Origin of the sequence: Desulfuromonas acetexigens (assembly GCF_900111775.1) — a bacterium.
GTDB lineage: Bacteria > Desulfobacterota > Desulfuromonadia > Desulfuromonadales > Trichloromonadaceae > Trichloromonas > Trichloromonas acetexigens.
This window is the reverse complement of the sequence record NZ_FOJJ01000001.1, coordinates 113,510-171,180: the sequence shown is the minus strand read 5'-3', so window position 1 is coordinate 171,180 and position 57,671 is coordinate 113,510. Positions and strand designations below refer to the sequence as shown.

Here is a 57,671-nt window from a genome sequence, read left to right as displayed (position 1 = left end):
AACGATATTTGTTGAAACGCCGCTTGAAGGCCAACGTGTCGGTCTGGGTCTGGTACTGAATGGGCGTCAGCCCCATGAAATCGAGCCCGCCCGACTGCAGTTCGAGAAACTGGGTGGAGAGATCGGGAATGACGCGGTAGAGCACCCGGCGGATATAGGGTGCCCCCTCGAAATAATCGGGATTGGCCTCCAGCACCAGGGACTCCCCCGATTTCCAATCGACAAAGCGGTACGGGCCGGTGCCGATGGGCTTGCGGGACAGCGGGCTCTTGGTGATCTCCGTTCCTTCCAGCAGATGTTTAGGAAGGATCGACACCCCCCAACTGGCCAAAGCCGGGGCATAGGGCTTGTCGTAGGTCACTTTGAAAATATGGGGATCGGGCGCCTCGGCCCGGGCCACCTGGCGATAGGATTCGGCGTAGGCGGTGGGGGTTTTCGGGTCGGTGTAGAGCTGATAGGTATAAAGGACGTCCGCCGAGGTAAAGGGCGCGCCATCGTGCCAGAGAACGTTTTTCCGTAGATGAAAGGTGATGGTCAGGTTGTCCTCGGAAATCTCCCAGAATTCGGCCAGTTCCCCTTGGAGGTTGAGGTTCTTGTCGTAACGAATGAGGCCGTTATAGACCAGGGCGCTGATGTCCGACGATGCCGAGTCGGAAGCCAGCACCGGCAGCAGATTGCTCGGCTCGCCGATGGACGCCTCGATAAAGGTATCCCCGTAAGTGGGAACGCTCGGGGCCTCCCCGTCAAGAAGCAGGGGGTCCTGGTTCCGGCAACCGGCAAAAAGCAGCAGACAGACAAGAAAGAGTAAACGCATAAGTCTCCACATTGAACCGTTCCCGGAGCGGACTCGGCCCGATGAACGACATCCGGAACCAACCCCAGGGGAAGCTATTCAGGTATCGGGATTTCCTCGTAACCGGGAGGCGTATCGAGCAGAAAGAGAGCCGCGTCCGGTGAAACGTTGGTTTCCAGCTCGGAAAAAACCAGGGAAGCCCGAGCCTGCCGGCCGGGCATTTCCAGAGAAGCGGAGTGGGGAAAAGGCTTCTCTTCCGGGGTGAAATTATCGTAACGCACCCTCAGGGTCAACTCCTCTCCCTCGTAATAGGAGGTTTCCAGCAGCTGTTCCCCATCGTTGAAATAGATTTCCTGCCGCCGATCGCCGTCGCGCAGCTCCAGCTGCATACGGCCGTCGGCGATCCGATAAGCCCGGCGATCATCGTGGGGAATAAGCGGAACCTGATAGAGAATAAACTGAACCAGATCCTCCAGATAAAGGGGGACCTGGGTGAAGCGCTGCAAGTTGAGGGAAGTCGCCTCCCCCCGGAACATCTGCCCTTCCCCCGGCACCATCACCGCCAGTTCCCGGCCGTCTGTCGCCATGAGCAGCAAAGGGGAACCGAAACCGAAAGGGTTGAGGGTTTCGGCGCGAAAGCGGTCGGGCTTCTCCACCACCAGTACCTGATTGACGCCGGCGTTCTTCCCTTGCCGGGAAACCTGGACCTTGGCCAAACCGCGCAGGGACTGGTACTGCTGACCGTTGTCGCGGACCCGTTCCCACAAGCGATCTTCCTGCCCGGCAGAAAGGGGGGCGCGGGAAGGCGCAAGGGTCGCGGGTACGCAGCCGGTGAGGGTCAAGGCCAGAGCAACAATGAGCAGCAGAAAGAACTTCGCGATTATTTTCAACGAGAGGGACCGATCCTTAGATGGGGTCTCCACCAGATTACGGATCCGGTGGGAGACTGGGATTGCAGGGGTAAAAATGGGAAAAGCACCGGAAATAGGCGTTATTTGCCGACCGGTCAAGGGGAGAGTCCTTCGAGTTTTTCAGCAACCGAGGCATTATCAGGATCGAGTTCCAACACCCGGAGATAAGCGCGACGGGCCTTCTCCAATGATTTCAGCGCCCGATAGACATCCCCCAGATGCTCCTGAACCACCGGGTCGTCGGGCATCAGGAGAGCGGCCCGCTCCAGCTCGACCCGGGCCTCCGCGTAACGACCAAGCTTGAAATAGACCCAGCCCAGGGTGTCGATGATATGCCCTTCCGGCTTCAGTTCAAGAGCCCGACTCGCCAGATCGAGCGCCTCTTCGAGGTGGATGCCCTCTTCCGCGTAGATATAGGCGAGAAAATTCAGCGCTTCGGCATGTTCGGGATCGGTCTCGATCACCTGGCGCATGGCCGCGATGGCCTGGTCGCGATTCTTGCTGCGCTCATGAATCACCCCCTGGTGATAGAGCAGACCGCCGTCATCGGGAAAGATCCGTAACCCCCGTTCCAAAGCCTTGAGCGCCTGCGGTATATCCTGTTGTTCTTCGTACAAGGCAGCCAAAAAGGTGAAGAGTTCTGGGCGCCTCCCCTCCTTACCAAGGATCTTTTCGATGATGGCGATCGCCTCTTCCGACCGCCCCTGTCGGTGCAGAAGATAGCCGCGATGGGCCATGGCCTCGTCAAAAAAATCCGAACTTTCCGGGATCTTCGAAAACTCCTGCAGGGCATCAGGATAGCGTTCAGCACGTTCCAGGGCGCTGCCGAGATAAAACCGCGCCTGATGCAGATCGGGACGCTGGCGAAGCATCTCCTCGAAGCTTTCGATCGCCGCGGGCCAATTCTCCGTCTCCAGATGGATCAGGCCGATCTTGCGCCGCGCCTCCAGATCATCGGGACGGAGGCGCAGAATTTCATCCAGTTCCCGCCGAGCGGCGTCGTATTCCTGGCGCACGATGAAAAACCGCGCCAGATGATGGCGCATGGACATGTTTCCCGAATCGCGGGCAAGAAGTGCGCGATAGATGTCCAGGGCCTTGCCCGAGTCCCCTTCCTGCTCGTAGAGACCGCCCAGTTCGAAATAGGCAAGTTCGTTATCCGGGTCCTGTTCAAGGAGTTTCAGGTAGATATCGATCGCCCAGCCGGTCAGCTCCATCTCCTGATAGAGGCGTGCCAGAGTCACCGAACCGCGCACCGATTCGGGATGGTTCTGTAAATAGGTCTTGAGGGCCGCCACCGACTGTTCCAGATCGTCGTTTCTGGCATAAGCCACAGCCAGCAATAAAGGGGCTTCCTCATGATCCGGCGCCAGTTCCACAACCCGCTGAAAGGATTGAATGGCGCGCTCATTGTCATCGGCATGAAAGAAAAGATTGCCGAGCATGAAATGGGCCTCGGCAAAACGCGGCTCTTGGATGACCGCATCCTCGGCGGCACGTAAGGCCTTTTCCGTATCTCCTTGTAGCAGGTATTGATCAGCCAGAGACAAACGCAGATAAGCGTCGTGAGGATCGAGACGAATAGCTTTTTGCAGCAGCTCCAAGGCACCCTTGGAGTCGCCCTCCAAGGCACGCAACCGGGCCTCAATGTAGAGCGCCCCGGCCGCGCCGTCGGTGCGATCGACCACTATCGGCTTCGTCTTCGCCGGCGTCGTTTCAGCATCCGCCAGGGTTTCGGGGAGAACCGAACCGGAACAGGCGCAAGCGGCAAAAAGAATGATGAGCAGCGAAAACGTTAGAACGAATCGGGGCAGGGCGCGAAAAACAATCAAGGGCGGGTATCCGTGACAGAAGGAAAACACATGAAAATAAACTGTTTTTGCGAAGAAGTCGGCGACTTCATCCAATGCTTTGGAAACTAGCATAACCGCAAATCAGCGTCAATTCTTTTACCGTCCCAAACGCTGCCTTTACAATCCTGTCAATGCTGATATCTTTTACGTAAATTCAACATCTTACAAGTCACACTTATGACCGTTGACGAAGCATTTCCTCCCTGGAGACTTCATGGAGCATCCTGCATTGCATCAAGCCATGCTGAAAAGCACTTTTTACCCTGGCGAAGCCGGTCCGGTAGAATTTCATGAAACTCACATTTCGCGCCTCTATTTAACTCACGACCACGTCTATAAACTGAAAAAACCGGTGAATTTCCAGTTTCTCGACTTCACCACCCTGGAGAAACGCCATTTTTATTGCAACGAAGAGCTACGCCTCAATCAGCGTCTCTGTTCGGACACTTACCTGGATGTTCTCGAAATCCGACAGGACGGCGATTCTTTTCACTTGGGGGCCGGTTCCGGAGAAATCATCGATTATCTGCTGCGTATGAAACGCCTTCCCGAAGGGCGCATGCTCTCTAACCTGCTGACGGCAGCGGACCCTACCCTGCCCGGGGAGATGGAGCGCCTGGGGCGACATCTGGCCTATTGGCACCGCACTCAACCCCCCGTCGGCGGCGATGAAAATGCCGACCTGGAGCGGACTCGCCGGAACTGGGACGAGAACCTGCGTCAAAGCGCGCCGCTCGTCGAGAACCTGCTCACCGCCGACGCCCAGAACCGGATGCGAGAGGAGGTCGAACATTTTCTTACGGAACAGGCGCCGCTGCTGCGGAAACGCCAGTCTACGGGGCAGGTCATCGACGGCCATGGCGATCTCCACGCGGAACATATCTGCCTGACTGATCCCATCCGCATCTACGACTGTATCGAATTCAACGAGCGGTTTCGCCTTGCCGACCGCCTTGCTGACCTGGCTTTCCTGCTCATGGATCTGGACTATCGCGGGCGCAGGGATCTTTCGGCAGGGGTACTGCAAGCCTACGATGAAACCTGGGGGACGGATCTCGATGCGCCGCGACTGCTCCGCTTCTATAAAAGCTATCGCGCCTGGGTGCGCGGCAAGGTGCTCGGTTTTCTGGCGCAAGATCCGGAGGCCGACGCCGCTACGCGAACCGACGCCCTCGCTCGAGGCCGTCGCTATTTCAGTCTCGCCCTCGGTTATCTTTGTCGTCGCCCCAGCCTGATTCTCACCTGTGGCCTGATGGGTACGGGGAAATCGGTGCTGGCCGCCGAACTGGCGACGGCCCTGGGCGCCATCCATTTGCGCAGCGACGAACTGCGCAAGGAACTGGCCGGACTTTCCCCTTCCAGCCGGGACCTGTCAGCCTTCGGCGAAGGCCTTTACCACCGGGAGGCGACGGAGCGGACCTACCGCGCCCTGGCCGACCGCGCCGAGCTCCATCTCGCCGCCGGGCGCACGGTCATTGTCGATGCCTCCTTTGCGGAGAAAGGCCGACGGGACGATTTCCGCGACTTGGCCCGACGCCAGCAGCGGCCATTGGCCATCCTCTGGTTGAACTGTCCCGACGAACTCCTGCTGGAACGCCTGCGGCAGCGACGCGGCGATGCCTCCGACGGGCGACCGGAGTTACTGGCGGCGCAAAAAAGGATTTTTCAGCCACCTTGCGGGGAAAGCCGCGTCTTGCCGGTCGACACCAGGGATGAAGTTGCCTATAATGTGCAGCGAATCATCTGCCATCTGGCAAACCCTGAATTTTTGAAGGAGCAACCATGACGAGGGAGCCCTCCCCTCCTCCGAACGCCGAAGGCTCTGGCAAAAATGCGCCGACATCCGATAGACGGCAAGCCGTGACCCCGCCCCCGCAGGAGTGCGCCATGACCGGGGGCCAATCGTCATCGAGCCAGTTCAAGGAAGCCTGGGTGATTTTTTTCATCCTCGGCATCATCATGATCAATTACCCCTTTATTCATATTTTCAATAAAGATATTACCCTCTTCGGCATCCCCCTGCTGGTGCTCTATTTTCTTCTCGGCTGGCCCCTCTCCATCCTGGTGATCTACCTCTTTACCCGTCGCGTCTCCAACCTGACCAAAGGACCTCCGGAAACTGCGGGAGGAAGCGGCGACGAATGATCCCTGTTGAGATCATCACGATCATCTCCCTCCTCTATTTCGGATTGCTTTTCGCCGTTGCCTATTATGCGGACAAGCGGCGCGAAGAGGGACGCAGCATTATTTCCAATGCCAACATCTACGCCCTTTCCCTCTCCGTCTATCTGACGTCCTGGACCTTTTACGGCAGCGTCGGTCGGGCTGCCACCAGCGGCCTCGACTTTCTGCCGGTCTACATCGGTCCGACCCTGATCGCCTTCAGTTGGTGTTTCCTGCTGCGCAAGATGGTGCGCATCAGCAAGGAACACAACATCGTCAGCATCGCCGACTTCCTCTCCAGCCGGTACGGAAAATCTCCCGCGCTTGGGGCCGTGGTGACCGTTTTCACGGTCCTCGCCATCATGCCCTACATCGCCCTGCAGCTCAAAGCGGTCTCCCGCACGTTCGATCTGCTCGCCGCACCGCAAATCGACCTGAGTCACCATATTCAGGCACTCCTTCCAGGGGTTCCGCCGTTTATCGACACCGCCTTCGTCGTCGCCCTCTTCCTCGGACTGTTCGGCGTCCTTTTTGGCGCCCGCCACCTTGACGCCACGGAACGCCACGAAGGAATGGTGGCCGCCATCGCCCTCGAATCCCTGGTCAAGTTGGTCGCCTTCTTCAGTGTCGGCCTTTTCGTGACCTACGGCATGTTCGATGGTTTCGCCGATATTTTTGAACGTTTCAACGCCGAATTTCCCGAACGCAGCTACCTCTACACGCTAGGGCACGACGCGGTGCCCTATTCCGAATGGTTCACGATGACCTTCATTTCGATGATGGCCTTCATGTTCCTGCCCCGGCAGTTTCACATCATGGTGATCGAAAACTCCAGCGAAGATCACATCAAAAGCGCCATGTGGCGATTCCCCGCCTACATGTTCCTGATGAATCTCTTCGTCATCCCCATCGCCCTCGGCGGACTGCTGCTTAGCGGCGGCGATATCACCCAGGCTGATTACTTCGTCATCGACATCCCCCACAAGGCCGGCCATCCCTGGCTTTCGCTGCTGGTCTTCATCGGCGGCTTCTCCGCCGCTGCCGGCATGGTCATGGTTTCCTCCGTCGCCCTTTCGACCATGATCCTCAACCACCTGGTCATGCCGATCATTTTACGGCTGAAAATCAATACCCAGGATCTCTCGACCCTGCTCATCAACGTTAAACGCTTCGGCATCCTCAGCGTCATTTTTCTCGGCTACGCCTTCTACCTGGTCATCGCCGACTCTTCCGCCCTAGTCAACATGGGGCTGATCTCTTTTGTCGGCGCTACCCAGTTCGCGCCAGCCATGATCGGCGGACTCTATTGGAAGCGGGCCACCCGCCGCGGCGCCATCTGGGGCTTGACCCTCGGCTTCATTGTCTGGTTCTACACCCTGATGGTCCCCTCCTTTGCCCAGTCGGGCTGGATCGGTCAGAAAATCATCGACCAGGGACTCTTCGGGATCACCCTGCTGCGCCCCCTGGAACTCTTCGGGCTGACCAGTTTCGACATCTGGAGCCATGCCCTCTTCTGGACCATGTTCTTCAACCTCGGCGCGTTTCTGATTTTTTCTCTCTTTGGCCACCCCGATGCCCGAGAAATAGAGCAGGCCGGCAAGTTTGTCGACGCCCTGCAACCGGTGGCGGAGCCGACGCAGCGGAAACGGATCAGCAAGGCCCCGACGATCATCGAATTTGTCGATTTGATGTCCAAATTCATCGGCGAAAAACAGGCGCATGCGGCCATCACCGAATATGTAGGAGATCGGGAAATCGACGAAAAAGGCAGTCTTTCCGAATACGAAATCCCCAATCTGAAGCGCTTTACCGAACGGACCCTGGCCGGCTCCGTCGGCGCTGCCCCAGCGCGCATCATCATCGAAAATTATCTGGAAACCCGCGGCAGTCGCATGGAGGATGTCTTCGATATCTTCGGCACGGTCACCCTCAGCCGCACCGCCAGCCGCGAACAGCTAAGCGTACTTTACGAAGCGGCCCGGGTCGTGGCCAGCGGTGCCGACATCCAGGCCATATTCGATAACATTCTCGACCTGATGCAGCAGCAGTTTAAATTTGACCTGTGCGTCATCCGCATCCTGGATCCACAGCGCAACATCCTCACCGTGCGCAGCCAGCGGGGAATGAGCTCCGAGCATCTCGGCGCCGCCGACCGAGAACTGTCCACGGACACCTATATCGGCGAAACCTTCCTCACTAACCAGGTTACCGTCGTCAACGATACGGACTTCCTCGATAAGCCCCAGACCGCACAAATCATTCACCGCGAGGATATCCTCTCCTTCGCCCATGGCCCGATCGTCATCGAGGGGCAACCAATCGGCGTCCTCTCCGCCTTCAGCAAATCGGCGAAGGGTATTTTCACCAACGAATTCATCGAGCTTTTCAAAAGCCTCGCCGGTCAGGTCGGCGTAGCCTGGCGCAACGCACACCAAACCGAGAAGCTCATCGCCGCCAAGGAACATGAACGGGAACTCCAGATCGCCAAAACCATCCAGCTCAGCCTGCTGCCCCGCACCGTTCCCGACATTCCGGGCCTGCAACTGGCCGGCATCTGCGTGCCGGCACGGCAGGTCGGTGGCGACTATTACGACTTCCTTCATCACGGCGACGGCACCCTCGATCTGGTCATCGCCGATGTCTCGGGACACAATATCGGCGCCGCGTTGATGATGGCGGAAACCCGCACCTTCATTCAGGCCAAGGCCAAAAATCTCGCCAGCGCGGCCGGTGTAATGAGCGCCCTGAATGAATTTTTTTACCAGGATCTGACCGGGGCCGAACTCTTCATCACCATGTTCTATCTGAAGTACGATATCGACAGCGGCCGCTTCACCTATGCCAGCGCCGGTCACAATCCCCCCATCGTGTTGCGCCAAGGGAGTCAGGCCTGTGAGCGGTTGGACGCCGAAGGGCTGATCCTTGGCATTAAAACCGATGTAAAATTCGAAGAGAAAACCGAGTTTTTAAGCCCTGGCGATATGCTCTTGCTCTATACCGACGGCATCATCGAAGCGGAAAATGCGGAAGGAGAGCTCTTCGGCGATGACCGCCTATGCCGGCTCCTGCATGAACTGCAACCGGAATCTCCGCAAAAGATCATCGACTCCTTGCTGGAACAGGTTCGAGAATACACCGGCATGCAGAATTTCACCGATGACGTTTCCCTGGTCGTCATGAAGTCCGTCTCGTCCAGCCCGGAGCAAAAAACAACCCAAACAGAGGCATGACACCTGGTGTCGGTTATGCTAGGATAAACAAAATATCCTGTAACAATTCAGGGGGGATAAGCGCAAACAGGCGTAACGGATCGATACCGGAAGAAGATCTTATCCAGAAACCAGGAGGGCAATAGAAAATGATGCTGAATATCGAGGAAAAAGGATCGGTCGTTCTGATCGAAGTCAAGGAAGAACGCCTGGATGCCCACAACAGCGGCGAATTGAAGAGCCAGATGCTAAGCCTCTTCGAGGAAGGGAAAAATGAGATCGTGGTCGCATTGCACGATGTGCGTTTCGTCGACTCCTCAGGACTGGGCGCGTTGGTCTCGGGCTTCAAAAATGCCAGCGCCCGCAACGGCAACCTCAAACTGTGCGGACTGCAATCCCAGGTCAAATCCATGTTCGAACTGACTCGCCTGCACCGCGTGTTTGAAATCTTCCCCGACACGGCCGAAGCCCTGGCCAGTTTCTGAATCGAGGCCAGCCCCCTAAGGGTCATCCGGCTCCTGGGGGCCTTACACGCCGCATATCGAGGTTTTCATGAACGAAAAAATCGAGGTGGACATCAAGGTTCCCAACCAGACCCGCTACCTGGGCCTGATCGGAAAGATCGGCGAGGATATTGCCCGCACTCTGAAAAAATATCAAGGGGACCGCGAAGAGTTGGCTTATCACCTCAACTTGGTGCTGACCGAAGCCATGGCCAATGCCATCTGCCATGCCAACGAAGGAGATCCCGATAAAGAAGTTCACATCTCCATTACCTTCGCTGATCGTGTTCTCAACATCAAGGTTTACGACCAGGGGCAGGGATTCGACGTCAACTCCCTGCCCACTCCTGATTTTAAAAACCTGGAAGAGCACGGCCGAGGGATTTATATCATTCGCACCCTGATGGATCGGGTCACCTACGAAAAGCATGCCCACGGCAATGTGCTGGAGATGCAAAAAACTCTGAACTGAATCGGCCCGGAACCGCACGAGACATCGGCCTGAGCCTGTTCGCATTTAGGCTTCTATCCTACCCCTCCCAGCCAAAGACCAGACTTACCACCTCGGCGTGATGCCGCACCTCGATATCGGCCCCAAGTTTCCCCCTGTAGGAAGCGAAGGGAATGCCCGCAGCGGCGGCGGCTTCGCGATCCAGTTCCGAATCCCCGATAAAGAGCAGTTCCTCCGGTTTTTGCCGCAAACGCTCCGCAGCCAGCAACAACATATCCGGATGGGGTTTTGGCTTCGGCACATCGCGACTCGTCACAACCGCAGTGAAATAATCACTGAGCTCAAAATGGCGCAAAATTTCCGGCATGCTGGTGCCCCGGTTGGTAGCCACCGCCAACGGCAGGCGCCGCGACAGGGTCGCGAGGGCATCAACCATCCCCGGCTCAGGCTCCATATAGGGGATGAATTGGCGATAGTCGACCGTCGCAGCGAATTCCAGCGCTTCCGCAACCCGATCGGGACCCAGAAGAATCTCGAAAACCTTGGGGCTGGCGGCTGTATGGCAGAGATGAGCACGTTCCCTCTCCTCGGGACGAACCGGCGGCTCCCCAAAATATTCCTGAACCCGGTTGTAATAGGCGAGATTGGCCTGCCGACTTTCGAAAAGAACCCCGTCGCAATCGTAGATAATCCCCTTGAAACCCATCATTGACGCCCTTTCTTTTGCAGAACCACGACCAAACCGACCGCCCCCACGAGCATCATTGGTAGACAGAGTAGTTGGCCCATGGTCGCCCCTCCCCAGAGGAATCCGAGATGGGCATCGGGTTGACGGAAAAATTCAAGAACGAAACGAATCGCACCGTAACCAAGGAAGAAACTGAAAAAAATCGCACCCTGGGGCACCTTCAAACGATGCAGGACATAGAGCAGCAGGAAAAGAAGGGGGCCTTCCCCCACCGCTTCGTAGAGCTGACTGGGGTGACGGGCGTCAGGACCGGCACCGGGGAAGACCATCCCCCAGGGATGGTCGGTGACGCGCCCCCATAATTCCCCGTTGATGAAGTTGCCGACCCGACCAAGACCGAGACCGACGGGCGCGGCTGTCACCAGGATATCCCCCACCAGAAGCGCCGGCAGGCGCCGACGGCGGCAGAAAATAAGGGCGGCGACAACCACCCCAAGCAGGCCCCCGTGAAAACTCATCCCCCCTTCCCAGACAGCAAAAATTTCCAGGGGATGGCGGATGTAATAAGCGAAATTATAGAAGAGCGTATAACCGAGACGACCGCCAAGGATCACGCCGATGACCCCGTAAAAAAGGAGATCGGAGAGTTGATCCGAGGACAGCTCCAGCTCCCGCCTGTGGGCGAGATGGCGAATCACGAAATAGGCGCCGACAAAACCGAGCAGATACATCAACCCGTACCAACGGACCGCCAAGGGGCCGATTTGAAAAATGACCGGATCGATCTGGGGGAATACGCCGTGCATGCTCAATCCTTTGAGAGGGTTTTGCGAAGGGAAAGACCGGCAAGGGCTAGACGGGCGCTCCGGCCTCAAGCCGATCGACAAGGTACTGAAAGTCCGCCGGAAGGGGGGCCTCAAGCGTAAGCTTGCGCTGTTCCACGGGATGGTCGAGGGTCAGTCGCCAAGAATGAAGCATCTGTCTCGGAATATCAAGTCCCGCCACCGCCACGGGGCCGCCGTAACGAACATCCCCCAAAAGGGGATGCCCCGCCTCGGAAAGATGGGCGCGGATCTGGTGGGAACGTCCGGTCAGCAGCTCAATTTCCAGAAGTGATACCGCGCCCCATTCTTGCAGCACCCGATAGCGGGTGATCGCTTCTTTCCCCCCCTTAGCAACGGAACGCATGAGGTTTGAGGCGCGATTGCGCGCCAGCAGCGAGCGAAACTCCCCAGAAGGGTTGGGCATAGCCCCCGAAACCAAAGCAAGATAGATTTTTGTCGCCGAACGTCCGGCAATGGCTTGCGTCAGTCCGGCATGGGCGCGCCGGTGGATGGAGAAGAGCAGCACGCCCGAGGTCTCCCGATCGAGCCGCTGTGCCATGCCGAGTTCGGGCTTGTCCCTGGGGCGAAACGGGTTATGCAGATAATGAAGCAGCGCTTCATACAGGGTTCCCCGATAACGGGCCGGTGTTGGCTGGGTTTCTACCCCCGCCGGCTTGTTCACGGCAATCAGGAAAGGGTCGCGGTAAAGCACATGCTCGTCGGTCAGTACGAAGGGCTCAAGGGAACGGCCATCCACATGCACCTCCACCATCTCGCCGGCACGAATGGCATGAGCGCATTTACGGGTCCGTCGCCCCCCCACATGTACGCCCCCAAGATCGACCAGCTTACGCACCAAGGTTCTGGAGAAGGCATCTGAACAGGATGCTAGATACTGATCAAGGCGCAAACCCTCATCCTTGGCGGAAGGCAAATAACGATAGACTTTCTGCTGAAAAGTGTCCCGGGACATGGTCATGGAAGAAATCACATTAAGGGAAATGAATAAGGATAAGAACAAGCAGAAAAACGTTTGATAATTTTTCGTTGACACGAAATGAGTTCATGTTAGTATGGACTCACAATTGGTCGATACGACTCGTGTCGATCTCTGGGGTGCGCGAAACGACGTTTTAAGGCATTGACCAACATTAGCAAAAAAGGTTTTCGGTCAAAGTCGCGGTGAGCAAGCCCGTCAAGCAACGGGACGCCTGAAGCGGCTTTCAGGAAACCGCCCTTAAGTATCAGGTTGAAACTTTAAAACATCGTCGCCACCCCGGAGCCTGTCATGAATCTGGCGTGGAACCCGAAATCCTCGGGCAAATGGTGAAGACGATCCTGAAAGATGATTCCGCGCTCCACCCTCGGGGAACAAGACCGGATCATTGAGTAGAGTCCCTTCGTCGCCATGCCAAAAGCTTGAACAATGACGCCCCGTCCAAACCGGACGGGGCGTCATTGTTTAAGGGCCAAAAGAAACTGTCAACCGTCAAGGACATGCCCGGTCAGGACAAAACACGAAAAGATCCCTTCAAAAACAAGGCGATCGGTACTGACCGTACATTTAACGATACGCTTCTTACCCGAACCTTCGACAATTTCCGCACGCGCCAGCAAAGTTTCGCCAAAAGTCACCGGCGCGAGAAACCGGACCTCCGCCGCCCCCAACACCACATGAGGATCGTTGACCGCCAGCATCGCCGCATAATCGGCCAAGCCAAAGGTAAAGCCGCCATGCACCAGGCCACGATCATCGGCGACCATTTCCGGTCGAGTCGTCAACCGCACCTCCGCTTTCCCTTCAGCCAAGGCAACCGTTTGCCCGACCCATTCAGGGGAAACAAGGAGATGAGTTCGCGATTTGATCATGGCAACCTCCGAAAAGGGGGCAGAGCTTATTTTAGCGATTGACCCGTTCGCGCAATTCCTTCCCGGTCTTGAAGAAAGGGGTCTTTTTATTCGGAATGCGAACGATTTCACCGCTTTTGGGATTTCTAGCCTCGCGGGCATCCCGTTCACGCACAGTGAAGGACCCAAACCCTCGAATTTCAACCCGGTCGCCGCCAACCAGGGCATCGCCAATGCTGTCGAAAATGGTATTAACGATCAACTCGGCCTCTCTCTTGTTAACCGTACCACTGACCGTGGTTAAGCGCTCGATCAACTCGCTTTTGGTCATAAAATAAACTCTCCTATTCGATACCGGACCAGAGAAACTTCAACCCTCCGGACGCCTGTTCATGAATTTGTTGACGCACCCGGGTAATCGTCTCCTCGACGAAATACTCGATAAACGGCGCCTTTTCTTTTGGTGGATAAACCACGCGGGGTTTTTCATCGATCCCCGCGAGTTCCGCAGCAACATCGACCGCATCCTGCAGATTGCCAAGACGATCGACCAGTCCTTCGGCCAACGCCTGCGCACCGGTATAAATGCGCCCGTCGGCAAGAAGCTCGACCTTTTTCAGATCGAGACGGCGACCTTCGGCCACGGCCTGAACAAACTGGCTGTGTACGTCATCGATCATGGTCTGGATCAGTTTGCGTTCAGCTTGGGTCATAGGACGGATCGGCGAACCAAGATCCTTGTGCTCGCCGCTCTTTACCACATGATTACTCAGGCCGATTTTATCGAGCAATTCACGAATATTGGTGAATTCCATGATGACGCCGATGCTGCCGGTGATCGTTCCGGGATTGGCAAGAATCTTCGCGGCAGGGGCGGCCACGTAGTATCCGCCTGAAGCCGCGACCGCACCCATCGAAACCACGACCGGCTTGACCTTGGCCAACTTCTTCACTTCGCTGTAGATTTCCTGGGAAGGGCCGACACCGCCACCGGGCGATTCGACCCGCAGAACGACCGCCTTGATCGAATCATCTTCCTTGAACCGGACAATACGTTCATTGATCAGGCGAGAAGAGGTGATCACCCCGCTGATCTCGATCACGCCAACTTTAGCACCGACGGCGAAAGACGGCCGTGACCCCAACCAGCCGCTCAGCAGATAAATCATCAGCCAGCAGCCGACAAAAAGGCCGCCAATCACTGCAAATCCCATGAGTAACGGTCTTTTATTCATGTCCCAACCCAAGAAAAGAAAACCCCCGCAACAGTTGCTGCGGGGGCTGGTTCTGACTCAGAAAAAATTATTCCCCGTCTTTTTCACCACCGGCTTTGTGCAGGGCCCCCTGAAGGAGATCCCCAAAGTTGGAAGTGGCATTGCGCTGCGCGCCGAGGAAGGCGTCGACTTCGGCCTTTTCCTTCTGATCGGCGAGATGCTTGATGGACAGGGCGATCTTACGTTCAACCGTATCGACATGCAGGACCACCGCTTCGAGATCCTCGCCCACCTTGGCGAAGTTCTTCGGCGAGTCGATCTTCTCCTTGCTGATCTCGGAAACATGAATCAAACCTTCGATTCCTTCCTCGACCTCAAGGAAGATACCGAAATCGGTCACCGAGGTCACCTGGCCACGAATGATCGTGCCGGGAGTGTAACGAACGGGAATGCTCTCCCAGGGATCGGACATCAACTGCTTGACGCCCAGGGAAAAACGCTCGTTTTCGCGGTCGATATTCAGTACGACGGCGCGAACCACATCCCCCTTCTTGTAAATTTCGGAAGGATGTTTAACCCGCTTGGTCCAGGAAAGATCGGAAATATGCACCAGGCCGTCAATTCCTTCATCGACGCCGACAAAGATGCCGAAATCAGTGATGTTCTTGACCTGACCTTCAATGATGGTACCGATCGGGAATTTCTCCCCGACAACTTCCCAGGGATTCGGCTCGACCTGCTTGAGGCCGAGGGAAATCCGACGGTTGGGAATATCAAGAGCCAGCACCACCGATTCGACTTCGTCACCGATGTTCAGAACCTTATTGGGATGCTTGATGCGCTTGGTCCAGCTCATTTCCGAAACATGGATCAGACCTTCGACACCCTCTTCCAGTTCGACGAAAGCACCGTAATCGGTCAGGCTGACAACCTTGCCGGTCACCTTCTGACCAACGGGGAACTTGGCTTCCACATCCAGCCAAGGATCGGGCGCGATCTGTTTAAGACCGAGGGAAACACGCTCCTTGTCACGGTCGAACTTGAGGACCTTGACATTGATCTTGTCGCCGACATTGAGGATATCCGAGGGATGGGTCACACGCCCCCAGGACATGTCGGTAATATGAAGCAGGCCATCGATGCCGCCGAGGTCGATGAAGGCGCCGTAATCGGTGAGGTTCTTGACCGTACCCTCGACCACTTGACCCTCTTCGAGCATCTTCAGGGTATCGCCGCGCATGTTTTCGCGCTGCTCTTCAAGAAGCACCCGGCGAGACAGGACAATGTTCCCCCGCCGCTTGTTGAGCTTGATAATCTTGAAGCTATAGGTCTCGCCCAGCATCTTGTCGAGGTTGCGGACCGGACGAAGATCAACCTGGGAACCGGGAAGGAAAGCATTCACGCCGATATCGACGGAAAGACCACCCTTGATCCGGGACAAGATACGCCCGTCGACCACTGCACCCTCTTCCAGAGCATTCCAGATTTTCTGGCGGTCGGCCTTCTCCTTAGAGAGGCTGATCAGGCCATTTTCATTCTCGGTGCGTTCAATCAGCACGTCGAACTGATCGCCAACCTTGATGTCGGTCTTGACCTGTCCCTGCTCGTCAAGAAACTCGTTAATGGGGATCAGCCCCTCGGACTTGCCGCCGACATCGACGACGACTGAATCCGGGTTAACCTGAACCACCGTTCCGACCACGACATTGCCAGCCTTCAGTTCCTTAAGACTGTTCTCGAAGAGATCCTCGAAGCTTCCTTCGAAATCGTCGTCCATGTACTCTTCTTGATTTTCCGTGTTTTCCACCATGTGAGATTTGTTACCCCCTAGCGATTTTCCTGTCGTTCGACGACAGTCATGGCGCCTGGCCATGAGAGCGGACCTTAACATAAAGTCTCTTAAAAAACAAACCCTTTTCTCGTCTTTTTATTTGCCGGCGACGGATGCTTTTTCCACCACCTCATCGATGATCCACTGCGGCGTTGAGGCGCCCGCAGTGATCCCCACGGAGGTCACCCCTGCGAACCAAGCGGGTTCAATTTCGTTAGCCGTTTCAATATGATGGGTGTTGGGCTGGAGGTCCCGACAGATCTGGGCCAAGCGGGTCGTATTGGCGCTGTTGAAGCCCCCGATGACCAGCATCAGATCGACCTGCCCGGCAATGGCGCGGGCTTCGTTCTGACGCACCGAGGTAGCGTCGCAGATCGTATTGTAGACCCGCAACTCCTGGCTTTTACCGAGGCAGACATCGATGACTTCCCGCAGATTGGCATAGGACTGGGTCGTCTGAGCGACGACACCGATCCTTTTACGCGCCGGCACTTCCTCCGCCTCGCGACGGCCGGAGACGACGTAGACCTCACCGTTGCGGGCATAGGAGACGATCCCTCGGACCTCGGGATGCTCCCTTTCGCCGACCAGCACCAGGGTGTACCCCTGCTCGCTGAGCATTCCGGCATATTCCTGGGCTTTCTTCACGAAGGGACAGGTGGCGTCGACCACGGCCAAGCGCCGGGCGTAAATCTCCTCCATCTCCTCGGCGGTCACGCCGTGGGAGCGGATAATGACGACCCCGCCGGAAATATCCGCGACCTGACGGACCACCTCGACCCCCTGCTCTTCCAGGCGCTTGACCAGTTGCGGCGAATGGATGATTGGCCCCAGAGAGCAGATGCGCTCCCCCTGATGCTCCTCGGTCGCAGCAAAAGCCATATGGGTGGCGCGTTTCACGCCAAAACAAAAACCGGCGCTTTCGCCAAGAATGATCTTCACGCCGCACTCTCCGGAGGGGAAGATTGCTTTTTTTGCTGACAGCGTCGCACTTCTTGCAGCATGGTCCGAAAGACCTCATCGATGCTCATGGCGGTGGAATCGATCACCAGAGCATCCTCGGCCTGGACCAGTGGCGCGCATTCCCGGGCGCAATCCGCCGCGTCCCGCGCTTCGACTTCAGCCACCGTCTGCTCCAGTTCGACGGCAAGTCCTTTGGCGCGCAACTCCTCGTAACGGCGCCGGCCCCTTTCCGTGGTCGAGGCGCTGAGGAAAAATTTGACGTCGGCCTGGGGGAAGACCACGGTGCCGATATCACGGCCTTCGAGCACGACGCCGCCTTGGGCGCCAAGCTTTCGCTGCAACTCCACCATCGCATGGCGTACGCCGGCATAAGCGGAAATCCTTGAGGTCAGCAAACTGATATCAGGAGTCCGGATCGCTGAGGAGACATCCACGCCATCCAGCAACACCCGCTCCCCCTCGCCTTGACGGATAAATTCGATACGTACCGTTTCAGCCAGTCGCCCCAGCGCCGATTCATCCGCCGGATCGATGCCTTGGCGCTTTGCGGCGAACGCCACTGAGCGATACATGGCCCCCGTGTCGATATTGTGATAGCCGAGTTCTTTTGCCAGGCTCTTACTCAAGGTGCTTTTACCAGCCCCGGACGGACCATCGATCGCAACTATCAATTCACGTTTCAAGAAGCCCCCGCAAGATGAAATCAGACTCGAACTTTTTCGAGTAACGACCAGAAATTAGGAAAGGAAGTCGCGGTACAAGCGGTATCGTCGATGCTCACTTCGGCCCGCGCGCGCAACGCGGCAACGGCCATGCTCATGGCGATGCGATGATCGCCGTGGGATTTCACCGCGCCGCCGTTAAAACTTTCAACCCCATCGATGACCATGCCATCGTTGCGGGCCTCGACCCGGCCGCCGAGGGTGGTCAGCTCTTCGACCATGGCGGCGATGCGGTCGGTTTCCTTGACCCGCAGCTCCTTGGCGTCGCGGATGGTGGTCGTCCCTTCGGCGAAAGAGGCGGCGACGCTGATTACCGGAAACTCGTCGATGGCGCGGGGGACGACGGCGCCGCCGATCTCGATCCCCTTGAGGGAGCTGCCCCGCACCAGAAGATCGGCCACCGGCTCGCCGGAGAGTTCTCGCGTATTAAGCAGTTCAATGGACCCGCCCATGGCTTGCAGAATGTCGATGATACCGCTGCGGGTCGGGTTGACGCCGACGTTGCGGATCAGCAGCTCGGCGCCGGGGACGATGAGCGCAGCAACCATGAAAAAGGCCGCCGAAGAGATATCCCCGGGGACGGCAACCTCGCGCCCTTCCAGCTGCGGCTGGGGCGCCACGGTGACCCCGCCTTCGAAAGGTCGCACCTCGGCGCCGAAATAGCGCAGCATCCTTTCGCTGTGATCACGGGAGAGGTGCGGCTCCCACACCGTGGTCGGACCGTCGGCGTAGAGCCCGGCGAGGAGCAAGGCCGACTTGACCTGGGCGCTGGAGATTGGCGAGTCGTACTCGGTCCCCTTGAGCGCTCCGCCGTGGATGGCCAGCGGCGCCAGATCGCCGCCGCCCCGCCCCCAGATCTGCGCACCCATGGTCGCCAGAGGCGCAAGCACCCGTTTCATTGGCCGTTTGCGCAGATAGCGGTCGCCAGTCAACACCGAAAAGAACGTTTGCCCGGAGAGCAGGCCGGTCATCAGGCGGATGGTCGTCCCCGAGTTGCCGCAGTCGAGCACATCGGCCGGCTCGGCCAGGCCGTGCAGGCCCCTCCCATCGATACGCAGATCGCCGTCGGCAAGCTCTTCGATAGTCACGCCCATGGCGCGAAAGGCCTTGAGGGTAGCGTGATTGTCTTCGCCGTGAAGAAAACCGCGTACCAGGGTCGTCCCTTGCGCCAGGGAGCCGAGCATGATGGAACGATGGGAGATAGACTTGTCACCGGGGACGCTGATCTCCCCGCGCAGGGATCGGGCCGGGGAGAGGGTTCGGATTTTGTTCATGCAGGCAGTCTCCGTCATTTGACTATGGCGTCCCGCAACTCCTTCGAGCGCTGGAAGAATTCGTAGAGTTTGTCCGCCTCGCCGTTGCGCACATCCTCTTTCAACTCGGCGAAAAAGGCCTCGCAACGCTCCATCATCTCGAGCAGAGCGTCACGGTTGGTCAGGGCGATATCCCGCCACATGGTCGGGTCGGAGGAAGCGATGCGGGTGAAGTCGCGGAAGCCGCCGGCGGAATATTCGAGGATGTTCTCCTCGTAACGGTCATAGGAGCCGACGGCGTTGACCAGGGAGTAGGCGACCATGTGGGGCAGATGGCTGATGGCGGCGAGAATGCGGTCGTGCTTTTCCACATCCATCAGCACCACGGAGCTGCCGGCGATCTCCCAGACCCGGCGCACCAGATCGAGCGCCCCGATATCGGTATGGGCCGTCGGCGTGAGGATGCAGCGTCGGCCATGGTAGAGGGTGGCAAAAGCGGCCTCGGCCCCGCTCTTCTCGGTGCCGGCGATGGGATGACCGGGAACGAAATGGATGCCGACCGGCAACAGCGGCTCGATCGCCGCCGCCACCGAGCCCTTGACGCTGCCGCCATCGGTGAGGATCGCCCCCAGCTTCATGTGCGCCGCGGCCGTCGCCGCCACCTCGGTCAGGGAGAGGACCGGCGTGGCCAGAAAGACCAGATCGGCATCACGCACCCCCTCCGCCAGATCCTGGGTGGCGCGGTCGATCACCCCCAACTCCAGGGCTTTGTCGAGGTTGGCCCGGCCGCGACCGATACCGACCACCTCCCCGACCGCTCCGGCCGCCTTGAGGGCCAGAGCCAGGGAACCGCCGATCAGGCCGACCCCGACCACCGCCAAACGTGGCACCAAACAAGTACTCATCGGCAATCCGTCCGTTCGTCCATAGTCTTGAATTCAGCGGGCGCGAGGATAGGAACCGAGCACCTTGAGAAATTGGCAATAATCCCTGAGTTCGGTAACGGCGGCCGTGATCGGCTCGTCGTCGATGTGCCCTTCGATATCGAGAAAGAAGATATATTCCCAGGCCTTCTTCTTCATCGGCCGGCTCTCGATCTTGGAGAGGTTGATCTCCCGCTTGCTGAAGGGTTCGAGCATCCGGTAGAGAATCCCCGGCTGATCCTTGATGTTGAACATCAGCGAGGTCTTGTCCCGGCCGCTGCGCTCCGGGGTGTTTGTGCCGATGACCAGAAAGCGGGTGAAGTTGTTGGGATTATCCTCGATGCGCTCCTTCACCACCTGCAAGCCGTAAAGGGTCGCCGCCATTTCGCTGGCGATGGCGCCGAAGCTTTCGTCCTCCAGCGCCATCTGCGCCGCCAGGGCGGTGCTACCGACATCGACCAGGGGGACGTCGGGCAGATTCTCCTCCAGCCATTTGCGGCACTGGGCCAGGGGCTGGGGATGGGAAACGACCTTCTTGATGTCGGTCATGCGGCCGCTGCGGGACATGAGGAAATGGGAGATGCCGAGCATGATCTCGGCGTTGATCTTCAGCTCCGACTCCATGAACATGTCGAGGGTGTGGGAAACCACCCCCTCGGTGGAGTTCTCCACCGGCACGACGCCGTAGGGAGCGCGCCCCCGGGCCACTTCCTCGAAAATCGCCGGGATGCTCTTCTGTGGCATGAGCTGGGCGGAAAAGCCGAACTGCTGCATGGCGGCGGCATGGGTGAAAGTACCCTGGGGGCCGAGGAAGGCAACCTTCATCGGCTGTTCGAGGGAGAGGGAGGCGGAGATGATCTCGCGGAAGACCTTACGGATCGCCTCGGAGGGAAAGGGCCCGGGATTGGCGGCGGTGAGCCGTTCGTAGATCGCCCGTTCCCGGCTGGGCACGTAGAAATCCTTGCTCTGGCCGGCCTTGGCCTTGCCTACTTCAACGACCACGGAGGCCCGCTGATTGAGCAGATCGAGAATATGGTCATCGATATCGTCGATCGCCTGGCGCAATGCGGAGAGATTGTCGGCCGTCATGCCCTTTAGGTCCTTTCCCGGAGAGTAAATGGACGGAAAACTTAGCTTATCGTCCGGCAAAAAGCAACGGAAAAGCCGGCGCGCCGACCGACGGAAAGGGAGGAAATCCCTGATCCGGTTAATTCTTGACCGCTTCGCGACGGCCGGTTAAACTCCCTGATCCTTTATATAAATTCACTCCCTGGAGAACGATCATGACCATCGCCGCCAAAGTCCTAAGCGCCATTGAGCGCTCGTCGTGGATCCGCAAGATGTTCGAAGAAGGGGCGCGCCTGAGCAAGCTGCACGGCGCCGAAAACGTCTTCGACTTCACCATCGGCAACCCCTCGGTGGAGCCGCCGCAGGCTTTTTGCGACCAATTGCGGGAACTCGCCAATCACCCCTTGCCGGGGATGCACCGCTACATGAACAATGCCGGTTACGAAGAGACCCGGGCCGCCGTCGCCGCGGTCCTTTCCGACAAGTCGCCGGTACCGGTCAAAGCCGCCCAGGTGGTCATGACCTGCGGCGCCGGCGGCGCTCTCAACGTGGTGCTAAAGACCATCCTCAATCCCGGCGAAGAGGTCATCATCCTCGCCCCCTATTTCGTCGAATACAAGTTCTACATCGACAACCATGGCGGCGTTTCCAAAGAAGCCTGGACGAACCGCGACACCTTTCAGCTCGACCTCCAAGCCATCGAAGCGGCCATCGGCCCGCAGACCCGGGCGCTCATCGTCAACAACCCCAACAACCCGACCGGCGTCATCTATCCCGCAGCCGACCTCAAATCCCTCGGCGAACTGCTGGAGCGCAAGGAGAAGGAGCTGGGCCGGACGATTTACGTCATCTCCGACGAGCCCTACGCCCGCATCGCCTACGACGGCCAACAGGTGCCCGGCATCTTCGGCTGCGTAAAGAACTCGATCATCGTTACCTCCCATTCCAAGGACCTCGCCCTGCCCGGCGAGCGCATCGGCTACCTGGCGGCCAATCCGGCCATGGATCAGGTCGAACTCTTCATGGAAGGGGCGGTCTTCTGCAACCGGGTGCTCGGCTTCGTCAATGCCCCGGCCCTGATGCAGCGCCTGGTCACCAACATCCAGCGGGAAAGCGTCGACATCGGCGAATACCAGCGCAAGCGCGACCTGCTCTACGACCACCTGACGGCCTTGGGCTTTTCCATGGTCAAGCCTGGCGGCGCCTTCTACCTCTTCCCCAAATCACCCCTGGCCGACGACGTCGAATTCGTCACCCAGGCGCAAAAGCACAACATCCTCCTCGTCCCCGGCGTCGGCTTCGGCGCTCCCGGCTTCTTCCGCATCGCCTACTGCATCGACCAGGGGATCATCGAGCGCAGCTTGCCCGCCTGGGAAAAATTGGCCAAGGATGTGGGGCTGAAATAGGATGGACAAGAACTTCCTCACTCCCGCCGAAACGGTGCGGACGATCATGGAGAACGGCAAGCGGGTCGCCAGCCAGCCCCTGTCCCGCACCGTTGTCCTCAGCCTGCTCGCCGGTTTCTACATCGCCTTCGGCGCCGAGTTGGCGACGGTGGTCAGCGCCGGAACGGCGGATAAGCTCGGCCAGGGGATTGCGCGCCTGCTTGCCGGCAGCGTCTTTTCCCTGGGGCTGATGCTAGTGGTGATCTGCGGTGCGGAACTCTTCACCGGCAACAGCCTGCTGACCAAAACTGCCCTGCTGGGGGAAATCACCTGGGGGAAACTGCTGGAGAATTGGGCCGTGGTGCTGCTCGGCAATTTCGTCGGCTCCCTCTTCTTCGCCTGGCTCATGTACCGCTCCAACCTCTGGCAAGCGCCCCTCATCGCCGAGCAGGCGATCGCCATCGCCACGGCCAAAACCCAGCTCCCCTTCGATGTCGCCCTGGTCCGAGGGATTCTCTGCAACTGGCTGGTCTGCCTGGCGGTCTTCATGGCGACGGCGGCCCGGGACATCCCCGGCAAGATGCTCGCCTGTTTCGGTCCGATCATGGCCTTTGTCGCCAGCGGCTTCGAGCACTCCATCGCCAACATGTACTTCATCCCCACCGGCCTGCTCCTGGCCCGCGAGTTCCCGGGGACGGACCCTTCCCTGACCTGGAGCAATTTTTTTATCGGCAATCTGCTCCCCGTCACCCTCGGCAACATCATCGGCGGCGTGGTATTCGTCGCCTTCGCCTACTGGTTCATTCATCTGCGCGGCGGCAAGGTCGATCCATGAAAAAGATTCTGATTCTCTTTGCCCATCCCCGTTACGAAAAGTCCCGGGCCAACCGCGCCCTGCTGCGCGGCCTTACCGGTCTCGAAAACGTCACCGTTCACGATCTCTACGAGGAATATCCCCAGTTCGATATCGATGTCCCCCGCGAACAGAAATTGCTGCGCGCCCACGATATCATCGTCTGGCACTACCCCCTCTACCTCTACGGTCCCCCGGCGATCATCAAGCAGTGGATGGATCTGGTTCTGGAACACGGGTGGGCCCACGGCGAAGGTGGAAACCACCTCGCGGGCAAAGCGGTCTTCAACGTCATCACCAGCGGCGGCACCCGCACCAGCTTTTCCCACGACGGCTTCAACCGTTACCCCCTGGAGGAGCTGCTGCGCCCGCTGGAACAGGCGACCCGACTGTGCCGGATGCTCTGGCTCCCCCCTTTCGCCGTGCAGGGAACCTACCGCCTGAGCGATGCCCTGCTCGCCGATTACGCCGGGCGTTACCGCCGCCTGTTGACGGCCTTGGCGGAAACCTACGATTTTGAAGGGATCAAAAAGGTGGAACTGCTCAACGACTGGGTCGCCGATCTCATCCGCAAGGAGCAGCCATGAGCGATACCCTGATGGGCCAAGCCATCGTTTACCTGACCGCCGCCCTGATCTGCGTCCCCGTCGCCAAGCGCCTGGGGATGGGCTCGGTCCTCGGTTACCTGCTGGCCGGCATTCTCATCGGCCCCTTCGCCCTCGGCTTTGTCGGCCGCGAGGGGCAGGACATCATGCACTTCGCCGAATTCGGCGTGGTGATGATGCTCTTTCTCATCGGATTGGAGCTGGAACCGGCCCACTTCTGGCGGATGCGCTCGCAGATTCTCGGCCTGGGCACCCTGCAACTGGCTCTGACCACCCTGCTCCTCGGCGGCGGACTGCTGCTGCTCGGCCTCGGCTGGCGGGGCGCAGTAGCCTGTGGCCTGGCCCTGGCCATGTCTTCCACCGCCATCGTCCTGCAATCCCTCAAGGAAAAAGGATTAGGCGGTTCCCAAGCGGGGACGAGTTCCTTCGCCGTCCTCCTCTTTCAGGACGTCGCCGTCATCCCGATCCTTGCCCTGCTCCCCTTCCTCGCCCTGCAAGCCGCCACCGGCGCGGGCCACGGCGAAGCGCCGGGGTTGCTGGCGGGGCTGCCGGTCTGGCTCCGGGCCGGATCGGTCCTCTTCGCCCTGATTGCGGTCATCGTCGCCGGGCGCTACGTCGTCGTCCCCCTCCTGCGCATCGTCACCAAAGCGAGCGTCCGCGAACTCTCCGTCGCCGCCGCCCTGCTCATCATCGTCGCCATCGCCTACCTGATGCAACTGGTCGGCCTGAGCCCGGCGCTGGGAGCCTTTCTCGCCGGCGTGCTGCTGGCCAACAGTGAATTCCGTCACGAACTGGAAAGCGACATCGAACCCTTCAAGGGATTGCTCCTCGGCCTCTTTTTCATCGCCGTCGGCGCGTCGATCAACTTCAAGCTCATCGCCGACAGCCCCGGCACCATCTTCTCCCTGGTTTTGGCCATCGTCATTGTCAAGGCGGCGGTGCTGGCGGCGGCGGGAAAACTTTTCCGCCTCTCCTTCGACCAAAACAGCATCTTCGCTCTCGGCCTGTCCCAAGTCGGCGAGTTCGCCTTCGTCCTCTTGGCCTTCATCCAGCGGCTGGGAATCGTCGGCGGTAACTGGATCGACACATTGATGGCCGTCACCGCCCTGACCATGACCCTGACTCCGCTTCTGCTGCTGCTCAACGAACGGCTGGTCCTCCCCCGTTTCGGTACCCGGCGCACCGAGGAGCGCGAGGCGGATGCGATCGACACGGAACATTCCATCATTATCGCCGGCTTCAGTTCCTTCGGCAGCACCCTCGGCCGCTTCCTGCGCGCCAACGGCGTCGAAGCGACAATTCTCGACAACAATTCCGATCAGGTCGATCTGCTGCGGCGTATGGGTTTCAAAGTCTTCTACGGCGATGCCACCCGCCTCGACATCCTCCATTCGGCCGGGGCCGACAGCGCCCGCATCCTTTTCATCGCCATCGACGATCCGGCGACCGTCGACACGCTGGTATCGACGGCGAAAAAGCACTTTCCCCACCTCAGAACCATGGCCCGCGCCGGCAGCACCCTCGACGCCCACGACTTCATCGAAGCCGGGGTCGATCAGGTCTATCGGGAGTTTCTCGACACCTCCCTGCGCGCCGGGGTGGACGTTCTGACCAACCTCGGCCATCGCCGCTACAGCGCCACCCGCGCCGCCCAGTATTTCATGAAATACGACGAAGCCGCCATGAATCAACTCGCCCCCCACCGCCACGATCAGGGGGTCTACATCTCCAACGCCCGCGAACTCATCCGCCTGCAGGAACAGATCCTCGCCAAGGACCGCGCCGACATCCACAACCTCAACGACCACGCCTGGGACACGGACACCCCGGTCACGGCGGCGACGGAGAAGCTCTGAGACAAGGAGAAAAGGAGGGGCTGAGCGGGTAGATTGGTCAAGGAGTTCGGAGTCCGGTTGCACAGGCGGGTGAAAATGAGAAGGCAAGGGCGATCGAGAAAGGAAAAGAAAGACGCCGTGGGTGACTGGGGATTTGAATCTGCAGGAACTGATTTACTTTCTTGCTAAAGAAACGAACAGGCCGGAGGAAATTCCTCCGGCCTGTTCGTTTTATCTTCGCTGTATCCTATCTTTCCGCCGCGGTTTTGTCCTCCGCGAACGGCTCAATCTTCCGCCCGCCATTTGATGGAACAGCCCATGGCGGGGTGTTGCACTTCCAAGGGCGGTTTGCCCGCCACGAGGCGATCCATGGCTTCCTTGAGTTCCTGGCGGGTGACCTTGGTCGGGTCTTCCCAGTTGTCGTCGATGCGACCGTGATAGACCAGTCGCCATTTACGATCAAACAGATAGGAGTCAGGCGTACATTGGGCCTTGAAGGCCCGGGCGATCGATTGGCCCTCATCCACCAGATAGGGGAAATCGATACCGAGTTCGCGAACCTTTTCGAGCATACGCTCGGGAGCGTCATCGGGATAATCGGGATGGATATTGGGATTGATCGCGACCGTGGCGATGCCGAACTCGCGGCCGTAGCGAGCCAACTCAATGAGCCGGGGCCATTGAGCAGCGGCGTAGGGGCAATGGTTGCAGGTGAAAACCACCAGCAATCCCATATCCCCGAAAAAATCATCGCTGTCATGGGCGCGGTCTTTGGCATCCTGCAGGGTGAAACGCTTCATCTTCCACCCCAGGGGCACATCGATCGATTTCACAAGACTCATGTTAAAAGCTCCTCCACGATTGGATGGGCGATTTCCGGATCACCCAAGATTGCTAACCATTCCGGATATATTAGCTTGGCGCGCGGGAATTTCAAGTATTACTAGCGATCTCGCCCGTCTCAGGCGGAAGGTCTGAAATCCTTGATCTGTAACTGCACGTCAAACCGCCCCTTCCATTCGTTGATGGATGGGGAAAAGAGCAGGTCCATCGGCCCGCTCAACTCCCCCTGGCGCGCGGCCATACCGAAGGCGATGCAGGGCAGACTGTAACCGTCCTGGCGGGCGACAAAGCGCAGATGATCGCTGCCGACCACCGCGGCCTGCTGAATACGCACGCCGCTTACAACAAAAGCCGGCTCGGGATTCCCCATGCCGAAGGGGGCAAGCCGCGCGAGTTCGCCGACCGTGGCCGAATCGAGTTCTTCGAGCAACAACTCGCCGTCGTGTCCAAGGTGGGGATGGAGACCCTCAGGGGTCAGAAGCTCTTGGGCGACCTCCTCGAAAGCGCGGGCAAACTCGGGCACCTCCGCTTCGGCAAGGGAGAGACCGGCGGCGTAGGCATGGCCGCCGAAACCGAGCAGGCGTTCGCGACAGCGCTCCAGGGCCTGATAGAGATGAAATCCCCGGATGGAACGGGCCGAACCTTTCCCCTGCCCACCATCGAGGGAGATCAGCACCGTCGGTCGGTGATAGCGCTCCACCAGGCGACTGGCGACGATGCCGATGACGCCGGGATGCCAGCGGGCATCGGCGAGGACGATGGAATGGGTGGCCGTCTCGCGGCCGGCCTCCAGAGTCGCCACCGCCTGCTCCAGTGTTTCTTTTTCGATCGCCTGTCGCTCCCGATTGAAACCATCGAGGAGTTGCGCCAGTTCCAAGCAAGCGGAAGCTTCCCGCCCGAGCAGCAGTTGCACTCCGAGAGCGGCATCCTCCAGCCGTCCGGCGGCGTTCAATCGCGGCGCCAGGCGGAAGCCGACCGTGCCGCAGGTCACCTTGTCGACGGCAGCGACCTGACGCAGGGCATGAATGCCCGGGCGGGGTTGCTTGTCGAGAAGTTGCAGACCGATCCGGGTCAGGAGACGGTTCAGGCCGGTGAGCGGTACCAGATCGGCGATGCTGCCGAGAGCCACCAGATCGAGGAGACGGCGCAGATCGGGTTCTTTGCTTTCGGCAAAAGCGCCGGCCTCGCGCAAAGCCTTGCGCAGGGCGACGAGCAGGAAAAAGGCGACACCGACGCCGGCGAGATCCTTGAAGGGAAAGGGGCAACCGGGCTGGTGGGGATTGATCAGGGCGTGGGCACGGGGCAGTTTTTCGGGAACCTGATGATGATCGGTGACGATGAGATCGAGACCCAACTCCCGGGCGCGTTCCGCTTCGGCAACGGCGGAGACGCCACAATCGACGGAGACCACCACCGCAACCCCCTCGGCCACGGCCGTTTCGAGGGCTTCGACGGAGAGGCCGTAACCATCCTTGAGGCGCAAAGGGATGTGGTAATCGACCTGCAGACCGAGTTGGGAAAAGCCTTCGGTCAGCAAGGCGGTGGCGGTGATGCCGTCGACGTCGTAATCGCCGTGAATGCGCACGCGCTCCTGTCGCCGCCAGGCCCGCAGAAGACGGGCCACCGCGCTCTCCATGCCGAGCAGCGTGAAGGGATCGGGCAAATCCGCCAGCTTGCCGTCGATGAAAAAACGTGCTTCATCCGGAGATGCGATCCCCCGGGCGAGGAGAATGCGCGCCGTCAAGGTGGTCAGGTCGAGGGCCCGGGCCAACTCCCCTTCCCGCTCGGCGACCGCTTCCGAGGAGCGCGGTACCCAATGACGTGTGCTTACCGGTTCCATGAAATCCCCACATTCGGCGGCGGCGCGTCCAGGCGCGGCTCTATCCGCACCCGCCCGAGATAACCGCTCATTTGCCCATCATAGAAGGGCACATCGCTCGATCCAAGGTGTTTCCCCGCCCAATAGTTACCGGGCATCATAACATCATTGGGGACCTCTTCGCCAAGAACAACGGCGTAGTCGGAACTCGCGATGATGCTGTTCCCCTCAATGCGGTAATCCTGAGGAAAGGCGGTAATGAAGAACGCCCGCTGGTTGTCGCGGATATCGTTACCGCGAATCGTCGGCGCCCCGAAATGAAAACGGATCGCCGTGCCGTTGTCGCGGAGCAGATTGTTTTCGATGCCCATGGCGCTGGAGTAGAAGCGGATACCCACCAGATTTTTCTCGAACAGGGACTGTTTGATGCTGACTCTCGCTTCCTGACTGTGCACAGCACTATCCGCCTGGGTGAAACGGCAAAAGGCAAAGCGCGCGCGGGAATCGGGCTCGAAGTTGATCCCCCCCCAACTGCCCGGCGCAGCGACCGGGTCGGCATGACGAAAGACAATGGGCGCGGTCGCCGTCCCCTCGGCAAGCAACTCACCACGGACGATCAACTCGCTCCCGACGAAATTGGGATGTTCCGTCCATCGATCCCGCCCGGGACCAGGGGGGAGGAAAAGAACTTCCGTACCGGGGGCGATGAGTAACCGCGAACCCTCGGCCAGGACCAGATCGCCGTCGATAACGACCCGTCCCCGCCAATGGATATCCCCCGACAGCTTGCCGGAGAGAGGCTTCCCGGGACCGAAGCAGGCCCCGAGAAGAAGCGCCAAAAGCATCAAGGCGGAGGCAATCGAAGCTCGGCTCAGGGCGGGCATCCTATCTCCTTGAAAAAAAGGCCGAAAGCGGTGCTTTCGGCCTGAGATTTTACTTGCCCTCCGGAAGGACCCGGAGCGATGCGGAGCCCCCCTGTCTATCGGGGAGGAGCCAGGGTCGAGGCGCCGCCCAAGGCTTGCAGTTCGCGGCGGATATTCTCGGAGCCGGGACCGCTCGGGTTGACCTGAAGATAGCGGGTCCAGACCTCGCGGGCGCGATTGGCGTCGTTCATGTCGTAACGGTAGACCACCCCAAGATTGAAGAGACTCTGGGCATGGGCGGGATTGAGCTCGTTGGCCTTGATGAAGTTTTCTTCGGCGCGATCGAACCAGCCCATATCGCGAAACATCACTCCCTGATCGGTGAGCACGTCGGGATCGTTGGGATCGAGTTCCAACGCCTTGTTATAGGCCTCGATCGCTTTGACCGGTTGACGACTGTCGAAGTAGGCATGTCCGAGCTGCACCCAGGCGCCGCGATTACTGGGATCCTCGGCCACCAACTTCTCTATCAACTGGATATTTTGTTGCAGATTGGCTGCGGTCTCCGCCGGCGCGCCGCCCTGGACCGGTGCCGAACTGCGTCCCCCCTTGCTGACCAGAACGCCGACCAGCACCCCGACGATCAGAGCGACGGCGATAAAAAAGAATGTCTCCTTTTTCATACCTTCCCCCCGGCCGTCGCAACTTTGCCGGCATCCTGACCACCCTTGCGGTTTTCCCAGAAGAGCAGCAGCGGGCTGGCGACAAAAATGGACGAATAGGTTCCGATCACAATCCCGACCAGCAACGCGAAGGCAAAGGTGTGAATCACCCCGCCGCCAAAAATGAAGAGCGCAGCGACGACCAGCAAGGTGGTCCCGGAGGTGAGGATGGTGCGGGAGAGGGTTTCGTTGATGGAGTGATTGATGACCGACGCCAACCCTTCCTTGGAATGCTTGCCCAGGTTCTCGCGAATCCGGTCATAAACGATGATGGTGTCGTTGAGGGAGTAACCGATGATCGCCAGAAAAGCGGCGATGACCGGCAGGTCGATTTCCATGTTGAAGAGGGAAAAAGCACCCAGGGTAATGAGAACGTCGTGCAGCAGGGCGATGACGGCACCGACGGCATAACGGAACTCAAAGCGCCAACTGACGTAGACGAGGATGCCGATCATGGCGTAAAGCACGGCCATCAGCCCCTTTTCACGGAGATCCTTGCCGACCTGGGGACCGACCATCTCGGCCCGGCGGATCTCCACGCTCCCGGCGCCGTACTTGCCTTCGAGGGCGGCGGCCATGGTATGGGACAATCCTTCCAGTTCAGCGCTGGTGTTCTGCGCGCGAATGAGAAACTCGTCCCCCTCTTCGCCGAAGCGCTGCACCGCAAAAGAGCCGAGATCCAAGTCGCTCAGCGCTTCGCGAATAGCGGTGGCATCGGTTGCCTCGGTAAACTTGATCTGCACCAGGGTGCCGCCGGCGAAGTCGATACCGTAATTGGGTCCACCCTTGAAAAGCAGGGAGGAGAGACCAACCAGGATGAGTACCAGAGAAAAGATAACCGCCATCTTCCTGCGGCCAACAAAATCAATATTGATATTGGGCTTGATAAGTTCCACGGAGATCTCCTTTTTATATGCTCAACCGCTTGATGTGCCGGTTACCGAGGAACAGGTCGAAAATCAACCGGGAAACGAAAATCGCCGTGAAGAGCGAGGAAACGATCCCCACCGAAAGAGTGACGGCAAAACCCTTGACCGGACCGGTACCGAACTGGAAGAGGACCAGGGCCGCGATCAGGGTCGTCACGTTGGCATCGATGATGGTCAGCATCGCCTTGGCGTAACCGGCATCGAGGGCGTTACGCACCGTCTTGCCGAGTCGAAGCTCCTCGCGGATCCGCTCGAATATCAAGACGTTGGCGTCGACCGCCATGCCGATGGTAAGGACGATGCCGGCAATACCGGGGAGGGTCAGGGTCGCCTTGAAAAGGGAGAGCATCGCCATGATGAAGACCAGATTGAGGATCAGCACCAGGTTGGCGACCAGCCCGGAAAGGCGGTAGTAAAAGGCCATGGCCAGCACCACCAGCAGGCCGCCGACAACGACGGAAACAATCCCCTGATTGATGGAATCACGCCCCAAGGAGGGTCCGACGGTGCGGTTTTCGAGGATTTTCACCGGCGCCGGTAGGGAACCGGCGCGCAGGACAATGGCCAGGTCGGTCGCTTCCTGCTCGTTGAAAGCGCCGCTGATCTGGGCGCTGCCGCCGGAAATGCGCTCACGAATGACCGGCGCCGAGTAGACGGTATCGTCGAGGACGATGGCCATGCGCTTGCCGACGTTGGCGGCGGTGATCTGATCGAAGCGCTTGGCGCCCACCGGGTTGAAGTCGATGCCGACGTAAGGCTCGTTGAAACGGGTGTCAATACGCACCTGGGCATCGGCGAGCAGATCGCCGGTCAAGGCGGTCTTCTCATAAACAACCAGAGGTGTTTCCGTGGCCTCGCCGGTCTGACGGTTGACGTTGCGTTCATAGAGGAGTTGAGTGCCGGGCGGGAGATTGCCCTTGACGGCGTCCTCGGGATTGGCATCTTCGGCGACCATCTTGAATTCGAGACGGGCGGTCTTGCCGAGCAGGGCGATGGCCCGTTCGGGATCCTTGATCCCCGGAAGCTGAATCAGGATGCGGTCGTTATTCTGCAGCTGCAGGGTCGGCTCGCTGACCCCGAACTGGTCGACACGGTTGCGCAGGGTTTCCAGGGCCTGGCGGATGGCGTAATCGCGGATATTGGCGATTTCCTGATCCCCCAGACGGTAATTTTTCTGGATGTACCCCCCCTCCTGAGAGAGGGTCATGGCCTCAAGGGTGGGGAAACTTTCCCCCATCAGGGCATCCACAGCCTTGCCCGACTCCTCGTCGTAGACGGTGACCGCCAGACGCTCGCCAGGAAGACGCTCGGCCCGCTTAAAAACCACATCTTTCTCGGCGAGCAAACTTTCGACCTGATCGAGGGTGCTGTCCAGGCGGCTTTCCACCGCCTTGTCCACATCGACCCCCAGCACCAGATGCATGCCGCCCTGCAGGTCGAGACCCAGATGAATGGGATCGAAAGACTTGGTCCACCAGCCGGGCAGGCTGCCGCCCCAGAAGGTCGGGGCCAAGGAAATGAACGACAGGAGGAGGCAGAGCAGAACCAGCCCCCCCCGTAACTTGAGGCTTCTGGCCATGGTAGAAATATTCTCCTTTGGTCCGTTGAACGAAACCGGCGGGCGCGCGATGGCGAACCCGCCGGAGCGAAGCGGGCCTCGCGGCCCCGGCCGGAACTACTGCTCCTGGCGGGTCGCCACGATGGAACTGCGGCTGATTTTGATCTTGACCCCAGCGGCGACCTCAACCATGACCACGGTATCCTGCAGAGCGGCCACTTTGCCGTGCAGGCCGCCGGCGGTCACGACCTGATCGCCGACCTTCAGGTTCTCAATGAGCTGCTTGTGCTGCTTGGCCCGTTTTTGCTGCGGACGGATCAACAGGAAATAGAAGATGGCGAACATCACCACCAGCATGAGAATGCCTTCGTATCCGGGGGCGCCCCCGGCCTGTCCGCCGGCGGGCGGAGCCATTGCGTATGCTTCAGAAATCATTGGTGAAACCTCCTTGTCATGAAATATCGTGAAAACCGCTAGAAGAAAAACCGTAAACCCGGCCGTCAGGTTTTACGGATCGATACGGCGGGCGGCGAGAAACTCCGCCCGAAACGTCTCGAATGTACCCGATTCAATGGCGTCGCGCATGCGCGCCATCAGCTGCTGATAGTAATGCAGATTGTGGTGCGTATTCAACATCGATGAGAGAATTTCATTGCTCTGGTAGAGATGACGCAAGTAGGCCCGGCTGTAATGACGGCAGACATAGCAGTCACAGTCCGGGTCGATAGGGCTCTCGTCATCGAGAAAGCGCGCCTGCTTGATGCTGATTTTGCCGAAGCTGGTGAAAAGGACGCCGTTGCGGGCGTTGCGGGTCGGCATCACGCAATCGAACATATCCACCCCGCGCCGTACCCCTTCCACCAGATTTTCCGGCGTCCCCACCCCCATAACATAACGGGGACAGTCCCGGGGCAACAGGGGCATGGTCCAATCCATCACCTCATACATCAGCTCCGCCGATTCGCCAACAGAGAGGCCGCCGACGGCGTAGCCTTCGAAACCGATAGCGAGCAGATCGGCGACACTCTGGGCGCGCAGGTCGCGGTGCATCCCCCCCTGCACAATGCCGAAGAGGGCGGCACCGTCCTCCGGTTGCCGCGCCTGCCGGCAGCGGGCGGCCCAGCGACTGGAGCGGGCGGTCGATTCGGCGACGTATTCCCGGGTAGCCGGATAGGGGATGCATTCATCGAAGGCCATGATGATATCCGAACCCAGGGCCTCCTGAATGGCGATAGACGACTCGGGGGTCAGGACATGGGCGGCACCATCCAGGTGGGACTGGAAGCGCACCCCTTGCTCATCGATCTTGCGCAGCTCGCCGAGACTGAAGACCTGAAAGCCGCCGCTGTCGGTGAGAATCGGGCGATCCCAGTTCATAAACCGATGCAGGCCGCCCAAGGCCCGGACCCGCTCGTGCCCAGGGCGCAAGAGCAGGTGGTAGGTATTGGCCAAAATGATTTGCGCCCCGATCTCCTTGAGGGTTTCGGGGTACATGGCCTTCACCGTCGCCTGGGTTCCCACCGGCATGAAGACCGGCGTTTCGACGACGCCGCGCCGGGTATGCAGGCGTCCGCGCCGGGCGCGGCCATCCTCATGCAACAGATCAAAAGAGAAAGAAGTCACTTCATACCGAATCGAAAGTATTGATAGTCAAACAAGCGAAAAAAGGTCGGTTTACAGTATCAACATACAGTCGCCGTAACTGAAAAAACGATACTCTTCCCGTACTGCCTGCCGATAAGCTTCAAGAACAAATTCCCGATCCGCGAAGGCGGAGACGAGCATGAGCAGGGTCGACTTCGGCAGATGAAAATTGGTGATCAGGGCATCGACAAGGCGAAAACGAAAACCGGGATAGATGAAGAGATCGCTGCTCCCCTCCCCCGCGCGCAAACGCCCCTGCCCGTCCACCGCGTGCTCCAGGGCGCGGGTGGTGGTGGTGCCGAGAGCGAAAACCCGGCGCCCTTCCTCCTTGGCGCGATTGACCGCCGCCGCGGTTTCCGTCGGCACCACATAAGGTTCATGATGCATCCGGTGTTCAAGGACATTCTCCACTCGTACCGGCAAAAAGGTGCCGAGGCCGACATGCAACGTCAGGGGATGAATCTCCACCCCGCGCCCGCGCAACTCATCAAGGGTGCGCTCGGTGAAGTGCAGACCGGCGGTAGGCGCGGCAACGGCACCGTCGGAGCGGGCAAAGACCGTCTGGTAGCGGGTACGGTCACTGGCATCGGCGTCACGACGGATGTAGGGGGGCAATGGAATCTGCCCTTCCCGTTCCAAAGCGGCGGTAAAATCCCCCGAACATTCAAAACGGATATGCCGGTACGGCTGCTCGCCGCCGGGGAGTACGGTTCCCTCAATGGCAACGCCAAGACGCAACCGGGTGCCGGGCCGGGGCGATTTGGAGGACTTGGTCAGACAGGCCCATTCCTCGCCGTCGGTAGCGAGGCGCCGGACCAGAAAGACTTCAATCCGCCCACCACTCTCCTTCTCTCCCAGCAATCGGGCGGGAATGACCCGGGTATCGTTGAGAACGAGCAGATCGCCAGGCCGGAAAAAGGCGCCCAGATCGCGAAAAGCGGTAGAGCGGATTTCCCGGTCATCTCGCCGCAGCACGAGAAGTCGGGCGTCCTCCCGCTCGGGCCGGGGATACTGGGCAATCAGGCTTTCGGGAAGCGCAAAATCAAAATCGTCAAGGAACATTAAAACCTACGTCGGAGGGTGCCGAACCGGGAGCCAATCAATCACAAAGCAGGGACAAAAGTCAATTCCTTTCGGCCCCCTAGCCACGAACCAGGTAGACCGTGAGGAGCCCAGCGAACATCAGGACAGCCCCCATCAGCCGTAGACTTTTATCTGGCAGGGAAAGCATCTGACGCAGGGCGTTTTTCATCCCCCCGGGAGAGAGGAACCAGGGGATCCCCTCAATGATCATCCAGACCCCCAAGAGGGATAAAAGAAATTCCATAGTCCACGACACCTTTTCCTGTGGGGTTTTGCGAAAACTGGCAGAATATTTGCAATTCATTATGGGTTTTCGCGGCCTCATCTTAAAGACTCGCCGCCCTTCCGTCAAGGCCGGCATGTGGCCCGCAGAAAAAAGCCGTTGCCGTCGCGACCTGCTCAGGGGTATGCTGTATTAATTGACTATCGCGCGTACCTCTCGACCCCTGGCAAGGCACCAATGGTGGGCTTTTCGCGGGGTTCGGACAAACGCGCTCCGTGATTTCACCGGGCGGGCCGAAGGGTCAACCGGACATTCAGGTATAAATGATTTCTCTCAAATCGAAATTTCTTATACTTTCCACCCTGATCGCCCTGATGGTGGTGTCCCTGAGCATGTGGCACCACCTGGCCGCGCATCGCGAGACCCTGAACCAGCTGGCGATGCAGCACAGCCGTATTCTCGGTGACACCATCCGCAACAGCGTCATTACCTTCATGCGCAGCGGCGAAAACGACCGGGTCGCGGAAATTCTCGAAGAGATTCAGACCGAACCCACCCTGGAATTCGTTCAGATTTTCGACGAGTCAGGACGCATCCTCCGTTCCGGACGGTCGGAAAGTGTCGGCGATCTGGTCCCCGCCGTCGACCTGATCGCCTACCGTTCGCAGCAGTTTTCCAGCCGCCACGAGCACAACGGTCAGATTTATCAGGCGCGCATCCTCCCCATTTACAACGAACCCGACTGTCACGCCTGCCATGACCAGAGCGAACGGGTTCTCGGTATCCTCAGCATCCATATCGCCATCGACGATCTGGCAAACATGCACAGCCAGCTTAATTTTCGGGCGATTGCCTCTTCTTTCCCGATGCTCCTCTTCCTGATCCTCGCCATCACCGGTTTTGTCATGTACTACGTGGAAAAACCCCTGCGCAGCCTGGTCGGGGCCATGAACCATCTGGAAAAGGGAGAGTTTGAACAGGCGACGGTCTCCCTCACGACCTCGAAGGAGATGGCGCAGCTCTCCGAAAAGTTCAATCGCATGGTCGAGCGGCTCAGAACCCAGATTCACGAGATGGTACGCCAGGAACGGGAAATCGCCGTCGGCAAGGAAAAGCTCGCGCATCAGGAGCAGATCGAGGCGATGAACACCACCCTGGAGGAACGCCTCAAGGAGATCGAATACCTCAACGCCTCCTTGGAACAGCGCATCGGTGAAATCGAAGAAGCCAACTACCGCATCGCCGACCTTGCCGGCGAACTGGAAAGCAAAAACACCACGTTGCAGCAAGCGGTCCACCGCCTGTCGGCCCTCTACAATATGGGCCTGGCGATCAACTCGACGATGAACCAGGGCAAGCTGTTCCAGTTGCTCATCGAGGCCACCGTCGACACCCTCAAGGCCAGCGCCGGCTACATTCTGCTCTTCGACCGGGAAACCCACGAACTGACCATCGGCGGCTCCTTCGGCCTGCCCTCGCCCCCCGCTTCCGGCATGCGCATCCCCCTGGAAAACGGCGGCGTCTCCCACTGGGTCATCGAGAACCGCAAGCCCCTCCTGATCCAGAATATCAACGATGCCGACCACTTCAACAAGGTCAGCCGCCTCGGCTTCACCCGCGAGACAGTGATCTGCGCCCCGCTCATGGTCAACGGCGAGCCGATCGGCACCATCACCATGGCCAACCGCCGTGACGGTTCCTCCTTCTACACCGAAGACCTGGAACTTCTCTCCACCATTGCCGGCCAGGCCAGCATCGCCATCAAGAATGCCCAACTCTACGAAGAGCAACAGACGACCTACCTGAATACGGTGCAGGCCCTGGTTTCCGCCATCGAAGCGAGCGACGCCTACACCCACGGCCATTCGGAACGGGTCACGCGTATCAGCCTCGCCCTCGCCCGCCGCCTAAGCCTTCCGCCGGAGCGGCTCAAACGCCTGGAACAAGCGGCGGTTCTACACGACATCGGCAAGATCGGCATCGACCGGGAACTGCTACACAAAAAAGGGGATCTGACCCATCAGAATGTCCAGGCCCTGCACCAGCATCCCCTTATCGGCGTGAAGATCCTGGAACCGATCCAGTTCCTCAAGGATGTGCGCAAAATCATCGCCCAACACCACGAACGCTACGACGGCAAGGGCTATCCCAACCATCTCAAAGGGGATGAAATTCTCATGGAAGCCCGGATTCTTGCCGTCGCCGACACCTTTGACGCGATGATTTCCGATCGCCCCTACCGGGAAGCGCTCTCCTTCGAGGAGGCCGTCGAAGAAATCCGCAGCTATACCGGTACCCAGTTTGACCCGATTGTCGCGGAGACCTTTTTGGAGATGATACAAAAAGGGGGTTTTCGACAGCATCTGCCGGGCAAAACTCTCAACCCCCATCCTGTCCATAACGAAAGCATTCCCCCGCTGGACGCTGGCGGATTAACGAATCGTTGATTCTCCGTCCGAAACCTGGGGTTCATCTGACCAAAGCGTTCTTTCCCCCTTGAGGAGTCCGAATGGGAGAATTCCCCCAGCGCAGTGCCTGGTCCCTGCGGCATAAAATTCTGCTCCCCTTCTTTATCATCCTGTTGCTGCTCGGCGGGGTGGCGACCTTCAGCTTCATCCTGCTGTTGAACCGGGCCATCCATGAAACCGTCGACGATCGGCTAAACTCCGGCCGCGACGTCATTTTCCGGGAAATCAAGAACCAGGAATTTCTCCTGCAGAACTACGCCGAACTGATCGGCTACGCCTATCGGCTTCCTCCTTCCGGCAGAGCCTCCCAGTCTTTTCCCCCGGAGCATGAAGAACTACTGGCAAGTCTGGCGCGCAGCGACATTCAGGCGGAATTCCTGCCAGTCGCCCGCTGGCAGGAACTTCCTGCCTCGGACCTGCGCGAACTGATCGATCACGCCATCCGCAGCGGCCGTCCCCGCTTTCGCTTCCTCAACTCGGCGCAAATGCCACCGACCCTGACCGTCGCCTGCCTCTTGCCCGAGGGGGCCCGGGACGGCCAAGTGCTGATTCTGCGCACAGCGATCAAGGCCTCCTTTTTAAGCGCCCATTCGATCGGTTTCGGCGCACGCACTTCGCTGATGAACCTTTCCGGGGGAATTCTCACCGCCAGCGATCCCGAGCACCTCCCTCCCAGCCTGTCCCCCGATCAGCTGGCGACGGTGATCGGCGGACAGACGCTGATCCGGGTCGGCAATTCCAGCAAATACCTTTACAGCGCCATTCCCCTCGGAACCTCGGAGTTGGTCCTCACCGTCATCGAAATCCCCATGAACAGTCTCGATGCCCTGGTTAACGATCTCACTCTGCAGGGGATCGCAACCCTGGCCTTCTTCGTCCTGATGGGGGGCCTCCTCTATTACGAATTGTTGCAGCGACAGATCATGGCGCCCGTCCAGTCCCTGCTGAAGGCGACCCAGGCCCTGAGCTGGGGCAATTTCGATTTCCGCATCGAAAAGCCCAAACAGGATGAGCTGGGGCAGGTCGCCCAATCCTTCAATCTCATGGCTGAAAAACTTCGCACCCTCTACGCCGACAGCCTGCGCCAGGAAAAAGAACTGGCCGCGGCCGAAGAAGAGTTGCGTTACCAGTCGCTGCTGACCGATAAAAACCGCCAGATCGAAGAGGCTAACGCCGAACTGACAGCGCACGTTAACGAGCTTTCGGCCCTTTTCAGCCTGATCCAAGACATGATCGGCTCCTTGGATCTCGACGTTCTCTTTGGCCGGGTGCTGCAGATCATCAAGGATGTCGTCCCCTGCGACGAACTATTGTTGCTGCTCTATCAGGACGAGGAACGGTTACAAATCAGCAAAACCCTCGGGCTCAATCCGGCGCGCAAGTATCGGGAACTGTTCGATGGGCGCAGCATCCTCATGGAGGAAATCAGCCATCGGCAGGAATGCTTGCATGTGCGCGACCTCGAAGAAGATCAGCGTTTTGAAGACTATCTGCGCGACTATCCCGAAACCCGATCCCTGCTTTGCGTGCCAATGATCCTCAAGGAGCAGATTCTCGGGGTCATCAACCTGCACAAGAAGGAAGTTGGTGGCTTCAGCGAACGGGAAATCCGACTGGTCCAGGCGATTACCGCCCAGGCCGCCATCGCTATCGAAAACGCCCGCCTTTACCAGCAGACGCGGGATCTTTCCAACACCGACAGCCTGACCCGGCTGGCCAACCGCCGTTTTTTCCAGGCCGCGCTGGATAAGGAATTCGCCCAGGCGCGCCGCTACGGTACGAACTTCAGCCTGATCATGATCGATATCGATCATTTCAAGCGCTACAACGACGCGCACGGACATTTACAGGGGGATAAGGTGTTGCGGGATGTGGCGCAGATTCTTCAGGATAACATTCGCGGGATCGATCTGGCGGCGCGTTTCGGCGGCGAGGAATTCATCATTCTCATGCCCAAGACGAACAAGGAAGGGGCCCGCGCTGCTGCCGAAAAACTGCGTCTGTGCGTCGCCGAACGGGAATTCATGGGCGCGGCCGAAAGCCAGCCCGAAGGCCACCTCACCCTCTCCCTCGGCATCGCCGAATTTCCCGAGGATGCCGACAGTCTGGAGACGTTGCAGGAACAGGCCGATCAGGCCCTCTACCAAGCCAAAAAAGAGGGGCGCAACCAGACGGTCGCCTGGAACTCGACCGCCCCACCCCTGCCCTATCTCAACGTCCCCCCCCTGAGCTGAGGACAAGAACCGATCAGCGCCGGAGTCGGCCGACTGGCCGCGCAGAAACCCGCCCTTCGAGCAGCACCCGACCATCCCTCTCCCGTCCCGCCAGGCGCAGTGCTTCGGCAACCAGGGCGCGCTGCTCCGGCAAATGCCAAAGAAGCAACGCCTTCTGCAGCTTCCTTTCCTTCTCCGTACGCGGCACATGCAACACTTCCCCGGTCAAGGGATCACGACCCGTGTGGTAGATGCAGGTCGAGAGCGTCCCAGGGGTCGGAGTGAATTCCTGGACCTGCTCAACCCGCAACCGCTGTTCGCGCAGAAAGAGGGCGACATCGACCATATCGGAGAGGGTGCAGCCGGGATGTCCGGCGATCAGATAGGGAACCACCGCCTGGCGCAGGCCGGCCGCAGCACTGTGTTCACGAAAACGCCGGAGGAAATCGATGAAAATGCCGGGACCGGGCTTGCGCATCACTCTCGTTACCGCCTCGCTGGTCGACTCGGGAGCGACTTTGAGCAATCCGCCGACATGACGGGTCAGCAGGGCATCGAAATAGTCGGGCTGGCGCTCCAGCAGGTCAAAACGTACCCCGGAAGCGACAAAGAGATGCTTGACCCGGTCGTGGCGGCGAGCTTGTTCGAGCAAGTGCACCGCCCGCCGGTCGCTGACGCGCAGATGTTTACAGGGTTTCGGGAAGAGGCAGCCGGAGCGACGGCAGAGCTTTCTGGCCTCTGCATCGCCGCAATCGAGGCCGTACATATTGGCGGTCGGCCCGCCGATGTCGGTGAGAGTACCGCGAAAGTCGGGATGGCCGGTCAAGGCATCGATCTCGGCGAGAATCGAGGCCTCGGAGCGGGATTGGATCAACTTGCCCTGATGGTGGGTGATCGCGCAGAAGGCACAGCCGCCGAAACAGCCACGATGGCTGGTGATGGAGAAACGGATCTGCTCGTAGGCGGGAATGGGCTCCCGGTAGGCGGGATGGGGCAACTTCTGAAAAGGGAGGGCGTAGATCCGATCAAGATCGGCTTCGCTCAGCGGCAACGCCGGGGGATTGACCACCAGGGTCCGGGTGCCGTGTTCCTGAAGTAAGGGGCAGGCGTTGTAAGGGTTTTGCTCCCCCTCGGCAAGGCGGTAGGCCTCCCCGAAGGCGGCGGGGTCGGCGGCGACCTGCTCGAAAGAAGGCAGCCGTACACCCTCCTCCGGTGGCTGCGAGGTCAGCCGGGCGCTGCCGCGAAGGTCGCTCATCGCCTTGAGCGCCTCGCCGCCGGCCGCCCGCCGCGCCACTTCCAGCAAGACAGTTTCAGCCATGCCGTAGAGAAGCAGATCGGCCTTGCTGTCGACCAGCACCGAACGGCGCACGGCGTCATCCCAGTAGTCATAATGGGCCAGTCGCCGCAGGCTTGCCTCGATACCGCCGATGAGGACCGGCAGCCCCTTGAAGGCGCCCTTGAGCGCTGCCGTGTAGGCGATGACCGCCCGGTTGGGACGGGCTCCAGCCCGCCCGCCTGGAGTGTAGGCGTCGTCCCGGCGGATCTTTTTCGCCGCCGTGTAATGGTTGACCATGGAATCCATGGCCCCGGCGGAGACCCCGGCAAAGAGCCGGGGACGGCCCATCCCCCGCAGAGCTTCCGGATCGCGCCAGTCAGGCTGGGCAAGAATCCCCACCCGGTAGCCTTCCGCTTCCAGCAACCGCGCTAAGAGTGCCACGCCGAAAGAGGGGTGATCGACATAGGCATCACCAGAAACCAAGAGCACATCGAGCTCGTCCCAGCCCCGGGCGGCCATTTCAGTGCGGGTCATCGGGATGAAGACCCCGTTCTTTACCTGGCGCTTCAGGACCCTAGATCCTTCATGAAAGGACTCCGAACCATTTACGGGTAGAGGGGGATGACATTCAGCCCCGCCGTTTCATCGAAGCCGAGCATCAGGTTCATGTTTTGCACCGCCTGTCCGGCCGCCCCCTTGACCAGGTTGTCGATGGCCGAGACGACGATCACCCGCTGGGTGCGAGGATCGACGACAACGCCGAGATCGCACTGGTTGCCGCCGCGTACGCAGGCGACATTGGGCAGGCTCCCCTTCGGCTGCACCCGGACAAAGGGTTCGTCACGATAAAAATCGGCAAATAGCTCGACCAGTCGGGCGGTATCCGATTTCTCTTTAAGATTGGCATAGCAGGTCGAAAGAATGCCGCGATTGACCGGGAGCAGATGCGGAGTGAAATTGACCATCACCGGCACCCCGGCGAGATCGCTCAGGGTCTGCTCGATCTCCGGGGTGTGTCGATGGTTGCCGACGCCATAGGCCTTGAACCCCTCGTTCACTTCGCAGAAAAGGCTGTCGACCTTGGCCGCACGCCCGGCACCACTGGCACCCGACTTGCTGTCGATTATCAGGCTGGCCGGATCGATCAGCCCCGCTTTCAGCAAAGGGGCCAGAGCCAGGGCAACGCTCGTCGGATAACAGCCGGGGTTGGCCACCAGACGGGCCGGGCGGACCTTCTCCCGGTAGAGTTCGGGCAGGCCGTAGACCGCCTCGGCCAGAAGCTCCGGACTGGTGTGGGGCTGATACCAGGCTTCGTAAAGGGCGGCATCCCGCAGCCGGTAATCGGCGGACAGATCGACCACCTTCTTCCCCGCCGCGAGCAGTCCGGGGACGAACTCCATAGCAGTCTTGTGCGGCAAGGCGGTAAAGACGAAATCGGCCTTGGCGGCGACGATCTCGACTTCCACCGGATCGCAGACCAGCTCGGTGCGACCGCGCAGGGAGGGGAAAACATCGGCGAAGAGCTCGCCGGCATTCTGCCGGGAGGTGACACAGGTGATTTCGACGTGCGGATGGTTAGCCAGCAAGCGGTAGAGTTCAACCCCCGTATAACCGCTGGCACCGACAATGGCGACCCGAATCATGGCAGGCTCCTTGAACAGGAAAAGGGAAACCCGAGGGTTTCCCTTTTCCGATGGGATTGGTCACATTCCCGCCGGGAATCGTACCCCGCAAGGAATCGCGACAATTAACGCTTGGAGAACTGGAAGCTGCGGCGAGCAGCGCGCTTGCCATACTTCTTCCGCTCTTTCACGCGGCTGTCACGGGTGATGAACCCGGCTTTTTTCAGCACCGCGCGCAGCTCCGGATCAATGTCAAGCAGGGCTTTGGTGATGCCGTGCTTGATAGCGCCGGCCTGTCCCGAAGGACCGCCGCCGCAGACGTTAACGGAAATATCGAATTTACCGACGTTGTCGGTCAACTCCAGCGGCTGACGGACAACCATCTTGGAGGTTTCCCGACCGAAAAACTCATCCAGGGAACGATTGTTCACCACGATGTCCCCGGCACCGGGCTTCATCCAGACCCGGGCGATGGAGGTTTTTCTTTTACCGGTCGCGTAGAATTTCTGCTCGGCCATTCTGTTCTATCTCCTCGTATCGATCCTAAATAACCAGTTCCTTGGGCTGCTGGGCGGCATGGGGATGCTCGACGCCGGCATAGACCTTCATCTTGCGGAACATCTGCCGCCCCAATTTGTTCTTGGGTAGCATCCCTTTGACCGCTTTTTTGATGAGATCTTCGGGCTTCTTTGCGACCAGCTTCTCGGCGGTGATCGAACGAATCCCCCCGGGATAGCCGCTGTGGCTGTAATAGACCTTGTCGGCCATCTTGGTGCCGGTCAGCTTGACCTTGTCGGCATTGACGACGACGACGAAATCGCCGGTATCAACGCTCGGGGTGTAAATGGCCTTGTGCTTGCCGCGCAGTACGCGGGCAATCTCGGTGGCCGCCCGACCCAGAACCTTGCCTTCCAGATCGACGACGAACCATGCTCTCTTGATATCTGATTCTTTGGCGACTTGCGTGCTCATGAAATTCCTCTCTATGCGTAAACTGTGAATTTGGGTAACGGGGACTCACAGAAGAGCTGAAAATAAAGAAGCCGGTGGCGAATGTCAAGGTTTATTTACGAAAAATCCCGCATTCATCCCCAAAGAAAAGGCGTCACTTCATGGGGTCTTCCCCGGTCTTGATCTGCGACAGCACTCGCGGCGGCAAAACCAGCACCAGGGGATCCTCTCGCACCCGGTCGTAGAAAGCACGCCAGAGGGCAGAAAGACGACCCATGCGCGTACTCCGGGACTTCAACGCCACCCACAGAGCGAGAAAAAAACTGACGAGCAGGTTGATCATCCCGATGAGCAGAACGAAGGCCAGGTTGAGCAGGAACGCCGCCGGGGAGAGTTCATCCCCGCTCATGACATAGCCGAGGTTGGCCGACGAAAAGGCGATATGACGGATATCCAGCGGTAAACTGAGCAGACTTCCGACATAGCCGGTCACCCCGAGAAGCAGGCCGAAGATGAAGTTGCCGGCCAGGGCCCCGTAATTGTCATGCACATAGTCGGCCAGCCGCCCCTGTCGCTCGGGGGAAAGCAAGGCCGTCAACAGGGGATTGCGCCGCAGACGGCGGCGCACATCGAGGTAGGCGGCGCGGTTGTCGTAAAACCCCGCGACCAGACCGGAAAAAAAGAGCCAGACCCCGGCGATGGCGGCATGGAACAATGCCAGACTCAAAAGGGGATGCAAGACATGCAGCTGATAGACCACCGCCTCCTCCGCCAGCAGGGACCTTCCGGTGAGATGACGATAAAGCCCGCCAACCAGAAGCGCCACGGCCACGGCGACGGAGACGTTGCCGACAACGGCGGCGAACTGGGAACGGCACACCTGTATCAGCAGGGCCGCCAATTTCTTCTGGTTGGCCCGTCCCTGCTCCTCCCGCTCCACCGCACCGGCGAAACAGGCGGCGGTCATGGCCGGCTGCTTGGTCGCCACGGTAAAATGCAGCATGTGGATGAAGACAAAACCGAGGCCGTAATTGAGACTGACGAGAAAGGTTTCAGCCACCGGCTTCAGCGGCAGCTCGACGATCCACAGCTTGAGCAGGGCCATCAGCGCGATGAGCACTCCCGCCCCTGCCGCAGAACGGAGCATGGCCAGATATTCGCGGCCGTCGCGGGTAATGTAATGTTCCCCGTGGTTGCTGGCGCTTTCGGTGATGTTGCGGGCCAACAGCCGCACATTGCGCTGCCAGAGCAGGCGCGGGCTGTGACGTTCGGAACTGGCCTGCACCAGGCGCTTGAAAAGGCGCCCTCGGGCCGCGCCGCCGACGGCGGGGTCGAGGGAAAGCACGTCGAGCAGATCCTCGATGCGAGTGAAAGTCTGATCCAGCCGTTCGAGGAGATGGGCCAGGGAGATGGTTGTCCCCCGGGTCAGGATTTTTTTGCGGAAACGGGCGAGCTGCTCGCGACATTGGTCGAGCAGCACCCGGGCGTGACTGTCGTCGCTTTCGGGAAGATCGGGCTGATTAAGCCGGGCGCGCGCCTGCTCAACATAGAGGGCGATTTCCCGTTGTAGCGCGACAAAAGCCGAATCACTTTGCGAGAGCTCGGGATCGAGACGCATCAACTCCGGTTCGAGCTCTTCGGCGGCACCCCAGATGGAGAGCATCTCCATGGCGTACAGGGCGGCCTCAATGGGGGTCAACGCCGGATCGGGACGCCCCGGCAGAACCAGGGCGCGGCGTACCGCCAGAAAGAGCCGGCTCCAGGATTCATCCGAGACGGAAGCGACCCAACGGGGGTCCGTTTCCTGATGAAAGACCAAGGGGAGAATATCCCGCAGATAGTTATGCGCCGGTGGAGTGGGACTGATATGTTCGTGACAGCGCTCGGCGAATTCCCGCACGAATCCCCGCCGGGAAAAAACCCCGAGGCCAGCGAAGGCATTGAAAAACTGCGTCTTCCCCAGCCAGTGCCGGAGGCCGTCGAGAACCGGCGGCGGCAGGAGATCAGACGACTCCAGGGCGATTGTCAGATAATTCATGCGCCCTTCGGCCCACCCCTTGTTCTCCGGAGTCTTGGGGCGCAGCCAATCGACGACCATGACCAGGGTTTCGAGGGCATCACCACTGCGGTTGCCGGCCAGGCGGTGCAACAGCCCCTGAAAATCCTCTTCGGCAACGGTGGTCGTGGGCAAAGTCTCGGACAAAGGTGAACTCCCGGGGATTCTCAGCGACAGGCAGGGATAGGGGGGTATTGTAAAGAGCTTGCCGGGCAAAGGCCAAGCATTAAATATTCACGACGCCAGGGACCTGTTTCGCCGGGCGGAAATCCCTTCCGCCTGCCGTCGCACTCTGCTATAGTTTCCGGGCAGTCACTACCGCCGTGGATAATCCGAGGAGAAATCATGTCCATCCCCCCCCGCAAAATCCTTCTGGCCACCGATTTCAGCGCCCGCAGCGACCGGGCCGAGGCCCGCGCCCTGGCCTTGGCTCATCAATACGATTGTAAATTACTGGTTGTGCATGTCCTCGAGCGGCAACCCAAGACACGCCTGGCTCGGCGCACCCGTTTCTCCCCTCAGTCCCGGCCCGACAACCGCCTTATCGAAAGCGCCAAACGGCAGCTTCTCAATGCCCTGGTGCAAGGCGGAAACCGGGTCGCCGTGCGCATCGAAGAAGGGCATCCCTCGAAGACGGTTTTACGCATCGCCCGGGAAGAGGGCTGCGATCTCATCGTCACCGGCGTCGCCCGCAACGAAATGCTCGGGCGCTTCACCCTCGGCGAAACCGTGGACGAACTCATGCGCGGCTCCCTGATCCCCCTGCTCATCGTCACCGACCGGGTCCACGGCCCCTACAACAACATCGTCGTCGCCGCGGACTATTCCGACGCCTCGCGCCAGGCGCTGGAAGCCGCCGCCGCCTTTTTCCCCGACCGGACCCTGCGCCTTCTCCACGCCCACGGCGCCCCCGGCTCCTACGCGGTAGAGGATGTGGAAAGCTATCGCGAGCAGATGCGCCTGGCAGCGCGGCGGGAATATCTGGCCTTTCTTGATACCGTCAACCTCCCCGCGGAGCAGCGCGCGCGTTTCGACGTGCTGATCGAGGGGGGCAATCTGACCGAACTGCTGCAAGAACTGGTCGAAAGCTCCTCCATCGACCTGGTCGTTCTCGGTTCCCGGGTACGGGGCCTCTTGCCCGAGGCCTTCGTCGGCAGCGTCGCCAAGCGCGTCGTTTCCGCCCTCCCCTGCGACGCCCTGGTAATTCGCGGCCACAAGGCCTGATCCCCTACATGGAAAATATGGATTTTCTTTATCTCGTCGTTCCCCTTCTCCTCCTCGGCGTGGTGCTTGCGGCGGTGTGGCTCGATCGCTGGAGCGTCCCGGTGATTTTGGTCGCTCTCGGCGTCGGGATTGCCGCTGGAAGCGATGTCCTCGGCATCTGGCACTTCGACAATGTTGAAGCGGCCAACAACCTGGCGAATGCCGCTCTGGTATTCATCCTCTTTCATGGCGGGCTCGCGACCAAACGAACCGACTTCAAGGCGGTTGCGCTGCCGGCTGGAGGGATGGCGACCTGGGGCGTCATCCTGACCGCCGCGACGACCTTCGCCTTTCTCCACTTTGTGCTGGGGTGGGAGACGGCGATGTCCCTGCTGCTCGCCGTGCTTATCTCCTCAACCGATGCGGCGGCGACCTTTTCGATCCTGCGCCGCCAGTCGCTACCCTCCAAACTGTCGTCGACCATCGAGATCGAAAGCGCGGCGAACGACCCTATGGCCATCCTTCTGACCCTCGTCGTCGTGGAGGGATTGTCCACCGGTTCAAGCGGCGGCTTGCTGATCGTGCCGTTATTCCTGTGGAAGTTCCTGGCAGGACCGCTGATCGGCTGGTTAATGGCACGCGGCGCGCTGGCGATCTTCAACCGATTGAATCCACAAGAGCGCGGCTATTACTACGTCCTCTTGCTCGCGGTCGTTCTCCTGACCTACGGCGTCTCCGAGCTTGCTCAGGCGAGCGGCATGCTCGCGGCATTCACTGCCGGCTTCGTCATGGGAAACCAGCATTTCATCTACAAACAGGGCATTCGCAATTTTTCGGCCGCTTTGTCGATGATTGCCAACATTGGCGTATTCGTGATGATGGGCCTCCTGGTCTTTCCCAGACAATGGTCGACGTTGTGGATCAACGGGATTATCCTGTTTTTGGTGCTGACATTCATCGCCCGACCCGCCGCCGTGTGGCTCGGCACCATCGGCATGAAGATCGGGATCCGAGAGCGTCACTTCATGTGCTGGGCCGGCCTGCGCGGCGCGGTTCCCATCGTCCTGGCGACCTATCCCATGGCCGCCGGCCTTCCCATCGGCGAAGAAGTGTTCAATCTCGTCTTCTTCGCCGTCCTGCTCTCGATTTCCATGCAAGGGTCGACCCTCGGCGTTCTGGCCCGCCGCCTCGGCCTGTCGGAACCGGCGCGGCCGCAGCCGCGTTACGGCCTCGAACTGGTGGCGATGGCCCATAGCGACCTCGATCTCTTCGTCATCGACCTGCCCGGTCCGCAAGGCCGGCCGGGGCAACGGATTCGCGACCTGGCTCTCCCGCCCCGCGCCTTGATTACCCTGATCACCCGGGGCCGCGAGGTCGTCGCTCCGACCGGCCACACCCGCCTGCTCGGCTGGGATCAGGTGACCGTTCTGGCGCGCGCCGACGATGAAGAATCGGTCCGCGCGGCCCTGCTGCAACCCTTTGAACGGCCGATCGATCCCGACGAGCCCACCTCCCGGATCCTCGATGTCGAACCGATCCTGTCGCCGCGAGCGGAAGATGATGCCGCCGCCGGGCCCAAAAAAGCGATTCTGATCGGCCACGGCCGCGTCGGTGCCGTACTGGCCGGTTTCCTGCGCCGGCGCCAGCTGCCGTTCATCGTCATCGAGCAGGATTTGACAACCGTTGAAAGGCTGCGCCGCGCGGGAGTGCCGGTGATTCACGGCGAAGGCGGCAAGCCGGCTTTACTTGAAAGCGCGGGGATCGCCGACGCACGGCTTCTGCTCATTACCTCGGCGGAGCCTATTACCGTGCGCCGCGCCGTCGAGTACGCACGTCAGGTGAACCCGGCGATCGAGATCGTCATCCGCGTCCACCAACCCGCCGAGTTCAATCAGCTCTGCGCCTTTCCCCAGACGCAATGCATCTACGGCGAGATGGAGATCGCCTACGCGATGGCTCGCCTCATGTTGCTCGCCTCGGGCGTCAGCGTCATCGAAACCGAAGCGATCCTGATGGACGCCCGCCGCGATCAGAGCGGACTGAGCATCCCCCGCACCCGCATTACCGAAATCCATGTACCAACAACTTCACCGGCGCTAGGCAAAAAACTTTCCGAGTTGGGGCTGCCGCGGGGAACGCTGTTGATCACCATCTCCCGCAACGATGAGTTCGTCGTCCCGAACGGCCAGACGGAAATCCTCGCCGATGACGCCCTGCTGGTGCTGGCGGACACGGAAGCGGCCCGTCGGATCGAGCAGCTGATTCTCCCGGCGCCGGCCGATGCCTCATGAGCGAACTTGGCCGTGGCGAGGGGAGAGCGTTCCGCCCCCCTCGCTTGCTTGACATTCGGCCTGGTCAATTTACCCTTGAAGTAGATTTTTCCTTTTAATCCGTCATTGCGAGCGGCCGCGATGAACAATCTCCTCCAACTGTTGTTGATTGAAGATTCGGCGGACGACACCGAGCTTATCCTGCGGGAGCTCCGCAAAAACGGTTTCGCGGTCGCCGCGACCCGCGTCGACACCGTCGAGGAGCTCCGGCGGGCCCTGCCGCGAGGGGGCTGGGATGTGATTCTTTCCGACTATTCCCTTCCCGCTTTCGACGGTCTGCAAGCCCTGGAAATTCTCACCGAAAGCGGCCTGGATATCCCCTTCATCATCATTTCCGGAGCCATCGGCGAAGAGACGGCGGTGCGACTGATGCGGGCCGGGGCCAAGGATTACGTATACAAAGAAAACCTAACTCGCTTGGCTCCGGTCCTGCGCCGCGAATTGACCGAGGCCGCCGTCCGTCGCGAAAGAATCGCCGCCGAGACGGCCCTGAGTGAATCCCGACGCCAGGAAGAGGCCGCCCGAAGCAAGATCGAGCATATCATCCGCTCGGTGCCGGACGGATTGATCGTTTGCGACGAGGAACAGCGGGTGGTGCTGATCAATCCCGGGGCCGAAAGCCTTCTTGGTCTGTCCTCGGAAACGGCGATCCAGCGTCAGGTCGCTCAGGTCATCCGCGAGAAAAGTCTGCTCGACCAGATTCTCCAAGCCCGCATCGCTATCGAGGACCCCGTAAAAACCCATTTGGAACTGTCCCGTCGGGACGGCCGGTCGCCCTTGGTCATCGAGGCCCGGACCTCGCGGATGAAGGACGCGCGGGGAGAACCGAGCGGATCGGTGACGGTTCTGCGCGACGTCACTTACGAACGGGAACTGGAGCGACTGAAGAGCGAATTCATCTCCACCGCCGCCCACGAGTTGAATACCCCCCTCACCAGCATCATCGGCTACCTCGAACTGCTCCTCCAGCACGACCTGATGCAGGTCACCGAACCGGAACAACAACGGGAATTCCTGGAAATCGCCCATGCCAAAAGTCGTCAACTGGCGGCAATCGTCGATGAACTTCTCGATCTCGGGCGCATGGAATCCGGTCAGGGGATGACCATTCATCGCGATTTCCACATGCTGGAGCCGCTGTTCGAAGACGTGATGAAACGCCTCCGGCAACAGGCTCCGAACCATTTTTTCGAGCTATCCCTGCCGGACGATCCCACGATCCGCTGGTATCTCGATCCGCTGAAAATTTCCAAAGTTCTGGAAAACCTGCTGGAAAATTCCGTCAAATTCTCCCCCGCGGGAAGCACGATTCGGCTGGTAGCGGATGTCGACGGCGAAAATTTCCACTGTTCCGTTGCCGACGAGGGAGTCGGTATCGCGGCGGACAAAATCGGAAAAGTCTTCGATAAATTCTATCGGATCGATGCCTCGAACACGGCCAAGGGCGGCCTGGGACTCGGACTGAGCATCGTCAAACAGATCGTCGAGGCTCACGGCGGCAAGATCCGGCTGGAAAGCACCCCCGGCAAGGAAACCCGGATCGCCTTCACCCTGCCGCGGCAGGCCTGACCACCATTTTTCAAGGGAGGGGATTTTGAAACCGCTGATGACCCGGTTGTTCCTGGGGGTTGTTTATTTTGCCTGCGCACTCCTTCAAACCGCCGCCGGCGCGGAAAAGCCCGCCCCCTACACCCTCGCGCTCATTCCCCAACGGCCGCCGGTCGACATGTACCGCGACTGGACGCCTTTTCTGGAACTGCTTTCCCAGAAAAGCGGTCTAAAACTGGAACTCAAGGTGTTTGCCGGAATGGAGGAGTTCGAAGAGCAGCTCGAAAGCGGTCTCCCCGATTTCATCTTTACCAATTCCACCCAGGCCGTGCAGGCTTGGCGGAGTCAGCGTTATCTCCCCCTGGTACGGAGCAGTGCCATGCTCAAAGGGGTGCTTTTTGTAAAAAAAGATTCCCCCGTCACCGAAGTCAATGATCTACTCGACAAAAAAATCGCTTTTGTCGGGGCGAAAAATCTGTGTAGCGTCTTTGTTCGCGACGGACTGCACCACGACCTGCTCGCATACAGCTTTATCCGCCTTTACGAGGGAAGCACCCAGAATGTTTTCAAAACCGTGCTGCTCGGCAAGGCCGACGCCGGCGTGACCCTCGACGTCAACCTCGATACCGCCTCCAATGAAATTCGTGAAGGGATGCGGATCATCTACCAGACCGCCCCCCTGGCGCCCCACCCGCTATCCGCCCACCCCCGGCTTCCCCAGGACGTTCGTGAACGGTTTCTTGAGACGATCCTCGCTATCGGCGCGAATCCGCGTCATGAATCTCTCCTCAAGTCGATCGGCCTGGCCCATCCGATACCGGCCGATTACCACCGGGATTACCGTAGTCTCGAAGAAATCGACCTGGAGACCCTGACCGCGGAAACCTGCGCGTCAGAGCCCTGAATCCGGATAGGCATTTCATGCGACCCTTGCATCTGCACCGACAACTCTTTCTGGCCGGCGCCCTGATCCTGATTTTTTCTCTGTTCACCTACGCCGCCGTGACCAGTTCCCGGCAAGCTCGCATTCACCAGGAGGTCATGAGCCGCAACGCCGCCGCCATGGGCCGAAATATCTCCGAAAGCTGCGCCGAAATGCTGGTGGTGGGGGATTTCGCCGGGCTCGATTCCTTCGCCATGCGCACCCTGGCCCTACCCGACATCACCGGGATCCTCATCGCCGAGGCCGACGGCACCGTCATCACCCTCGTCGAACGTTCACCACAGGAAACGCCACTTCTCAAACAGCTATCGCCGCCGTTGAACCTTCCCAAAAACCCGGTGGAATATCTGGAAGTGGCGAACGATCACCTGACGATTTTTCAGCCGATCAATGCCGGCCGCTTGATCGGTTGGGCGCGAATCACCTTCGACCTCGAAGCCATCGCCGCCCAGCAACGAGCCGTTTGGGAAAACAGTCTGCTCGTCGGCATCCCCGCGCTGATCCTGGGATTGGCCTTACTGGGGCGAGTACTGAGTCGTCCGGTGAAAGCCATCGAGGAACTTTCCCGCTTCGCCTTGAGTCTCGACAGCAACAAGGGCGCGACCATCGACCTGAAGCCCTCCTCCGAAGAGGTTCGACAACTAGCCCAGGCGCTCAATTCGGCATCGGTCAGTCTGTCGAGCTCGGAAAACCTGCTTCGCGCGACCAATGAGCAACTCGCCGTCACCCTGCGCAGCATCGGAGAAGGGATGATCTCCACCGATACCGAAGGGCGCATCCTGCGGATGAACCGGGTGGCCGAGCAACTGACCGGCTGGCCCGTGGCGGACGCCCTCGGCCGCCCCCTGGAAAAAGTGCTTTGCCTTTATGACGAAAAAACCGCTTTACCTGTGAACCTCGGGACTTTGGAGGATACGCCGCGGGACGGCGGCGACGATCCGGAGCATCCGCTGCTGCTCATGGCTCGCGACGGCTCCAGCTTGCCGGTCGGAGCGAACGCGGCGCCGATCCGCGACGATCGGGGCACGGTCAGCGGCGCGGTCCTGATCTTTCGCGATCAGACCGGGGAACGGGCGGCGCGACAAGCCTTGCGCGAAAGCGAGGAACGCCTCAATCTCGCCCTCAGGGCCGCCCATCTCGGATCCTGGCATTGGCAAATCGCCGAGGATCGAATTTTGTGCGACGAACTGACCCGCCGTATTCTCGGCTTGGCTCCGGAGGCGGCGCCGACCGATCTTTCCGGGGTCGCCGCGCTGGTCGCGGAAGAGGATCGACAACCCTTTGCCGAGACCCTGCGGCGAACAGCGACGGAGGATGTCCCCCTTGAGACCACGTTTCAGGTCATCCTCCCCGACGAAACGCGGCGGCATCTCACCATGCGGGGCAAGCTCTATCGGAACGATCTTGGAGCTCCTTGGCGGATTTCCGGCATCCTCTGGGATGTGACCGAGCAGAAACGGGCCGAGGAAGAAATCCGTGAGCTCAATATCACCCTGGAACAGCGGGTCCACGAACGCACCGTCCAGTTGGAGGCGGCCAACAAGGAACTCGAATCCTTCTCCTACAGCGTTTCCCACGACTTGCGGGCGCCGCTGCGAGGCATCGACGGCTTTTCCCAGGCCCTGCTCGAAGACTGTTGGGAACACTTGGACGACACCGGCCGCGACTACCTCGGACGCATCCGCATGGCGGCCCAACGCATGGGCCTGCTGATCGAGGATATGCTCCTCCTTTCGCGGGTCTCTCGAAGTGATCTGTCGCGGCGGATCGTCGATTTGAGCCGACTGGCGGAAACCGCCCTGCAGCGCTTGGCGGCGCAGGAACCTCAAAGGCAAGTGACCTGGGAAATAACGCCCGACCTGCAAGCCGAGGGCGATCCCAAGCTGCTCGCCATCGCCCTCGACAATCTGCTGGGCAATGCCTGGAAATACAGCGCCCGGCAGACCGACGCCCGGCTTGTCTTCGACCGTGTGACAATCGACGACGAAACCGTCTTTTTCGTCCGGGACAACGGCGTCGGGTTCGACATGCGCTACGCCGAAAAACTCTTCGTGCCCTTTCAACGACTGCACCGGGTGGAGGATTTTCCCGGCACGGGCGTCGGCCTGGCCACCGTCGCCCGGGTCATTCACAAACACGGCGGTCGTATCTGGGCCGAATCCGAGATCGATCAAGGCGCCGTCTTCTATTTCACCCTTCCCGGGAGCCCCCGGACGGAGACATCATTGCCATGAGTGAAAAAATCATTTTGCTGGTCGAGGATAACCCGGACGATGTCGCCCTGACCGTCCGAGCCATGGAAAGAAATAAAATCGCCAATACCGTCGTGGTGGCCCGCGACGGCGCCGAAGCCCTTGATTGGCTGTTCGGAACCGGGCAGTATGCCGAGCGCGACACCTCGATACAGCCCCAACTGGTGATGCTCGATCTGCATCTGCCCAAGGTGGACGGCATCGAAGTCCTGCAACGCATCCGCGCCGACGAACGGACCCGGCATCTGCCGGTGGTGATTCTCACCACCTCCAGCGAGCAGCGGGACATCCTCGCCAGCTACGACCGGGGGGCCAACAGCTATATCCAGAAACCCGTGGATTTTCAGGCCTTCAACGAAGCCGTCCGGCAACTCGGCATCTATTGGCTGATCCTGAACCGCTGCGCGCCCAGATAACTTAACCACCCGAACCCGCAACGGACTCCCTACCTGGCAAAGCCTATGCAACCCCCTCCCACCCGCTTCTCCTGGCGTCATTTTCTGCCGGCGCTCTTCGTCGTTTGCGTCTGGGGGATGTCCTTCGCCGTCACCCGCGTGACCGTTCAGGAGATCCCGCCCTTTACCCTGGCCTTTCTGCGCTTCGCGCTCGCGAGTCTGCTGATCTGGCCCCTGGCCCGCCGTCATCGCCATACGCGCATCGACCGCGAGGATCGCGGCGCCCTCTTCCTGCTCGGCTTCATCGGCGTCACCGTCTACTTCGGCTTTGAAAACTTCGGCCTCAAATACACCACCGCCACCCACGGCGCCCTCATCGTCGCCACCATCCCCCTGACCACCGAGGCGGTCAACGCCATCCGCCACCGCCGCCGCCCGCGCATGGCGGTGATCGCCGGGCTCCTCGTCGCCCTGGCCGGGGTCGGCCTGCTGGTCGGACCCGACAAGGGCGAGGCGACCCTGCTGGGCGATCTGCTCATGTTCGCCGCCGTCACCAGTTGGGTCGGCTACACCTTTCTCGCCGACCGGCTCACCGCCCGCTATCCCAACCTGCTGCTAACCTTCCGCATCACCACCGTCGGCACCTTGACGTTGCTGCCGGGCGCGCTCCTCGAAGCCTGGCTGCTCCCCCTACCCCACCCTTCCCTCACCGCCTGGGGCGGTGTCTTCTTTCTCGGCGCCTTCTGTTCGGCCCTGGCCTATCACCTATGGAACCAGGCCATCCCCGCCCTCGGCGTCGGCCTCACCAACCACCTTCTCTACGGCATCCCCCTGGTCGGCGCCCTCACCGGCGTCCTCGCCCTCGGCGAACCCTTGACCTCCAACATCCTCATCGGCGGCACCCTGATCGTCGGCGGGGTCTTTATGGCGATAAAGAAAGGGGGAGATCAGGAACAGGGGGGATGAAGAGAAGTCAGACTGACGTCAATTTCCAGCAAAGAGGCCAACGGCGGGCCTTGGATCATCCCCCTTTGAAAAAGGGGGAACGAGGGGGATTTGCCTGTAAAGCAACGGGAAATCCCCCCCAGCCCCCCTTTGTCAAAGGGGGGGGAAGCTCCCTGAGCGGGTCGAAGGGCAGAGCCTCTTCAATCCTCGGCCGGGGACAAGCCCCGGCCGCTCCCCTCGGGGTGCCATGCCAGCAATATGCCACGGCTGTTTCAATCCTCGGCCGGGGACAAGCCCCGGCCGCTCCGGGAGGTTGATGTGCTTTGGCGGGTTGATACCGGTTTCAATCCTCGGCCGGGGACAAGCCCCGGCCGCTCGTCTGCGCAAAGCCTTCCCGGCCGTGATGACCGAAGTTTCAATCCTCGGCCGGGGACAAGCCCCGGCCGCTCTTTGCTAGGTTCGCACTTTTACCTAACACAGCAAGTTTCAATCCTCGGCCGGGGACAAGCCCCGGCCGCTCCGTGGAAACCGGGTAGTAACTCGTACCAGCACGAAGTTTCAATCCTCGGCCGGGGACAAGCCCCGGCCGCTCGTTGATCCCCTCGAACCCGCCCACCGTCTCGAACTGTTTCAATCCTCGGCCGGGGACAAGCCCCGGCCGCTCGTGGAGTTGTAGCGGCTATCCAGAGTGTAAGCAGTTTCAATCCTCGGCCGGGGACAAGCCCCGGCCGCTCCCTGTTGGGCCAGGAAATCGGTGCGGGGGTTTTATGTTTCAATCCTCGGCCGGGGACAAGCCCCGGCCGCTCGCCCCCTGGCGCGGCATTGTCTGCGGGACTCGCTCGGTTTCAATCCTCGGCCGGGGACAAGCCCCGGCCGCTCTGCCATTCTGATTATCCGGCCGACGCCGGAAGCTTGTTTCAATCCTCGGCCGGGGACAAGCCCCGGCCGCTCGCCGGACGGATTACAGCGCCGTATTTATGCCGAGGTTTCAATCCTCGGCCGGGGACAAGCCCCGGCCGCTCCCGACGTCCATCGCGCCCCACCAAATCCTAGAAAAGTTTCAATCCTCGGCCGGGGACAAGCCCCGGCCGCTCTTTGCCGTACTCCTCAATCTCGGCCGAGCTGAGATTGTTTCAATCCTCGGCCGGGGACAAGCCCCGGCCGCTCATTGCCTTGTGGCTTAAATTCCCGTTGTTCACGCAGTTTCAATCCTCGGCCGGGGACAAGCCCCGGCCGCTCGCGCTGTCGAGGGTTTCGGTGTATGCAACCCCATGTTTCAATCCTCGGCCGGGGACAAGCCCCGGCCGCTCAGGTTCTTGCGAACCTGTTGTTGCCATTGTGCTTTTTCGCCGGTTTCCGCGAACCGGCCTGAACATCCACTCCTTTCCGGGATTAGAAATTCTCCCGATTGAAAAAATGTCATCATCTCAACATTTTCCCTTCCCGCGAACACCCCGGCAAAAACCCTATCGCAGGGGGTTCGCGCACGGCCGTCAAACAATCAGCGGTTCTTCGAAATTGACGAAATCATCCACGCCGAAGCTGTCGATGACGCAGTCCCGCGCGCCGATGAGTCGGTAAATCCGCAAACTGTCGCAGGCCTTGTCGATTTCCTTGACCAACTCCCGCTTCATCTGTTCGTACTGCATGTCGTTGACCGAACACTCGAAGACCGACTTCTGCACCCGCTGCCCGTAGCTCTTGCACACCTTCGCCACCCGCCGCAGGCGCTTCTGCCCGGCCTTGTCCTCGGTGTTCACATCATAGGTCACGATCAGCCACATGGCACCCTCAACGATAAAGATACGGCGTGTAGGTTTCGGTGTCGCCGCGCAGATGGCGGGCCAATAGCCGCGCCTGAACATGGGGGATCAGGCCCAGCGGCACGGT

50 protein-coding genes, 1 other RNA gene and 1 CRISPR repeat array (2 of these 52 running past the window's edge) are annotated in these 57,671 nt (G+C 59.8%); of the genes, 19 read left to right on the top strand and 32 right to left on the bottom strand.

What is annotated here, in order from left to right:
• The 3 genes from BQ4888_RS00775 to BQ4888_RS00765 form a co-directional block, all read right to left on the bottom strand.
• Positions 1-814, bottom strand: partial view of a peptide-binding protein gene (locus BQ4888_RS00775; RefSeq protein ID WP_092052416.1) — the 5' portion only. It extends 797 nt beyond the left edge of the window; the window shows 814 of its 1,611 coding nt (coding positions 1-814); its start codon is at positions 812-814; its stop codon lies off the left edge, out of view.
• Between the two features lie 74 nt (positions 815-888).
• On the bottom strand, positions 889-1,683 hold the full coding sequence (locus tag BQ4888_RS00770) for a LolA family protein (RefSeq protein ID WP_170232756.1): 795 nt from the start codon (positions 1,681-1,683) through the stop codon (positions 889-891).
• Between the two features lie 116 nt (positions 1,684-1,799).
• Positions 1,800-3,536 (bottom strand): tetratricopeptide repeat protein, encoded by a 1,737-nt coding sequence (locus BQ4888_RS00765; RefSeq protein ID WP_170232755.1) that lies wholly within the window; start codon positions 3,534-3,536, stop codon positions 1,800-1,802.
• 235 nt (positions 3,537-3,771) lie between these two features.
• Between BQ4888_RS00765 and BQ4888_RS00760 the strand changes: the two genes are divergently transcribed.
• From BQ4888_RS00760 to BQ4888_RS00740, 5 genes are all read left to right on the top strand, one after another.
• Complete coding sequence (locus BQ4888_RS00760) at positions 3,772-5,343, top strand: bifunctional aminoglycoside phosphotransferase/ATP-binding protein (protein ID WP_092052409.1); 1,572 nt, start codon at positions 3,772-3,774, stop codon at positions 5,341-5,343.
• A 101-nt stretch (positions 5,344-5,444) separates the two neighbouring features.
• Positions 5,445-5,702, top strand: a complete 258-nt coding sequence (locus BQ4888_RS00755; RefSeq protein WP_092052407.1) for a hypothetical protein — start codon at positions 5,445-5,447, stop codon at positions 5,700-5,702.
• Positions 5,699-8,950 carry a sodium:solute symporter family transporter gene (locus BQ4888_RS00750; RefSeq protein ID WP_092052405.1) on the top strand — a complete coding sequence of 1,084 codons (3,252 nt, stop codon included), beginning with the start codon at positions 5,699-5,701 and terminating at the stop codon, positions 8,948-8,950. Before BQ4888_RS00755 ends, BQ4888_RS00750 begins: the two co-directional genes overlap by 4 nt.
• 128 nt (positions 8,951-9,078) lie before the next feature.
• Positions 9,079-9,414 carry an STAS domain-containing protein gene (locus BQ4888_RS00745; protein ID WP_092052402.1) on the top strand — a complete coding sequence of 112 codons (336 nt, stop codon included), beginning with the start codon at positions 9,079-9,081 and terminating at the stop codon, positions 9,412-9,414.
• Between the two features lie 67 nt (positions 9,415-9,481).
• Positions 9,482-9,904, top strand: a complete 423-nt coding sequence (locus tag BQ4888_RS00740) for an ATP-binding protein (RefSeq protein ID WP_092052399.1) — start codon at positions 9,482-9,484, stop codon at positions 9,902-9,904.
• A 58-nt stretch (positions 9,905-9,962) separates the two neighbouring features.
• Here BQ4888_RS00740 and BQ4888_RS00735 read toward each other — a convergent pair whose 3' ends face one another.
• From BQ4888_RS00735 to BQ4888_RS00725, 3 genes are read right to left on the bottom strand one after another with little or no spacing between them, the layout of a single operon-like run.
• A complete protein-coding gene (locus BQ4888_RS00735; RefSeq protein ID WP_092052398.1) occupies positions 9,963-10,592 on the bottom strand; it encodes an HAD family hydrolase in 630 nt (209 codons plus the stop codon).
• Positions 10,589-11,377 (bottom strand): prolipoprotein diacylglyceryl transferase, encoded by a 789-nt coding sequence (gene lgt / locus BQ4888_RS00730; RefSeq protein ID WP_092052395.1) that lies wholly within the window; start codon positions 11,375-11,377, stop codon positions 10,589-10,591. The genes BQ4888_RS00735 and lgt overlap by 4 nt, the downstream gene beginning before the upstream one ends.
• A gap of 46 nt (positions 11,378-11,423) precedes the next feature.
• Positions 11,424-12,374: an RluA family pseudouridine synthase gene (locus BQ4888_RS00725; protein ID WP_240746283.1), complete on the bottom strand. Its 951-nt coding sequence runs from the start codon at positions 12,372-12,374 to the stop codon at positions 11,424-11,426.
• Positions 12,375-12,500: 126 nt separating this feature from the next.
• Here BQ4888_RS00725 and ssrS point away from each other — a divergent pair.
• Positions 12,501-12,682, top strand: a non-coding RNA gene (gene ssrS / locus BQ4888_RS00720) — 6S RNA.
• A gap of 195 nt (positions 12,683-12,877) precedes the next feature.
• Here the strand turns inward: ssrS and BQ4888_RS00715 are convergent.
• From BQ4888_RS00715 to pheA, 9 genes are all read right to left on the bottom strand, one after another.
• On the bottom strand, positions 12,878-13,261 hold the full coding sequence (locus BQ4888_RS00715) for a PaaI family thioesterase (RefSeq protein ID WP_205747978.1): 384 nt from the start codon (positions 13,259-13,261) through the stop codon (positions 12,878-12,880).
• 34 nt (positions 13,262-13,295) lie between these two features.
• Entirely contained in the window at positions 13,296-13,574 is a 279-nt protein-coding gene (locus BQ4888_RS00710; RefSeq protein WP_092052391.1) for an integration host factor subunit beta, read from the bottom strand.
• 13 nt (positions 13,575-13,587) lie between these two features.
• A complete protein-coding gene (gene sppA, locus BQ4888_RS00705) occupies positions 13,588-14,478 on the bottom strand; it encodes a signal peptide peptidase SppA (protein ID WP_092052388.1) in 891 nt (296 codons plus the stop codon).
• A gap of 67 nt (positions 14,479-14,545) precedes the next feature.
• Positions 14,546-16,267, bottom strand: coding sequence for a 30S ribosomal protein S1 (locus tag BQ4888_RS00700; protein ID WP_092052386.1), 1,722 nt, complete (start codon positions 16,265-16,267; stop codon positions 14,546-14,548).
• Between the two features lie 117 nt (positions 16,268-16,384).
• Entirely contained in the window at positions 16,385-17,230 is an 846-nt protein-coding gene (ispH, locus tag BQ4888_RS00695) for a 4-hydroxy-3-methylbut-2-enyl diphosphate reductase (RefSeq protein ID WP_092052383.1), read from the bottom strand.
• The gene (gene cmk, locus BQ4888_RS00690) at positions 17,227-17,934 is read right to left on the bottom strand and encodes a (d)CMP kinase (RefSeq protein ID WP_092052381.1); all 708 of its coding nucleotides are present in this window, start codon (positions 17,932-17,934) and stop codon (positions 17,227-17,229) included. The genes ispH and cmk overlap by 4 nt, the downstream gene beginning before the upstream one ends.
• Before the next feature lie 20 nt (positions 17,935-17,954).
• Positions 17,955-19,247, bottom strand: a complete 1,293-nt coding sequence (gene aroA, locus BQ4888_RS00685) for a 3-phosphoshikimate 1-carboxyvinyltransferase (RefSeq protein ID WP_092053417.1) — start codon at positions 19,245-19,247, stop codon at positions 17,955-17,957.
• A 14-nt stretch (positions 19,248-19,261) separates the two neighbouring features.
• Positions 19,262-20,131, bottom strand: coding sequence for a prephenate dehydrogenase (locus BQ4888_RS00680; RefSeq protein ID WP_092052379.1), 870 nt, complete (start codon positions 20,129-20,131; stop codon positions 19,262-19,264).
• A gap of 33 nt (positions 20,132-20,164) precedes the next feature.
• A complete protein-coding gene (pheA, locus tag BQ4888_RS00675; protein WP_092052376.1) occupies positions 20,165-21,238 on the bottom strand; it encodes a prephenate dehydratase in 1,074 nt (357 codons plus the stop codon).
• A 194-nt stretch (positions 21,239-21,432) separates the two neighbouring features.
• Here pheA and BQ4888_RS00670 point away from each other — a divergent pair, with 194 nt between their 5' ends.
• Genes BQ4888_RS00670 through BQ4888_RS00655 form a run of 4 tightly spaced genes read left to right on the top strand, consistent with a single transcriptional unit; the run spans position 21,433 to position 25,916 of the window.
• Complete coding sequence (locus BQ4888_RS00670) at positions 21,433-22,623, top strand: pyridoxal phosphate-dependent aminotransferase (protein WP_092052375.1); 1,191 nt, start codon at positions 21,433-21,435, stop codon at positions 22,621-22,623.
• Between the two features lies 1 nt (position 22,624).
• Complete coding sequence (locus tag BQ4888_RS00665) at positions 22,625-23,437, top strand: formate/nitrite transporter family protein (RefSeq protein WP_092052372.1); 813 nt, start codon at positions 22,625-22,627, stop codon at positions 23,435-23,437.
• Positions 23,434-24,042 (top strand): NAD(P)H-dependent oxidoreductase, encoded by a 609-nt coding sequence (locus tag BQ4888_RS00660; protein ID WP_092052370.1) that lies wholly within the window; start codon positions 23,434-23,436, stop codon positions 24,040-24,042. The genes BQ4888_RS00665 and BQ4888_RS00660 overlap by 4 nt, the downstream gene beginning before the upstream one ends.
• The gene (locus BQ4888_RS00655) at positions 24,039-25,916 is read left to right on the top strand and encodes a monovalent cation:proton antiporter-2 (CPA2) family protein (protein WP_092052368.1); all 1,878 of its coding nucleotides are present in this window, start codon (positions 24,039-24,041) and stop codon (positions 25,914-25,916) included. Before BQ4888_RS00660 ends, BQ4888_RS00655 begins: the two co-directional genes overlap by 4 nt.
• A gap of 263 nt (positions 25,917-26,179) precedes the next feature.
• Here BQ4888_RS00655 and BQ4888_RS00650 read toward each other — a convergent pair whose 3' ends face one another.
• The 10 genes from BQ4888_RS00650 to BQ4888_RS00605 form a co-directional block, all read right to left on the bottom strand.
• The gene (locus tag BQ4888_RS00650) at positions 26,180-26,737 is read right to left on the bottom strand and encodes a thioredoxin family protein (RefSeq protein WP_092052366.1); all 558 of its coding nucleotides are present in this window, start codon (positions 26,735-26,737) and stop codon (positions 26,180-26,182) included.
• 119 nt (positions 26,738-26,856) lie between these two features.
• Positions 26,857-28,578, bottom strand: a complete 1,722-nt coding sequence (gene recJ / locus BQ4888_RS00645) for a single-stranded-DNA-specific exonuclease RecJ (RefSeq protein WP_092052364.1) — start codon at positions 28,576-28,578, stop codon at positions 26,857-26,859.
• Entirely contained in the window at positions 28,566-29,441 is an 876-nt protein-coding gene (locus BQ4888_RS00640) for a right-handed parallel beta-helix repeat-containing protein (RefSeq protein ID WP_092052361.1), read from the bottom strand. The genes recJ and BQ4888_RS00640 overlap by 13 nt, the downstream gene beginning before the upstream one ends.
• A gap of 95 nt (positions 29,442-29,536) precedes the next feature.
• Entirely contained in the window at positions 29,537-30,103 is a 567-nt protein-coding gene (locus tag BQ4888_RS00635; protein WP_092052358.1) for a tetratricopeptide repeat protein, read from the bottom strand.
• Entirely contained in the window at positions 30,100-31,038 is a 939-nt protein-coding gene (gene secF / locus BQ4888_RS00630) for a protein translocase subunit SecF (protein WP_092052357.1), read from the bottom strand. Before secF ends, BQ4888_RS00635 begins: the two co-directional genes overlap by 4 nt.
• 13 nt (positions 31,039-31,051) lie before the next feature.
• On the bottom strand, positions 31,052-32,650 hold the full coding sequence (gene secD / locus BQ4888_RS00625; protein ID WP_092052354.1) for a protein translocase subunit SecD: 1,599 nt from the start codon (positions 32,648-32,650) through the stop codon (positions 31,052-31,054).
• 96 nt (positions 32,651-32,746) lie between these two features.
• Entirely contained in the window at positions 32,747-33,064 is a 318-nt protein-coding gene (yajC, locus tag BQ4888_RS00620; RefSeq protein ID WP_092052352.1) for a preprotein translocase subunit YajC, read from the bottom strand.
• A gap of 72 nt (positions 33,065-33,136) precedes the next feature.
• Positions 33,137-34,252, bottom strand: coding sequence for a tRNA guanosine(34) transglycosylase Tgt (gene tgt, locus BQ4888_RS00615; protein WP_092052349.1), 1,116 nt, complete (start codon positions 34,250-34,252; stop codon positions 33,137-33,139).
• Positions 34,253-34,303: 51 nt separating this feature from the next.
• On the bottom strand, positions 34,304-35,335 hold the full coding sequence (queA, locus tag BQ4888_RS00610; RefSeq protein ID WP_092052347.1) for a tRNA preQ1(34) S-adenosylmethionine ribosyltransferase-isomerase QueA: 1,032 nt from the start codon (positions 35,333-35,335) through the stop codon (positions 34,304-34,306).
• Between the two features lie 79 nt (positions 35,336-35,414).
• Positions 35,415-35,600 (bottom strand): DUF2065 domain-containing protein, encoded by a 186-nt coding sequence (locus BQ4888_RS00605; protein WP_092052344.1) that lies wholly within the window; start codon positions 35,598-35,600, stop codon positions 35,415-35,417.
• A gap of 302 nt (positions 35,601-35,902) precedes the next feature.
• On the opposite strand from BQ4888_RS00605, the gene BQ4888_RS00600 reads away from it, so the two are divergent.
• Both BQ4888_RS00600 and BQ4888_RS00595 read left to right on the top strand, forming a co-directional pair.
• Positions 35,903-38,026 carry an HD domain-containing phosphohydrolase gene (locus tag BQ4888_RS00600; RefSeq protein ID WP_092052341.1) on the top strand — a complete coding sequence of 708 codons (2,124 nt, stop codon included), beginning with the start codon at positions 35,903-35,905 and terminating at the stop codon, positions 38,024-38,026.
• Positions 38,027-38,088: 62 nt separating this feature from the next.
• Positions 38,089-40,281, top strand: a complete 2,193-nt coding sequence (locus BQ4888_RS00595) for a diguanylate cyclase (protein WP_092052339.1) — start codon at positions 38,089-38,091, stop codon at positions 40,279-40,281.
• Positions 40,282-40,294: 13 nt separating this feature from the next.
• Here BQ4888_RS00595 and BQ4888_RS00590 read toward each other — a convergent pair whose 3' ends face one another.
• The 5 genes from BQ4888_RS00590 to BQ4888_RS00570 form a co-directional block, all read right to left on the bottom strand.
• Complete coding sequence (locus tag BQ4888_RS00590) at positions 40,295-42,070, bottom strand: YgiQ family radical SAM protein (protein ID WP_092052337.1); 1,776 nt, start codon at positions 42,068-42,070, stop codon at positions 40,295-40,297.
• A 71-nt stretch (positions 42,071-42,141) separates the two neighbouring features.
• Positions 42,142-43,179, bottom strand: a complete 1,038-nt coding sequence (gene argC, locus BQ4888_RS00585; protein ID WP_092052335.1) for an N-acetyl-gamma-glutamyl-phosphate reductase — start codon at positions 43,177-43,179, stop codon at positions 42,142-42,144.
• Between the two features lie 104 nt (positions 43,180-43,283).
• Complete coding sequence (gene rpsI, locus BQ4888_RS00580) at positions 43,284-43,676, bottom strand: 30S ribosomal protein S9 (RefSeq protein WP_092052332.1); 393 nt, start codon at positions 43,674-43,676, stop codon at positions 43,284-43,286.
• Between the two features lie 25 nt (positions 43,677-43,701).
• Complete coding sequence (gene rplM / locus BQ4888_RS00575; protein ID WP_092052331.1) at positions 43,702-44,130, bottom strand: 50S ribosomal protein L13; 429 nt, start codon at positions 44,128-44,130, stop codon at positions 43,702-43,704.
• 133 nt (positions 44,131-44,263) lie between these two features.
• Positions 44,264-46,258, bottom strand: a complete 1,995-nt coding sequence (locus tag BQ4888_RS00570) for a site-specific recombinase (protein WP_420841940.1) — start codon at positions 46,256-46,258, stop codon at positions 44,264-44,266.
• Positions 46,259-46,510: 252 nt separating this feature from the next.
• Between BQ4888_RS00570 and BQ4888_RS00565 the strand changes: the two genes are divergently transcribed.
• The 7 genes from BQ4888_RS00565 (at position 46,511) to BQ4888_RS00535 (ending at position 55,802) form a co-directional block, all read left to right on the top strand.
• On the top strand, positions 46,511-47,389 hold the full coding sequence (locus BQ4888_RS00565; RefSeq protein WP_092052328.1) for a universal stress protein: 879 nt from the start codon (positions 46,511-46,513) through the stop codon (positions 47,387-47,389).
• 8 nt (positions 47,390-47,397) lie between these two features.
• On the top strand, positions 47,398-49,659 hold the full coding sequence (locus tag BQ4888_RS00560; protein WP_092052327.1) for a potassium/proton antiporter: 2,262 nt from the start codon (positions 47,398-47,400) through the stop codon (positions 49,657-49,659).
• 120 nt (positions 49,660-49,779) lie between these two features.
• Entirely contained in the window at positions 49,780-51,267 is a 1,488-nt protein-coding gene (locus BQ4888_RS00555; RefSeq protein WP_092052324.1) for an ATP-binding response regulator, read from the top strand.
• 25 nt (positions 51,268-51,292) lie between these two features.
• On the top strand, positions 51,293-52,150 hold the full coding sequence (locus tag BQ4888_RS00550) for a phosphate/phosphite/phosphonate ABC transporter substrate-binding protein (RefSeq protein ID WP_092052323.1): 858 nt from the start codon (positions 51,293-51,295) through the stop codon (positions 52,148-52,150).
• 17 nt (positions 52,151-52,167) lie between these two features.
• Entirely contained in the window at positions 52,168-54,423 is a 2,256-nt protein-coding gene (locus tag BQ4888_RS00545) for a sensor histidine kinase (protein ID WP_092052320.1), read from the top strand.
• Positions 54,420-54,857: a response regulator gene (locus tag BQ4888_RS00540; RefSeq protein ID WP_092052319.1), complete on the top strand. Its 438-nt coding sequence runs from the start codon at positions 54,420-54,422 to the stop codon at positions 54,855-54,857. Before BQ4888_RS00545 ends, BQ4888_RS00540 begins: the two co-directional genes overlap by 4 nt.
• A 45-nt stretch (positions 54,858-54,902) precedes the next feature.
• A complete protein-coding gene (locus BQ4888_RS00535) occupies positions 54,903-55,802 on the top strand; it encodes a DMT family transporter (protein WP_092052316.1) in 900 nt (299 codons plus the stop codon).
• A 176-nt stretch (positions 55,803-55,978) separates the two neighbouring features.
• A CRISPR array of direct repeats spans positions 55,979-57,091; the repeat unit is 37 nt; unit sequence GTTTCAATCCTCGGCCGGGGACAAGCCCCGGCCGCTC.
• 183 nt (positions 57,092-57,274) lie between these two features.
• Here BQ4888_RS00535 and cas2 read toward each other — a convergent pair.
• Together cas2 and cas1c are read right to left on the bottom strand one after the other, a co-directional pair.
• Complete coding sequence (cas2, locus tag BQ4888_RS00530) at positions 57,275-57,565, bottom strand: CRISPR-associated endonuclease Cas2 (RefSeq protein ID WP_092052314.1); 291 nt, start codon at positions 57,563-57,565, stop codon at positions 57,275-57,277.
• Positions 57,566-57,572: 7 nt separating this feature from the next.
• Positions 57,573-57,671, bottom strand: the 3' end of a protein-coding gene (gene cas1c, locus BQ4888_RS00525; protein WP_092052311.1) for a type I-C CRISPR-associated endonuclease Cas1c. It continues 933 nt past the right edge of the window; the window shows 99 of its 1,032 coding nt (coding positions 934-1,032); its start codon lies off the right edge, out of view; it ends in the stop codon at positions 57,573-57,575.

What these genes read in the sequence shown, in the direction of transcription:
- rplM (WP_092052331.1), bottom strand. Translation starts at nt 44,130, where the DNA reads ATGAGCACGCAAGTCGCCAAAGAATCAGATATCAAGAGAGCATGGTTC.
- BQ4888_RS00640 (WP_092052361.1), bottom strand. Translation starts at nt 29,441, where the DNA reads ATGCCCGCCCTGAGCCGAGCTTCGATTGCCTCCGCCTTGATGCTTTTG.
- BQ4888_RS00655 (WP_092052368.1), top strand. Translation starts at nt 24,039, where the DNA reads ATGAGCGATACCCTGATGGGCCAAGCCATCGTTTACCTGACCGCCGCC.
- BQ4888_RS00660 (WP_092052370.1), top strand. Translation starts at nt 23,434, where the DNA reads ATGAAAAAGATTCTGATTCTCTTTGCCCATCCCCGTTACGAAAAGTCC.
- BQ4888_RS00710 (WP_092052391.1), bottom strand. Translation starts at nt 13,574, where the DNA reads ATGACCAAAAGCGAGTTGATCGAGCGCTTAACCACGGTCAGTGGTACG.
- BQ4888_RS00545 (WP_092052320.1), top strand. Translation starts at nt 52,168, where the DNA reads ATGCGACCCTTGCATCTGCACCGACAACTCTTTCTGGCCGGCGCCCTG.
- recJ (WP_092052364.1), bottom strand. Translation starts at nt 28,578, where the DNA reads ATGGAACCGGTAAGCACACGTCATTGGGTACCGCGCTCCTCGGAAGCG.
- BQ4888_RS00750 (WP_092052405.1), top strand. Translation starts at nt 5,699, where the DNA reads ATGATCCCTGTTGAGATCATCACGATCATCTCCCTCCTCTATTTCGGA.
- aroA (WP_092053417.1), bottom strand. Translation starts at nt 19,247, where the DNA reads ATGAACAAAATCCGAACCCTCTCCCCGGCCCGATCCCTGCGCGGGGAG.
- BQ4888_RS00735 (WP_092052398.1), bottom strand. Translation starts at nt 10,592, where the DNA reads ATGATGGGTTTCAAGGGGATTATCTACGATTGCGACGGGGTTCTTTTC.
- BQ4888_RS00650 (WP_092052366.1), bottom strand. Translation starts at nt 26,737, where the DNA reads ATGAGTCTTGTGAAATCGATCGATGTGCCCCTGGGGTGGAAGATGAAG.
- BQ4888_RS00565 (WP_092052328.1), top strand. Translation starts at nt 46,511, where the DNA reads ATGTCCATCCCCCCCCGCAAAATCCTTCTGGCCACCGATTTCAGCGCC.
- BQ4888_RS00590 (WP_092052337.1), bottom strand. Translation starts at nt 42,070, where the DNA reads ATGACCCGCACTGAAATGGCCGCCCGGGGCTGGGACGAGCTCGATGTG.
- BQ4888_RS00670 (WP_092052375.1), top strand. Translation starts at nt 21,433, where the DNA reads ATGACCATCGCCGCCAAAGTCCTAAGCGCCATTGAGCGCTCGTCGTGG.
- BQ4888_RS00665 (WP_092052372.1), top strand. Translation starts at nt 22,625, where the DNA reads ATGGACAAGAACTTCCTCACTCCCGCCGAAACGGTGCGGACGATCATG.
- yajC (WP_092052352.1), bottom strand. Translation starts at nt 33,064, where the DNA reads ATGATTTCTGAAGCATACGCAATGGCTCCGCCCGCCGGCGGACAGGCC.
- BQ4888_RS00560 (WP_092052327.1), top strand. Translation starts at nt 47,398, where the DNA reads ATGGAAAATATGGATTTTCTTTATCTCGTCGTTCCCCTTCTCCTCCTC.
- BQ4888_RS00535 (WP_092052316.1), top strand. Translation starts at nt 54,903, where the DNA reads ATGCAACCCCCTCCCACCCGCTTCTCCTGGCGTCATTTTCTGCCGGCG.
- BQ4888_RS00595 (WP_092052339.1), top strand. Translation starts at nt 38,089, where the DNA reads ATGGGAGAATTCCCCCAGCGCAGTGCCTGGTCCCTGCGGCATAAAATT.
- BQ4888_RS00555 (WP_092052324.1), top strand. Translation starts at nt 49,780, where the DNA reads ATGAACAATCTCCTCCAACTGTTGTTGATTGAAGATTCGGCGGACGAC.
- BQ4888_RS00700 (WP_092052386.1), bottom strand. Translation starts at nt 16,267, where the DNA reads ATGGTGGAAAACACGGAAAATCAAGAAGAGTACATGGACGACGATTTC.
- BQ4888_RS00740 (WP_092052399.1), top strand. Translation starts at nt 9,482, where the DNA reads ATGAACGAAAAAATCGAGGTGGACATCAAGGTTCCCAACCAGACCCGC.
- BQ4888_RS00755 (WP_092052407.1), top strand. Translation starts at nt 5,445, where the DNA reads ATGACCGGGGGCCAATCGTCATCGAGCCAGTTCAAGGAAGCCTGGGTG.
- BQ4888_RS00725 (WP_240746283.1), bottom strand. Translation starts at nt 12,374, where the DNA reads ATGACCATGTCCCGGGACACTTTTCAGCAGAAAGTCTATCGTTATTTG.
- pheA (WP_092052376.1), bottom strand. Translation starts at nt 21,238, where the DNA reads ATGACGGCCGACAATCTCTCCGCATTGCGCCAGGCGATCGACGATATC.
- sppA (WP_092052388.1), bottom strand. Translation starts at nt 14,478, where the DNA reads ATGAATAAAAGACCGTTACTCATGGGATTTGCAGTGATTGGCGGCCTT.
- BQ4888_RS00680 (WP_092052379.1), bottom strand. Translation starts at nt 20,131, where the DNA reads ATGAGTACTTGTTTGGTGCCACGTTTGGCGGTGGTCGGGGTCGGCCTG.
- BQ4888_RS00540 (WP_092052319.1), top strand. Translation starts at nt 54,420, where the DNA reads ATGAGTGAAAAAATCATTTTGCTGGTCGAGGATAACCCGGACGATGTC.
- lgt (WP_092052395.1), bottom strand. Translation starts at nt 11,377, where the DNA reads ATGCACGGCGTATTCCCCCAGATCGATCCGGTCATTTTTCAAATCGGC.
- BQ4888_RS00605 (WP_092052344.1), bottom strand. Translation starts at nt 35,600, where the DNA reads ATGGAATTTCTTTTATCCCTCTTGGGGGTCTGGATGATCATTGAGGGG.
- cas2 (WP_092052314.1), bottom strand. Translation starts at nt 57,565, where the DNA reads ATGTGGCTGATCGTGACCTATGATGTGAACACCGAGGACAAGGCCGGG.
- secD (WP_092052354.1), bottom strand. Translation starts at nt 32,650, where the DNA reads ATGGCCAGAAGCCTCAAGTTACGGGGGGGGCTGGTTCTGCTCTGCCTC.
- BQ4888_RS00760 (WP_092052409.1), top strand. Translation starts at nt 3,772, where the DNA reads ATGGAGCATCCTGCATTGCATCAAGCCATGCTGAAAAGCACTTTTTAC.
- rpsI (WP_092052332.1), bottom strand. Translation starts at nt 43,676, where the DNA reads ATGGCCGAGCAGAAATTCTACGCGACCGGTAAAAGAAAAACCTCCATC.
- queA (WP_092052347.1), bottom strand. Translation starts at nt 35,335, where the DNA reads ATGTTCCTTGACGATTTTGATTTTGCGCTTCCCGAAAGCCTGATTGCC.
- BQ4888_RS00600 (WP_092052341.1), top strand. Translation starts at nt 35,903, where the DNA reads ATGATTTCTCTCAAATCGAAATTTCTTATACTTTCCACCCTGATCGCC.
- argC (WP_092052335.1), bottom strand. Translation starts at nt 43,179, where the DNA reads ATGATTCGGGTCGCCATTGTCGGTGCCAGCGGTTATACGGGGGTTGAA.
- BQ4888_RS00635 (WP_092052358.1), bottom strand. Translation starts at nt 30,103, where the DNA reads ATGAAAAAGGAGACATTCTTTTTTATCGCCGTCGCTCTGATCGTCGGG.
- BQ4888_RS00745 (WP_092052402.1), top strand. Translation starts at nt 9,079, where the DNA reads ATGATGCTGAATATCGAGGAAAAAGGATCGGTCGTTCTGATCGAAGTC.